Consider the following 45,734-nt stretch of genomic DNA (forward strand, 5'->3'; position numbering starts at 1 on the left):
TCCAGACTTCAGCGGAATATCCCGTATCTTCTTCCCAGCTCAGTTCCACATTGACATCGGTTGGGCGTACACCCTTGCGTTCAGCCATGTGAATACAAATCGCGTTTACAATTTCATCCATGCTTAGAACCATAGAGATTAGTACCGTCCGTTTCTGTTGCGGTCATCATCATCACGATCATTTTTGCGGTCATAGCGACCATCGGCTGCTGGTTTACGGCGATTCGTAATGGCTCTGAACAGGGCCATCGCGAGCATCACGATCAGCATAATTGCGGCTACGTTTACGAGCAATCCAAGAATGTTACCCAAAGCTCCCATGCCACCGAACAATCCGCCGAACATCATACCAGCAAGACCGCCCAGCATCATGCCTTTCATAAATCCACCGCCACCGCCGAAGAATCCGCCACGGTTAGTTGTAGCTGCTCCAGTGCTTGAGTTGTTATTCGTATTTGATTTGCTCACATTACTGTTGGAATCGGACTTCTTAGGTGTGTTAGTAAAGCTTTTTGTTCCCGATTTGAAACCGCCACCACGTCTAGCATCGGCAGAATCCGGATTCGCGACTCCGACTGTTGCGAACAATAATGTAAAGGCCATGAAAACCATCATGAGATGTTTGATTCCGAATTTTTTCTTCATTGTAAAGATCGTAACCCCCCGATTAATTTGTTTGAATCACCCAAAATTGGGCCTTACTCAAGTAATACGGTCAACTTGCAGGAACGTTTCAAATTTTGTTTAATTTTCTGAATTACTTGGACAAGGATCCTGAATTGCCGCTTGACCATCGAGTAGTTGGGTAACCCAGTTACACCATTCGATGCCCGTTTGTGCGTTCATCAACCCTTTTTGTACCAGAATGTAGCTTCCGAATTCCCGACTGCCTACTCGCAAATTATCCTGAGGTATACGGGACTTCAAATCCTCGAAATAACGGATGCGTTCCAAAAACCAGTTTTTGCGCTCGTTCAGAATGCGTCTCATGCTTCCATCTTCCGCAATGCCTACACATAAAATACGCAGATTGAACTCGTCACGCGTAACCGGAGCGGTAACGGGAGTGATCATCCATCCGAGCAGTTTTTCAATACCTTTTTCCGTGACTGCATACATTTTTTTGTCCGGTTTGTCAGACTGTTGCACCCAGCGGGAGGCTAAAAGCTCATCGTTTTCCATTTTGGAGAGGAGGGGATAGATCTGACTGTGTTTAGCCTGCCAATGTGGCTGGATTTTCAGCATTAGATCATAACCTGATGACTCCTCGCGGGTAAGAAGCCCGAGCAATCCGTAGGAAAGTATGTTCATGCACATGTCTCCTTAATATTAGGGCTGGGCCAGCAAAAACAATAAAAATTGCTTTCTTTGACCGCTTTCATAAAAGTGTACACTGAAACTGTATGGTTTGACAACCTGACAGAACAACTGCCTCAATTTAGACAAAAAAAGAGTGCGGACCCTGAGGTCCGCACCCAAAACCATTTTAGAGAGATGTCTGTTGCCCATAGCCCTCTGCGACAAGATCAAGTTCACCTGTATAGGAATCGATGACCATGCCGTGGACGGGTACATTGGGCGGAAGCAATGGATGTTTCTTGATCACATCCACAGTATGTTTTACCCCTTCTTCAACACTGTCAAACCCGCGTAACCACTTTTGCAAACGAATGCCCGAGTTCTCCAGCGTGCTCATGACTTCCTCAGATACACCCCGTTCGACCATATGTCCAATCATGGTCTCAGCGTGTAGGGAAGCCATACCACATTCCGTATGTCCAACAACCAGTACTTCATCGGCACCAAGCTCATAGATGGCGACAAGAACACTACGCATAACAGACCCGAAAGGTTGAGAGATGATTGCGCCAGCGTTTTTGATGATTTTTACATCGCCATTCTTCAGGTTCATGGCCTTGGGCAGCATCTCCACCAGACGGGTATCCATACAAGTAATGATGACCATCTTTTTGGTTGGGAATTTGCCAGCCGTATACTTTTCGTATTCTTTAGTCTCGACAAATGTTTTGTTGTAAGCCAGAATCTCTTGAATGTTGTTCATGTCCATTGCCTCCTGTTATCCAATACGATGAGCACAGCCCTTGCATCAAATGCAGCTTGTCCTACGTCCTTTGGTTTCATTTATTATACCACGGTCAGCAAATTGCATTATCCCGTGATTTAGAGGAATAATGCAATTTGCATCTGTTAAAAGTTGATTATACGCATTGCAAAAAGTATCATCAATAGGGAATCTAACATTTTTTGAAGAGGTGAACGTTAACAATGGAACAACAAACACAGCAACAGCTGGAATCCTTCCGTAATCTGGCTCGCAAAATCAAGAGTTATCATGAAGCCATTGGTTTGCTTCACTGGGATCTGCGCACAGGTGCGCCCAAAAAAGGTGTACCGACACGTTCGGAAACACTTGGGATGCTGTCGACCGAAGCATTTAAACTGCAAACCTCGGCTGACATGAAATCCTACCTGGATACGTTAACAAGTCCAGCGGTGCTGGAACAGCTGGAAGATATCGACCGCCGTCAGGTGGAAGATTGCCAGAAAGAATATGATCGTAGTCAGTCCGTACCCCCGGAAAAAGTACAAGCGTATACCGTACTCACCGCCAAATCGGAAACGGCATGGGAAGATGCCAAGCATAATAGCGATTTTGCAGGTTTCTCTCCTTACCTCACCGATATTGTGAAGCTCAAACAAGAGTTCATTGACTACTGGGGTGTGAAAGATACTCGTTATGATACCCTTCTTGATATGTATGAGCCGGAACTAACGGTTGAAAAGGTGGACGCGGTATTCGCCCGTCTCAAAGCCCGTTTGGTGCCCCTGCAAGAGAAAATCAATGCGTCGGCCAACAAACCGAACACGGAGTTCTTGAACCAGTTGTTTGACAAGGATCAACAGGAAAAATTCAGTCTGTTTATTTTGGAACAGATGGGTTATGACTTTGAAGCCGGAAGACTCGATGAGAGTGTTCACCCGTTCGCAACGGGCCTGAATCCGGGGGATGTGCGGATCACGACGAACTATTTGCAGGATGATGTGACAAGTGCGGTCTTCAGTTCACTGCACGAAGGCGGACACGCCCTATATGAACAAAATATTGACGACAGTCTGGCTGGTACTCTTCTTGCCGAAGGAACGTCCATGGGTATCCACGAATCCCAGTCGCGCCTTTGGGAAAATATGATTGGCCGCAGTCTTCCATTTTGGACGCGTTATTATAAAGATTTGCAACAGCACTTCCCTCAATTAAGCGAGGTTGAGCTGGAAGACTTCTACCGGGCGATTAACCGGGTGGAAAGCTCCTTGATCCGGATTGAAGCTGATGAGCTTACGTACAATCTGCACATCATCATTCGTTATGAAATTGAGAAAATGCTGTTTAACGAAGGCCTGGAAGTGAAGGACCTGCCAGAGACCTGGAATGCCAAATACAAGGAATACCTCGGCATCGTGCCACCGAATGATGGCATGGGTGTGCTTCAGGATGTTCACTGGTCGGGTGGTGACTTTGGTTACTTTGCTTCATACTCGCTCGGCAATATGTATGCTGCACAGATTCTACATACACTGCGCAAAGAAATGCCGGAGTTTGATGCCCATATTACTGATGGGAATCTGATTCCAATCAAGGAATGGCTGACGGACAAAATTTATCGTTATGGCAAAAGCCGTACACCTTCCGAATTGATTGTGGCCGTAACGGGTGAAGAGTTGAACCCTGACTATTTGGCTGATTATCTGGAAGCGAAATATACCGAGATTTACAAGCTGTAGGACAGCTATAACATCATCATCCAATTTTTGAAGAGCGGGGCAGGATTGCCCGGCTCTTCTTTTGCATGCAAGTTCTTAACCTTTTGCTGGGCATCAGCATATTCATAGTAGAGAGAACAGCTGAAACCAGTGAAGGAGGGAAATATCATGAAATACACGCCCTGGTTCATCCGGGCCATCGTCATTTTGCTCATTATCATTGTGGCTCTCACCAGCTGCAATAAAGATAAGGATGAAAACAAAATTACGATTGGTGAAGTCACACGTTCTGTGTTTTACGCACCGGAGTATGTGGCTGTGGCCCAAGGTTTTTTTGAGGAACAGGGGCTTGAAGTGGACATTCAGACGACGGCTGGCGGAGACAAAACGATGGCAGCATTGCTTGCAGGCTCAGTAGACATCGCATTGGTCGGAGCAGAGACGTCTATTTATGTCTACCAACAAGGCGCAGAAGATCCGGTTATTAACTTTGCTCAGCTTACACAGACGGACGGAACGTTTCTGTTTGCTCGTAATCCCGATGGCGAATTCAATTGGGATCAACTGAAACAGAGTACATTCCTTGGGCAAAGAAAAGGTGGCATGCCTCAAATGGCAGGCGAATTCACGCTGAAAAAACATGGCATTGATCCGCAGAATGATCTGGAATTGATTCAAAATGTGGATTTTGCCAACATTGCTTCTGCATTTGCTTCAGGTACGGGGGATTATGTGCAGCTGTTTGAACCTCAGGCTTCTATCTTTGAGAAAGAGGGCCGCGGCAAGGTTGTAGCCTCGTTTGGAACAGAAAGTGGTCATCTGCCTTATACGGTCTTCATGACCAAACAAAGCTATATCAACGATAACAAGGCCATCGTTCAGAAGTTCACTAACGGCTTGCACAAAGCACAAGCTTGGGTAGATTCCCATACGGCTGAAGAAATCGCCGAAGTGATCAAGCCCTATTTCAAAGATATCGATCCGGCCATTCTGGTAAGCAGTGTGAACCGTTACAAGGAGCAGGGCACATATGCAACCGATCCAATCATTGATGAGGATGAATGGAATAATTTGCTGGACGTCATGAGTGCTGCGGGAGAACTGAAACAGCGGGTGGATTCTCAAACGATTGTCGATAACTCCTATGCAGAACAAGCAGCATCAACGAAGTAACCAGGTATTCAGGAAAGGACGTGAGCATGTATGCCTGAATCCGAAACGGTGATCAGACTGGAAGGGATTTCGCAAGTCTATGTCAGTGAGCGTGAAGCATCACTGGTTATCGAAAATTTAAATCTTCAGGTCGAGCAAGGAGAGTTTGTTAGTCTTGTCGGCCCAAGCGGCTGTGGTAAAACTACATTGCTGTCGATCATCGCCGGGCTGCTCACACCGACCGCAGGCGAGGTCAAGGTTAAGGGAAAACGCATCGAAGGTCCGTCTGCCCAGATCGGCTATATGCTGCAACAGGATTATCTGTTTCCGTGGCGTACCATTTTGGAAAATGCCCAGATCGGACTTGAACTGACAGGTACCCTCAATGAACAGAGTCGTGAGCGTACACGTGAGCTGTTGGCAGGTATGGGGCTGGCTGGCACCGAAAGCCAGTATCCTTCCGAGTTGTCCGGGGGCATGAGGCAACGGGTGGCTTTGGTACGTACATTGGCTACAGACCCGGGAATACTGTTGCTGGATGAACCCTTCTCCGCACTCGATTATCAAACTAAGCTGCAGCTGGAGGATCTGGTCTCAGACACATTGAAGAAATCCGGCAAAACTTCGGTGCTTGTTACCCATGATCTGTCCGAAGCTATTGCCGTCAGTGACCGCGTCATTGTGCTTGATCGCAATCCGGGTCGCATTCGGCGGGAGTTCATCATTCCCGAAGATCTGCGGAACGCACAACCTTTTTACGCAAGGGAGCAGCCAGGGTTCAATGAGCTGTTTCAGGCGTTATGGAGTGAACTGGATCAGTCGGAGGAGGTGAGAAGAACGGGTGAATCAGACGAACCAGAAGCAGGAAATGCGTGATGATTGGATGAGACAGCTGCACCAAAGCCATATTCAGCAGGTTGCCAGATGGCGACATAAAGTGCTGGCGGTGCAGCTGTCCATGCTGGTGTTTATGTTTTTGCTGTGGGAGCTGGCGGGAAGGCTGCGCTGGATTGATGTGCTCTTGTTCAGTTATCCCAGCAAAATTTTCAATCAGATTTGGAAGGACATCGTCAGTGGAGAACTATGGGCGCATGTCGGGGTAACCGTAGGGGAAACGGCAGTAGGCTTTTTGCTGGGGACACTCGTCGGAACACTGCTTGCGGTTCTGATCTGGTGGTCTCCTTTTTTGTCCAAAGTGCTTGATCCCTATATGGTCGTGTTCAACAGCATGCCAAAGGTAGCGCTGGGTCCAATCTTTATCGTCATGTTTGGTGCAGGATTTACGGCCATTGTCATGACGACTTTGTCAATTACAGTCATTATTACTACACTTGTCGTGTATAACAGTTTTAATGAAGTAGATCAGAACTATATTAAGGTTATCCGTACGTTTGGTGGCGATCGCTCCGAGATTTTTACCAAAGTAGTATTGCCCGCATCGTTTCCTGCCATTGTCTCTACATTAAAAGTAAACGTGGGGATGGCCTGGGTCGGTGTGATTGTGGGTGAATTTCTGGTCGCCAAGCAGGGACTGGGCTATCTGATCATCTATGGATTTCAAGTGTTCAACTTTACCCTTGTTCTATCGAGCCTGTTGATTATTGCCGCTGTAGCCACAGCGATGTACCAACTCGTTGTATATGTAGAACGCAAGCTGCTGGCAGGACGCAGGTAATTTTGCAAAGCATGCGCGTGTTTAAAAGAGAACCCTTCGATATGTATACAATTTCACAAGAGGTGTCACGTTGCCCGAACCCGTAAAATCAAGTACCATACAATTACGAATATTCCGCGCAGTCCGGAATGAATGCGACGATTGGAGAAGGGGCCTAGAGGCTTTTCGTCGGATCAATCAAATTGCCAGCGTCCCTCATCCGGGGCGCGTTATTGTGACCGACATGCACATGCATGTCGGTTGATGCCGTTTATGAGTTTAGTAGCGAATTGAGATATGCTGTTCTTCCAGATACAATTCTTTTGATTAGAGAAGAAATGGTTTTTGACAGGATGTGTAATACTAGGGATATGATATATGACAGTAGACGCTGTCAGGCATTGGACAAGCGCTCATCTGGATAGGCATGGCTCGCTGGCTTTGACATTTTTGCAGCTTAGAGGAGAGGGAATGTTAGATGGGTTTTAGGGTGATTAAAACCGCAATAGCCGCGCTGATGGCCGTGCTGATTGCGGACTGGTGCGGCCTGCCTGGGCCAACATCAGCTGGCTTGCTAGCCATTCTTGGCGTTGATGTGACACGAAAAAGAAGTATTCGCACCATATCTGCCAGATTCTTCGCTTCCGTAGTGGGGCTTTTATTTGCAAGTGTACTTTTTCACTTTCTCGGCTTCCATTATTGGGTACTGGCGGTCTACATACTGATTGCGTTTCCCGTTATCGTTCGGGCGGGATTCAAGGAAGGCATTGTGACGGGTTCTGTCGTGGTGTTCCGGGTATTTGGCGGCGGTGAAATGGATGTACATGTGATTTTGGTTCAAATTGGACTGCTGCTGATTGGTCTCGGTTCAGCGATGGTTGTCAATCTGGCCTATATGCCGGCTGCGGACCCGCAGATGCTGCGTATTCGCAAAAGAATTGATGAATTATTCTCGGTCATCTTCAAGGAGTTTGCAGCCACGCTACGCAATCCGAATGAAGTATGGGCAGGAAAAGAGCTAATCGAAGCCGATAAGGCTGTGCTAGGCGGCATTGAAGCGGCCAAACGTTCATTGGAGAATCAGGTCATCCACCCGAACGAGGGATGGAGTGTTTATTTTTATATGCGCAAAACGCAACTGGATTCCATCCAGCATATGATGCATCTGGTATCCCAGATCTATCAGAAGATGCCGCATGCGGAAATGGTATCGGAGCTGTTCGACCAGCTTAGTCAGGATGTACTCACTGAATCTTACACCGGACGTACGGAAAAACTTCTCGCAGATGTGCAAGAAGAATTCAAGCAAATGGAGTTACCGGATACAAGGGAAGAATTCGAGATTCGTTCCGCGATTCTCCAGTTGTGCCGGGAACTCGCGCTGTATCTGAAAATAGCCAAGAAGGACAAAGCACCGTCTCCGGTATCGGACCGGTCCCAATCTACAAATGAATAATAGAAAATAGTTGTCACCCTAGACGGATGCCCTGCATACACTTGTAAAGAATGATTGTATGGAGGAGGTTTAAAGATGTCATTGAGTCATAAACATCAATGTAGAGAGATCATCACGAAGGCGATCTGCGGCAAAGGTCGTAAGTTCTCTACCGTAACACATACCGTGACTCCGCCACATGGTCCGACCAGTATTTTGGGGGCTTGGATTATCAACCACCAATATGAAGCCGTATCAGCGGGGGACGGAATTGAAGTTATTGGTACTTACGATATCAACATTTGGTATTCCTATGACAAAAATTCGCAAACGGATGTAGCCAAAGAAACAGTGTCGTATGTAGAACATGTGCCTTTGTCCTATCTGGATCCGAAACACCGGGCTGCCACTGTAGAGGTATCTGCGGATGCAACGCAGGAACCGAGCTGTGTGGAAGCCACGGTGTCGGCAGGTGGAGGCAGCGTAATTATCCGGGTAGAACGGGAATTCGCTGTTGAACTGGTCGCCGAGACCAAAGTTTGTGTAAAAGTATGCACGGATGGCTGTGGGGATTACGAAGACAAGGATTATGACTTCGGCAGTGGAGATGGAGATTATGACGATCTCGATCCCGACCTGCTTGACGATGAGCTGTAAGCTCAGCGCTTTTGATTCATAAACTTAAGGTATTATATGCGCCGCAAGCGGCAGTGAAGAGGGCGTAAGCCCTCTTTTTTTATTTTGGGCGAGAATTGGGAGGAGGGACAGGATGAATGTGATGGAAGAGGCCGAGGAGGCGGTGCGTCGATATGAACGCATGCTCCCTCGCGAACGGACAAATCGCCTGAAACGATCCGGGATTGAAGTGCTTGCTTCGCAAGGCAGGCGTGATCGAGAGTTGGGAGTGCGTGTTCGTTACGATGTAGAGATATGCTGTCTGCAAGCGATCCGCATCAAACGTAGGGACACCAGTGGCATGGGTGGAGCGCAAGAAAGTGTGCTGGATCGCGAAGCCGCATCAACGTTGTTCAAACGTATTGAACGGCTTGCAACCAAAACATTGTATACGGTTGGACTGGATCACGGCGCAGTAAGACTGGAAGCCTCTGGAAAGAGCGGTTGTGCAGTCATTTCGATTGACCCAAGGCCATGGAAGGGCATGACTAATCTCTCTGCCATGTATCGTGCAGGCTGGAAGCAGCTTCAGTCTGAACTGGATGAAGAACGGCATCATAATGCAGCCCCGATACTTGGAATGGACCCCGAGTTCCTGCTTGTGCAGATGCCAGAGTCCAAAATCGTGCCCGCCTCCAGATTTCTCGAACGAACAGGCGTAGCTGGCTGCGATTCCGTGACGATTGGTGGACGACGAATATATCCTGTAGCCGAACTGCGACCTGCCCCAAGCTCTGAACCGCGTGAACTGCTCGCTCATCTGATGAGAGCCTTTGCGGCCGCATCCCGAAGCATTAGTGATCATTCGCTGATTTGGCAGGCAGGGGGAATGCCCCAGCGCGGATTGCCACTCGGTGGACATGTTCATTTCAGTGGCGTTACGTTAAACGGGGATCTGCTGCGTGCACTTGACAATTATCTGGCATTGCCACTCGCCGTTCTTCAGGACCCGCGAGGTTCTGGCAGACGTCCACGCTATGGGGCATTGGGGGACTTTAGGCTGAAATCCTACGGTGGATTCGAATACCGCACTTTACCTAGTTTTCTGGTTTCTCCTCTGGTTGCCAAAGGTGTCGTTGCTCTGGCTGGTCTTATCGCAAGAGACTATCAGCAACTGAGTCAACGTCCATTGGCGAAGGCGGATATTCATACTGCTTTTTATGAAGGGAACCGTGAGGTGATGCAAGCGTATATTCCGGCATTGCTGGATGACCTGACGAATATGGATGGTTTTGAACGTTATGAACAATACGCCGCCCCTTTAATTAGCCAGCTAAGACAGGGTAGGACATGGGACGAGAGTCGGGATATACGTAAACTCTGGAATATTCGAGCAGGTTCATGAAGAGTGGGCACTTTTTTGGTATAATGAGAAATAAGTCGATTTTGATCATCGTTACGGAAGAAATGGAACAGCAACCTGTGAGGGACGCGGCGGATGGCCGAAACATGAGGCGGTGGCACGAATCAGTTGCCTGACCGCCTTATTGCTCCTTCCGGTACAGCGTCTCTTCCTGACAACATTGGAACGGATGGAGGATACTCATGGCTCAGTATACGCCAATGATTCAACAATATTTGCAAGTGAAGGCCGAAGCGCAGGACGCTTTTCTTTTTTTTAGATTAGGTGATTTCTATGAATTGTTCTTTGAGGATGCGGTCAATGCTTCCCGTGAGCTTGAAATCACATTAACAGCACGCGCAGGAGGGGGAGAAGATAAAATCCCGATGTGCGGCGTGCCTTATCATTCGGCTGACAATTACATACAGCGCTTGATTGAAAAAGGATACAAAGTAGCCATCTGTGAACAGATGGAAGATCCAACAGTAACCAAAGGCATGGTACGGCGTGAAATTGTACGAGTCATTACACCAGGAACGGTGATGGAAGGCAAGACATTGGGGGATAAGTCCAATAACTATATGGTTTGCCTGACAGGAAACCAGAACACACTTGCACTGGCTGCCTGTGACTTGTCTACTGGGGAACTCTACGTGACCTCAGTTCCATACTCCCAAGAGTGGCTCAAGGATGAAATCGGGATCTACGAACCTTCGGAACTGGTGGGGGATGCTGCGCTGCTGGATACGGTGGCTACCCAGGCATCTCCAATTGGTCGACCTGTGGTGTACACACCGTGGACGAAGAGTAAAGAAGATTTGGTGCGTCAGCAATTCGGTGAAGCGGTATGGGCACGTCTGGAGCCTGAACGTCAAGCGTGTATAGCGCGTCTTTTCTCCTATTTAAGTGAGACACAGAAACGTTCACTCGGACAATTGACACAGGTTTCAACGTATGAGCCTGACCACTTTATGATACTGGACCCGTTTACTCGGCGTAACCTGGAACTGGTGGAAACCGTACGTGAGCGTTCCAAAAAAGGTTCGCTGTTATGGCTGCTGGACCGCACAGAGACGTCCATGGGTGCACGAATGCTGCGTCGTTGGGTTGATAAACCCTTGCTGCAAAAAGGCAAAATCAATGAGCGTTTGGAAGCGGTAGATACACTGTATAACCAGTTTATATTGCGTGAAGATCTGCGTGCTGAACTCAAAGACATCTATGATCTGGAACGTCTGGTGGGTCGAATTGCCTTTGGTAACGCTAACGGACGGGATCTGAATGCACTCAAGCTGTCATTGGACAAAATTCCGGGGTTGCGTCAGTATTGTGCAGATTCGCCTTCCACAACCCTACAGCACATTGCTGGTGTTATGGATGATTGCAGTGATTTGCGAGATGCAATCGGTCAGGCGATCGTTGATGAGCCGCCTGTGTCGGTACGAGATGGCGGCTTAATTCGCGAGGGGTATCATGAGAGGCTGGACGAGCTCCGGGAAGCTTCGGTGAATGGCAAGCAGTGGATTGCAGAGCTGGAAGCCAGAGAGCGTGAAGCAACCGGCATTCGCTCGCTGAAAATCGGTTACAACAAAGTTTTTGGGTACTATATTGAAATTACCAAGTCGAACCTGGCTTCTCTGCCAGAAGGCCGCTACGAGCGGAAGCAGACCCTTGCCAACGCTGAGCGTTATATTACTCCCGAGCTGAAAGAGAAGGAAACGCTGATTCTCGAAGCACAGGACAAGATGGTCGATATTGAATACGGATTGTTCGCGGAATTGCGGGAACGGCTCAATCAGGAGATCGCCAGGCTGCAGAAGCTGGCTGAGCTGGTCGCGGAGATTGATGTGTATCAGTCTTTTGCCGTCATCAGTGCAGAGCGCAATTTCGTACGGCCTACATTGACCGATGGGTACGATCTTGTCGTGGAACAGGGACGCCATCCGGTGGTTGAAGCGGTGATGCGAGATGGAGCTTTTATTGCCAACAATACTGCGATGCAGAAGGAAGAGGCGCGTATTCTGCTGATTACCGGTCCGAATATGGCGGGGAAAAGTACGTATATGCGGCAGGTAGCGCTGATTTCGATTCTGGCGCAGATCGGCTGTTTCGTGCCGGCAGGACAAGCTGAAGTGCCGATTATGGATCGTATTTTCACACGGATTGGTGCAGCGGACGACCTCATTGGCGGGCAAAGTACGTTTATGGTAGAGATGGCCGATATTCAGGTCATGACGGATAAGGCTACCCCACGCAGTCTGATCATTATCGATGAATTGGGACGTGGAACATCCACCAGTGAAGGTATGGCCATTGCTCAGTCCGTCATTGAATATGTGCATGATATCATTGGCTGCAAAGCGCTTGTATCCACTCATTTCCATGAGCTTGCTCATTTGGAAGAGAGTCTGGACAAGCTGGCGAACTACTCCATGGCCGTTCAGGAGAGTGGGGACAAGGTTAATTTCCTGCGCAAATTGATTGCCGGGGCAGCCAGCAGCAGCTATGGAATCTATTGCGCCCGGCTTGCGGGTCTGCCGGATAGCATCATTGAGCGGGCGAATGGCTTGCTGCACGGTTTCGAACACGCGGCAGCCCAGGTTGCTGTCGGCAGTGAATATGCGGGGAATGACAAACAGCAGATTGGCGTTGCTGTGCGAGGCGGTGCGGAGTTCCAGGCTGTAGATCATTCGTCATTGATCCGGGAGCGTGAGTCAGCGGCACCTGTTGAATTCCCTGTTTCGACTGAAGATTCAGCAGGGAAACAACAGGACAAGAAACAAAATGGCAAGCAGCAGTCGGTCTCCAAACATGCGGACGTGATTCAACTGTCCATCTTTGGTGATGAAGAGCCAAGTGTAACTCCGAAACCGGAGGTGGTTGCGGTAGACAAGCCCGCCCGGGAGTTTATCCGTCATATGAAAGATATTGATGTCATGAACATGACGCCGCTTCAGGCGATGCAGATATTGAATGATCTTAAATTGAAGGCACAGCAATTATCCTGAGTATAAGGGAGGGGAAAACCTGTGGCGAAAATACATGTACTTGATGAACATATTGCCAACCAGATTGCGGCGGGTGAGGTGGTCGAACGGCCTGCTTCAGTTGTCAAGGAGTTGCTGGAAAACTCCGTAGATGCAGGTGCCTCCAAAATTGAAGTAACAGTGGAAGAGGGTGGCCTGCTCAGCATTCGTGTCAAAGACAACGGTTCCGGTATCGAGGCTGAGGATATGGAAACAGCCTTTTATCGTCATGCGACCAGCAAAATAGCCCAGGGCCGCGATTTGTTCCAGATCACAAGTCTTGGATTCCGCGGAGAAGCCCTGGCGAGTATTGCCGCTGTATCTAAGGTAGAAGTGTTATCGGCCAGTGGAAATGACGGGCGAGGGCGCCGTATCGTAATTGAGGGCGGCAAACTTTGCTCACATGAGGATGCAACCTCACCTCAAGGTACAGAGTTTGCAGTGAAAGAACTATTTTTTAATACGCCAGCCAGACTTAAATATATGAAAACGATCCAGACTGAGCTGGGCCATATCTCGGATGTACTTTACCGCATGGCGATGTCTCATCCAAACATTTCGTTTAGGCTGCGTCATAATGAGAATGTGCTGCTTCAGACGCTGGGGAACGGGGATCTGCTGCAAGTCGTTGCAGCGATCTATGGTACAAGTGCTGCCAAAGCCATGCTCCCTATCCAGGGTGAGAATCTGGATTATCGTGTGAGCGGGCTAATCAGTTTGCCAGAATGGACTCGTGCCAATCGTGGAGGCATGTCGACCATTGTGAATGGACGATATATTCGGAATTACGGTCTCAATCAGGCTATTCTAAAGGCGTATCATACCTTGCTGCCTATTAATCGGTATCCGCTTGTCGTGGTGCAATTGGAGATGCATCCGTCCCTGGTCGATGTGAACGTGCATCCGGCGAAGCTGGAAGTTCGTTTCAGCAAGGAAGCGGAGCTGTACGAGTTTGTTGAAACGTCACTGCGAGGTGTATTGCGGCAGGAAGTGCTTATTCCACAGGTAACCAAACAGCAAATCAGACGTGGAGACAACAGTTCATTTATCCAGGAACAATTCCTCTTTCCAAGAGGACCTTTGAAGGATGAATCCGAATCGGCAGGTTATGGACAACAAGGGCCGTTAGGGAAAAGTACTGGACTCGCTAAAGTGACTTCGGAGGATGATGATCTGGATCTGGATGCTCCGGCTGATGTGCAATCAGCTCCTGATGGAAATGGTGAGGGTCAATTGCTACCGTTGCCTGAAGCTCCACCCGAGATACCACCATCCTATGATCCATTCGGGATGTCGAGCGGGGACTCAGCATCGAATGTACTGAAGCATAATTATAGTGATAACGAAAATTCCCATAGCGATCTAGCTTCTTCTGTAAGTGAAAATAACGGTGCTGCTACAGATCGTGTCTCGCAAGATGCCGCACCTTCCGCAGAGGATAATGGGTCAGCTGCTCCTGCTTCACAGGCTCGGGCTTCTGCGTATCGTACCAATTCGGTGAATTCTCCGGTTAAAGAAGCACGTTCATCTTATAATCCATCTGCGGCGGGTGCAAAAGGAGAACGAAGCTGGAAGGCTTCAAGTTTACCGGACCCGGCAAGACTGGCATCTGCTGTTAAATCAGATGTTTCCATGCCTGCGTTTCCTGAACTAAGCCTGATTGGGCAGCACCATGGAACGTATTTGATTGCCCAAAATCAAGACGGTCTATATCTGATTGATCAGCATGCGGCCCATGAACGGGTGAACTATGAATTCTACTACGAGCAGTTTGGCAATCCGGCTCAGGCCTCGCAGGAGTTACTGCTGCCCATTACACTGGAGTTCACACCATCCGAGACCGAAAAGCTCAAAACAAGACTGGCTTGGTTCGAGCAGGCAGGTGTGTATTTGGAACATTTCGGCGGACAGACCTTCCGAGTGCGTTCCCATCCGTTCTGGTTCCCCAAGGGGGATGAGAAGGACATTATTGAAGAGATGTCAGAATGGGTTCTAAGTGAACGGAGTATTGATGTTGCTAAGATGCGAGAAGCGGCGTCCATTATGTGTTCTTGCAAGGCTTCTATTAAAGCCAATCAGAAATTGACGGATCAAGAGGCAGAAGTGCTTATCCAGCGTCTCGGTTCTTGCCGTCAACCGTATACATGTCCACACGGGAGACCGATTGTGGTGTCATTTTCAACCTATGATCTGGAGAAACTGTTCAAACGGGTCATGTAGCTATTTAGGAGGAAGTTATGTATATTACAACCGGTGAAAAGGAAGCAGACCACCTTGTGGAACGTGCACGAAACCTTGCGGAAACAACGGGAGGGACCTATGTACCGCGTAAAAAAATGTCTTTGCCTGCACTGGTCGCACATTATGGGATTGATGAGATTATAGTTGTGCTTCAGGGTAAAGTTCGTTTGTTTCGTCCGGATTCACCGCTGCTTGAGTTTCACCCCAGTATGGGATTTGTTCGGGCCAAACGTGTGTTAAATGGAGAAGCTGACCCGATGCTGGAAGCGGGTGCTGTACTTGAAGGGGATACCGTTATCGACTGTACAGCAGGATTGGGCACGGATGCACTGGTATTTTCGGTTGCAGTAGGCAAAAGTGGTCGAGTAATTGCCTGTGAAAGCTCTCATCCGCTTTATACGCTACTCGTGGAGGGAATGTCCCAATATGAGAGTATCAAGCCTGCGGTAAATGATGCCTTCCGGCGCATTGAGCTGCGTCATGCGAATCATCTCGATTTGCTGCGTTCCTTGCCGGACCGAAGCTGTGATACGGTCTATTTTGACCCGATGTTCCGTGAGCCAATGATGGATTCAAGTGGCATCAAGCCTTTGCGGGATTATGCAAATCACAATGCACTGGATGAACAGAGTGTTATTGAAGCGAAAAGGGTTGCACGCAAACGGGTAGTCATGAAAGAGAAGCGCGGCAGCGCAGAGTTTACGAGACTCGGTTTTGAAGTACACGACCGGGGCAATGCAAAAACACTGTACGGAGTGATTAATGTTGAAAGCGGAAGTTAAACCGAAGCTGCTTGTGCTGGTCGGACCAACAGCAGTAGGCAAAACAAGGATGAGTATTGAGCTTGCACAAGCGTTTAATTGCGAGATTATTTCGGGGGATTCCATGCAGGTATATCGCGAAATGGATATCGGGACGGCCAAAATTACTCACGATGAAATGAAGGGTGTACCGCATCACCTCATTGATATACATGAACCGGAATACCCCTACTCCGTGGCGGAATTTCAGGAGAGCTGTACTCGCCTGATTGGGGAAATCCATAAGCGCGGCAAGTTGCCTTTTATTGTTGGGGGTACCGGTCTGTATGTTGAATCGGTAAGTTACGGCTTTCAATTCTCGGACAGCGGCTCAGATGAAGCATTTCGGGATGAACAGTTCCGTTATGCTGAACAACATGGCCCGCAGGCGTTACATGATAAGTTGAAGGTCATTGATCCGGTTAGTGCAGAACGACTGCATCCGAATGACCAACGCAGAGTTGTTCGTGCACTGGAGATCTATCACCTCACAGGTGAGAAGTTGTCCGAGCAACTGGCTTCCCAGAAAAAAGAGTCTCCATATGACCTGCTCATTGTGGGCTTGACGATGGATCGTCAGAAACTGTATGCCCGAGTGGAAGAGCGAATTGATCTTATGATCGAGCAGGGTCTGGTAGAGGAGGTCAAGTCTTTACTGGAGCGTGGCGTAGCGAGAGGACATATCTCCATGCAGGGACTTGGTTATAAGGAAATTGCCGCTTATCTTCAGGGTGAAGTAAGCTGGGAGGCTGCGGTAGAGTGGCTGAAAAGGGATACGCGTCGTTTTGCCAAGCGGCAATTGTCCTGGTTCCGTCATATGAAGGACATTGAATGGGTGGATATGACGGATACCGAAGATTTTGCAGGGAATTATGCCCATGTATGTGAGATGATCAAACGCAAGTTTGACTGAATATAGAAGGTGAATGTTGCACCCGATATTTAGGACTTTAGAACCTCTATCTTTTAGAAATAAAAGGTAGAGGTTCTTTACTTTTTTATATAAAATGACGTCATTTAAAGAGGGAATAATCGGTCGTGTATACAGATTTAAGCAGAAAAATTCATTGTAAAAAAATAACATAAATATTAAAATGAATTCACATGACAGTTTATTTGGTTTTGTTCCTAAGGTGAAGGGGGAGATTTTATGAGTGCAGAACCGAGCGGAGTGGCGAGTTTATATCTCTTTTTCTCAGGATTATTTGGAATTGGTTTTGCCATTGGAGGTCTTATCGCCTTAATTTGGTTAATTATCGTTCTAATCAATACCAATACATACCTGAAACTCTTAATCAATGATAGAAAAAATCGGCAAAATATTACGTTAGCCAGAGAAGAAGCGAAACCGTACACAGATCCGGAAAAGTAGAAGGGAAACGTGGGGAAAGGTAGAATTTGTCCCTCTTTTGCAATTCTGACAAGCGGTGTATAATGGATAAGTCTTCTAGTTGCGAGCGAAGCTCAGGCATAGGTGCAAAATAGCAGGCAAGGGGTTTTTGTGGATTATATGAATCCGTTCATGATATAATAGCACGAAAGCTACTCAGCGATATTGAATATTACTTATAACACGAATTCAAATGAACCAATGGGGGTACGGCTAATGAACAAGTCCATCAACATCCAAGATACGTTCTTGAACCAACTGCGGAAAGAAAACATTCCTGCTACGGTCTATCTGACCAATGGCTTTCAAATCCGCGGAACGATCAAGGCATTTGACAATTTTACGATCGTCATTGACAGCGACGGACGCCAGCAAATGGTCTACAAGCACGCCATCTCCACGTTCACGCCGCAACGCAGCGTATCGCTGATGCAGCAAGATAACAGCGGCGAAGCTTAAAAAATTACGAAACCTTTTTATCAACCATTTCGTCTACAAGTATAGGAATTGAAACAGAGCAACCTGAATAAGGGTTGTTCTTTTCATTCCGGGCAAAATAAGCTCTATAGAAGCTAGAGCCAGCAGACGAATAGAAATTATGCAACCGAAAGGGAGTCAGGAGGTAACATGCCAAACGATCCGTTGTCGAGGTCTAACAATCGCAACAGCAATAACAAGTCAACCAAAAAAGCGAAGCCAAAGACCTCTAAAAAGAAAAAAATTACGGGTAAACGCGTTGGATGGACACTGTTTTTCACCATGGCAATCGCCATATTCTGTGCACTGGGTGGATATTTATTTATTATGGTGAGTGGCGAAAATCTGCTCAAAGCCAACAAGGACAAAACAACAATCAATGAAACTTCAAAAGTATATGATCGTAACGGACAGTTAATGGGCGAGTTGTCCATTCAAAAGCTGGAGCCGGTCAATGAAGAAGATATTCCGGATTTAGTAAAGAAAGCTTTTGTTGCTACGGAGGACAAACGATTCTACGAGCATCAGGGCGTGGATATCTGGTCCATCGGACGGGCGGCAGTTAAAGACGTCATGGCCCGCTCCATGGTGGAGGGTGGCAGTACGCTGACTCAGCAACTTGCGAAAAATATGTTCTTGTCCCGTGACAAGACCTTCTTCCGTAAAGCAACGGAAGTTTCCATTGCAATGGCATTGGAGCGCAAGTACTCAAAAGACGAAATTCTGACGATGTATCTGAACCGGATTTTCTTTGGTCATCAGCGTTATGGAATTAAAGCTGCGTCCGAATTTTATTTTGGGGTATCTGACCTTAACAAATTAGAAATTTGGCAAATTGCCACATTGGCAGCGATGCCTAAAGGGCCTTCTGCCTATAACCCGCTGAGCAATCCCAACGACTCCAAAGCACGTCGTGCTGTGGTATTGCAACTGATGTATGAGCAAGGTTATATTACCAAGGCGGAAATGGATGAAGCCAAAGAAGTAGATTATGACTATACACCGCCTGAGAAAGATCAGAAGTATCAAGCCTTTATCGACTATGTTCTTCGTGAAGCGGAGAAAGTGACTGGTAAAACGGAGGATGATCTGAATATCGGCGGGTACAAAATTTACACGACGATGGATGCTCAGGCTCAAACAGCCATGGAGAGTGCCTTCTCGGATGATAGTTTGTTTGAGTCAAGCAAAGATGATCAGCCAGTTCAAGGCTCCATGGTAATCATGAACCATGAAAATGGCAGTCTCGTCGCCTTGATGGGCGGACGGGATTATCAAACGAAGGGCTACAGCCGGGTAACACAGAGCCGCAGACAGCCTGGATCGGCATTTAAACCGATTGTGACTTATGCGCCGGCTCTTGAATCAGGTAATTACAATGCAAACTCAGCTCTCAGTAATGAAAAGCAATGCTTCGGCAATTACTGTCCGGGTAACTTGCATGGGTATTCTTCAACCATTAGCATGACAGATGCCATTACAAAATCGGAGAACATTCCGGCAGTATGGCTCCTAAACAAAATTGGTGTAAATACAGGTGTTCAGTTTGCAAAAAGCGTAGGTATCCAACTTACGGATGAAGACAAAAACCTGGCGATTGCGCTGGGTGGTCTTAGCAAAGGTACGAATACGCTGGAAATGGCGCAAGCCTATAGCGCATTCGCCAATCTGGGTGAGTACCAGCAGGCTTATGCCATTAAGGAAATTAAGGATAGTGCCGGAAAAACGACTTATAAACACGATAAATCGGATACAACGCGTGTCATGAGTGAGCAAAATGCTTATTCCCTGACTCAGATGCTGCAAAACGTAGTGAATGACGGTACAGGACGTTCAGCACGTCTGGATCGACCGGTTGCTGGTAAGACGGGAACCGTTCAAAGCGGTATTTCCGGCAACAGCGCCAACCGTGATGTATGGTTCGTCGGATACACGCCAGAATGGACTGCTGCAGTATGGATGGGTTATGACAATCCTGATGCAACCCATATGCTCAAGAATAGTAGTAAGCTGTCAGCAGCGTTCTTTGCGAAAGTTATGGGGGATGCATTGAAAGGAGTTCCTGTGAAGGACTTCAAAGCTCCAGCAGGATCCCAGACACCTCCGCCGGAAAAAGAACCAGAGCAACCATCGCTTTCCGTTAGTGGGTTGAATGGTTCTTATGATCCATCTACACAAACGGTGTCGCTGAACTGGACTGCAACGGGCGATTCGTCAACACAGTATCGGATTTATCGGAAAGAATCTTCCGAAGGACAGTTCACCCATCTCATTGATGCTGTAGGTTCGACCAGTGCACAAGATTTAAGTGCGCTCCCTGGTCTTACTTATGAGTATTATGTAACAGCCTATGATCTGGCTTCTGGACTGGAGACAGATCCGTCCAATACCATATCGCTGATGATTGAAGCGGAGGAATTGGAACCGGAGCAGCCGGACACAGGCACAGAGCCGGGAACAGAACCGGACACAGGGCAGCCAGGAACAGAAAATCCGGACAACGGTTCGCCGGGGGATGGAAGTTCTGAGGGTAACAATGGCAACGGGAACGAAAATGGTAATAATGGTAACGGGAATAATGGAAACAACGGCGGGACAGGTCAAGGGAACGGACAGACCGGAGAAGGAAACACGCCGCCTGGACAGGGAACAACAGAACCTGGAGGTACGGGTGAGGGTTCCAATGATGGGTCTGTAACGACACCGGGCGAGGTAGTCACGCCACCAGATAGTGGAAACAACGGTAACACTGGAGAGACGAATGCACCGCCAGATTCCCAAGCTGGAACTGACGGTTAACGAGATTAAACCGCATTAAATAATTACACCAAAAAACCTGCTCCCTGACGTTGGGGGAGCAGGTTTTTTGGTTTGTGTAATGTTTGGAATGGAACCAGAGCCCTCCAACAGATGAGGCAAAGCTTGATTTTGAGTGTATAACTTAAATATGGTAAGCTGTAACTATTCGTAATACGTTGTGCAAAGCCGATTCAGTGACTTGTAGAATCGGTAATGCGGACGCTATTCGCTGTTCACCAATATCAGCAGGTCACGGACCTGTGGTCGGCAAAGAGGGGTTCGTATGAAACGGAAATTCGGGGACCGCGCGAACTGGCGCCGGATTACGAACCGACAATTTACATGCCGGTTCGTTCAATCCAAAATTTTTACTGGTTACATTACGTTGTATACGATACAAGATTTGAAAGAGCCTTTATGGAAAACCTATGGAGGAAGTACCTTCTGCATTGCGGATAAAGGTTATTCATGGTTGCAGTATTATCCCAAAGGCGAGCACTTTGTTGTTACGGCCATGTTTGACGATCAGGAGCGGATCGTTGAATGGTACATTGATACATGCCGCAGCCAGGGCATAACCGATCAGGGTGTTCCGTGGTTTGATGATCTGTATCTGGATGTCGTGGTCCTGAAGGATGGAGAAATATTTTTGCTGGACGAAGATGAGCTTGAAGATGCTCTTTCTCGTAAGCACATTACGACGGGGGATTATGATCTGGCTAACCGGACAGCAAAGGAATTATTGCATGCCATTGATGCACATGTGTTTCCTTATTTCCAACTGTCTTTGAAGCATAGACAATCCCTGTTTGAGAATGGGGAGTTCAGAAAAAATATTCAGATTTGAGTCATGGAAAAGTCTTAGAATTCTTCGCCATCCTTCTAATATTAGAGCACCTGATAGAATACATTAATAATCAGGAGAGTTCAGCCCGATAAAATAGAGGTGATGGCGAATGAACGGACGGGTCATGGCTGCAGGAGGGCAACCGGGAGGCAGACCATCCAGACAAATTAATGTTGTTTTGCGTAACCAGGAACCTCAGATGCTGGTCAAAGAAGAAGAGACGGCAATACAGGCAGCAAAAGGCTTAGCCAAGCATGCGCACTTTCAGGAGATTCAAGGTGAATTGGAGCAGCTGGTTGGGCTTGAAAATATCAAGGATTTGGTATTTGAAATCTATGCTTTCTTACAGATTGCCCAGATGCGTACCGAAGCAGGACTGATAAGTGGGGCGCACGTGTATCATATGATTTTCAAAGGCAATCCGGGAACTGGAAAAACAACGGTAGCACGTATCGTCGCGAAGCTGTTTCAGAAGATGGGGGTTCTTAGTAAGGGTCATTTAATTGAAGTGGAACGTGCAGACTTGGTCGGGGAATACATCGGGCATACGGCACAGAAAACGAGGGATTTGGTTAAGAAGGCATTGGGCGGAATCTTGTTTATTGACGAGGCGTACAGTCTGGCTCGCGGTGGCGAGAAGGATTTTGGGAAGGAAGCTATCGACACACTTGTGAAGTCAATGGAAGATAATAAGAATCAATTTATCCTCATCTTGGCAGGATACTCGGAAGAGATTGATTTTTTTCTGCAGACGAATCCCGGATTACCTTCCCGTTTTCCGATCCAGGTTGAATTTCCAGACTATAGCATTGATCAATTGATTCAGATCTCCGAGATTATGGCCAAGGAACGTGACTATATTCTCATGCCACAGACCATACTCAAATTAAAGCAGCATCTGCTTCAGGAAAAAAATGAATCTCTTCATGCGTTCAGCAACGCCCGATATGTCCGAAATGCCATTGAACGATCGATTCGCCATCAGGCAGTTCGACTATTGGAACAGTATACCCAGGGGAATCCGGGAAAACTGGAGCTGATGACCATCCGCACAGAGGATTTGAAGTTTGAGCAAAAGTAAGCGATAATATAATTTTTGAAGCAGCCGGCCGGGTTAACCGGTTCGGCTTAAAGCATGCCATGGAACCATGGTGGCACAGAATATATGCGGAAACGTAATAGAAGGAGTGAATATACACGATGACAAATGGCACACATGATACAGATATGGTGAAGAAGGATCGCGCCGTGTTGGTGAGTCTGGTTACCGATGAGGTCAAACGTTCGGGTATTAACCCGGAGTACTCCCTTGAGGAGTTGGTAAAACTCGCCGAGACGGCAGGCGTGGAAGTGCTGAGTGTATTGTCACAGAACCTGAAAACCCGGGACACCAAATGGTTCATTGGTAAGGGAAAAGTGGAAGAACTTCGTGCAGTGGCTGAGGAAATGGGAGCAACAACAGCTATTTTTGACCAGGAGCTGTCCGGTGCTCAAGTTCGTAACCTGGAAGAAGCGTTGGATCTCAAAATTATTGACCGCACCCAGCTGATCCTGGATATCTTTGCGCAGCGCGCCAACACAAGAGAAGGTATTATCCAGGTTGAGTTGGCTCAGTTAAGCTATTTGTTACCACGTTTGTCGGGTCACGGGAAGAATTTGTCCAGACTTGGTGGCGGAATTGGAACGCGGGGTCCAGGTGAAAGTAAACTGGAGACGGATCGTCGACATATTCGTGGCCGCATAGATGACTTGAAGCGTCATTTGGAAGAAGTGACACGTCATCGCAAGCTGCACCGGGAACGTCGTAAAAAGACGGGGATCGTTCAGGTAGCCCTTGTAGGTTATACGAATGCGGGTAAATCCACCTTGCTTAAACAATTAACGGCGGCAGATGTGTATATTCAAGACCAGCTGTTTGCCACACTGGATCCAACCTCACGGACGATGGAACTGCCAAGTGGTAAAGAAATCGTACTCACAGATACGGTTGGGTTTATACAAAACCTTCCTCATGATCTGATTGCGGCTTTCCGTGCAACGCTGGAGGAAGTGAATGAAGCGGACCTTATATTACATGTGGTCGATGCATCATCTGCAATGCGTGAAGACCAGATGAGAACTGTACACACGATTTTGCAGCAACTGGGTTCAGGGGACAAGCCCCAATTGGTATTGTATAACAAAAAGGATGCTTGTACACCGGAGCAGCTTGAAATGCTTCCTTTGGATAAAGAACATATCAAAGTGAGCGCTCTGGATCCAGATGACTTGCTGAAAATTCGTGAGCTTATCCAGGCTGAATTGACTGGCGCTACCAAACGGTTCCGTATTCCGGCTGAGCGTGGCGATCTTACATCTGTACTTTACAAAATAGGCGATGTTGTTGAGACCACATTTGAAGATAATGATGTAATTTATGAAGTAGAACTGCAAAAGGGCGAATATGAGAAATTCGGTTATTTACTTGAAGATTTCATACAACTGTAACATCGATGACATATTTGTATGATAAGTTGACACGATAATTGATGTTTGACGTCAGATTCGTGCTATGAAGGGGAATGAAGCAAGATGGTAAGCTTTGATTCAGAGATTATTGAACTTCAACGACAGGTTGAACGTCAGATTGAAGGGCAATTGCAACAGATTGACCGGATCACCGATCATAACCAATGGAAAGTAATTAATGCTTTTCAGCGTAGAAAAGTCAGTGATTTTCACTTTGCGGGTTCAACGGGGTACGCTTATAACGATCGAGGGCGTGAGGTGCTCGATGAAGTTTATGCCGATGTGTTTGGTGCAGAGGCGGCACTGGTGCGTCCCCATTTTGCATCAGGTACACATACTATTGCTACAGCTTTGTTCGGTGTGCTCCGTCCAGGCGACGAGTTATTGTACATTACGGGTAAGCCCTATGACACATTGCATAAGGTCATTGGCAAGCCTGGTGATGGAACAGGATCGTTACGGGATTTCGGCATTGGCTATCAAGAGACGGCTCTGTTAGAAGATGGCGGAGTAGATTGGGTGGCGGTAGAGAAAAGTATCAATGCAGCGACAAAAGTCATTGGTATTCAACGCTCCAGAGGATATGATTGGAGATCTTCCTTCTGTATTGAAGAAATCGCTGATATGGTTACACGTGTAAAGGCGATCAAGGAAGATGTCATCGTTTTTGTGGATAACTGTTATGGTGAATTCACGGAGGAATGTGAACCAACTGAAATTGGGGTGGACCTAATGGCAGGTTCACTGATTAAAAATCCCGGTGGAGGTCTGGCGGAAACCGGTGGATACATATGCGGGAAGGAAAAGTACGTACAATTGGCTGCCTATCGTTTGACTGCTCCCGGAATTGGCGGTGAGGTTGGCGCGATGTTGGGAACAACTCGTGGCATCTACCAAGGACTTTACATGGCTCCGACAATTGTAGGACAGGCCATTAAAGGGAGCACATTCGCTGCGGCGATGTTTGCTGCATCCGGATTTGTAACCAAACCGGCATGGAACGAGATGCGTACAGATCTGATTCAGGCTGTACAATTCAGTTCGGCCGAGCATTTAATTGCCTTTGTGCAAGGAATACAGCGGGCTGCTGCAGTAGATAGCCATGTAGTTCCTGAACCGTGGGACATGCCGGGTTACGAGCACCCTGTCATCATGGCGGCAGGTACGTTTATACAGGGTGGAAGTCTGGAATTGTCAGCAGATGCACCTATCCGTGAGCCTTATATTGGCTATATGCAGGGCGGTTTAACATACTCTCATGTTAAATATGGCGTTTTGATGGCATTACAGACCATGAAAGAACGCAAATTATTGTGAGTTTATCTAACACATCATTGACACTTAGTAATAACTAACTGTACAATAGAGTGAAGAAAAGATGACTGGAAGGTTGATGAATGATGGGTGACGAAATTCGCAGAAATATGGCCTTATTCCCAATAGGTATTGTAATGAAACTTACGGATCTGTCCGCGCGTCAGATTCGTTATTATGAGCAGCACAGCTTGATTGTTCCTGCGAGAACGTCAGGTAATCAGCGTTTGTTCTCTTTCAATGACGTAGAACGATTGCTGGAAATCAAGGCTCTGATTGAAAAAGGAGTTAACATCGCGGGTATTAAACAAGTGATGAATCCTGTATCCAAGGAGTCAGAAGAAGCGACTGTTATTACACCCGATACGGAAGTGAAACGCAGAGAACTTTCGGACTCCCAACTGCACCGTCTGTTGAAACAACAATTGGTGTCAGGTAAGAGACCTGGACAAGTATCTCTCATTCAGGGAGAGCTTTCCCGTTTCTTTAATAAAAAATAAGTTCGTATAACCTCGTAGGTCAGGGGAAATCCTGCTTTTAGGTAGGAGGACTCCTTGACCCATGCAATATTCTAATGTACAAATATAACAGGCAAGCCAAATACGCAGAGAAGAAAGGGAGAGGGTACCGTGAGTTTTACTAAAGAAGACATCCTACGCATCTCAAAAGAAGAAAATGTACGATTCGTTCGTTTGCAATTTACCGATCTGCTTGGAGCGATCAAAAACGTTGAGATTCCTGTGAGCCAACTTACCAAGGCTCTGGACAATAAAATGATGTTTGATGGTTCTTCCATTGAAGGTTACGTGCGTATCGAAGAATCCGACATGTACCTCTATCCTGATCTTGATTCTTGGCTCATTTTCCCTTGGGTAGCCGAGAACCGTGTTGCTCGACTGATTTGCGACGTATATCTTCCGGATGGTAATCCGTTCCCCGGAGATCCGCGTGGCATCTTGAAACGAAACCTGAAAGAAGCCGAAGAAATGGGATTCACTTCCTTCAACGTCGGTCCTGAACCAGAGTTCTTCTTGTTCAAAACAGACGAAAAAGGAAACCCGACTAACGAACTGAATGACCAAGGTGGATATTTCGACCTTGCGCCTACGGATCTTGGTGAAAACTGTCGTCGTGACATCGTTATCACACTTGAAGAAATGGGCTTTGAGATCGAAGCTTCCCACCATGAGGTAGCTCCAGGTCAGCATGAGATCGACTTTAAATATGCTGATGCTCTAAAAGCAGCAGACCAGATCCAAACGTTCAAACTCGTTGTTAAAACGATTGCACGTCAGCATGGTCTACATGCTACCTTTATGCCGAAACCGCTGTTTGGTATGAACGGTTCCGGTATGCACTGTAACCAATCCTTGTTCCAAGGCAAAGTGAACGCATTCGTAGACGAGTCGGACGAGCTGGGTCTGAGCAAAACTGCACGTCACTTCATGGCTGGAACTTTGAAGCATGCGCGTGCGTTTGCAGCAATTACGAACCCAACTGTGAACTCATACAAACGTCTTGTACCAGGTTATGAAGCCCCTTGTTATGTAGCATGGTCCGCCAGTAACCGTAGTCCAATGATCCGTATTCCAGCTTCCCGTGGTCTGAGTACACGTGTTGAGGTTCGTAATCCGGATCCGGCCGCTAACCCTTACTTGGCTTTGGCTGTTTTATTGAAAGCAGGTCTGGACGGAATCAAACGTGAGCTGTCCTTGCCAGCTCCAATTGATCGTAACATCTACATCATGTCAGATGAAGAACGTGTGGAAGAAGGCATTCCAAGCTTGCCAGCTGACCTGAAAGAAGCATTGAACGAATTGATTCGCAGCGAAGTCATCTGTGATGCTCTCGGCGACCACGCCCTGGCTCACTTCTATGAGCTGAAAGAAATTGAGTGGGATATGTACCGTACACAAGTCCACCAATGGGAACGCGATCAATATATCACGTTGTACTAATAGCTGAATCCCTTGGCGCTCTAGCGCTGAGGGGTTTTTCTTTTTGTGGGTGAGGGGGTATAAAATTGACGATGAAAATTAATGCCCACAAAATGCCCCCAAAAAATAATAGTGATCAGATATGTCATTCGTGAATTCTTAACTTTGTTCATCAGCTTGTTCGTTAATTAAAAAAGCTAGGTAGAATATTATTTCTACCTAGCTTTAAATCTATAGGATCTCAGTCCTTAATTTCTGATAAATAGTACTCGTATAACTCATCAATAGAAGAACTAGAAAGTAAGTGAGTGGCTGCTTCTATCGATTCTCTCTTCCAATCAAACCAGCGCATTTCTTTTAATTTCATGATTTCCTCTTCTGAAAAACGCTTCCTAACTTCTTTTGCAGGATTGCCACCAACGATTGTGTAAGGGGCGACATCTTTTGTTACAACTGTGCCTGCTGCAACAATTGCACCTTCACCAATGGTAACACCCGGCATAATCATTGCATTCATGCCGATCCATGCATCGCTTTCTATAATGGTATCTCCTTTGGGTGAGAAGGAATGGCTAATTTGATCAGCAAATGGATAAACAGTGATCCACTCCGCGTGATGATTGTTATTTCCCCCCATAAGAATGACGACACCGGCTGCTATACATACATAATTACCAATAATTAATCGATCTAATTGCCATCCAAATTCCTCAATTGGATTGAATAAGCTCCTCGATTTTTCATCTCCCCATAAATATCTCACGCATCCGTCTTCAAAAGAAGAATTGTTATCGTAATAACCAGAGTAATAGGAGTAATCGCCGACTTCGATTAATGGATTGGTTACAATATCGTTTAAATACTTAATTTCAGACCAGTGATTAAATTGGTTTATATTCATTTTAATTTCCTCGCTTCTAAGTTATATTTCTGAGTAACTTAGAAGCGTGATGCGGTAGCCACATTCTTTAGTTTTTTTAGACGACGGATCATCTGAATCATCCTTCCTTAAGATATGAGGGCGATTATAGCAATGACCTCTTTTTTTGTCAATCCTATTCTCATAAAGAGATGCCAGTAAGTACCCTCGCTCAAAGTGTATATTAATGAAGAAAAAATTCAGGAAGAGAAAATATAGACAGAACATGTGTCCACCATTTAGAAGCATGGACACATCACGTTGGAGTAAAACAGGAACGGAAATAAGAATGTAAAGAGAAAGCTAGTAATCGTAGAATAAGTCTTGGCATATTAGTGTTAAGGCTTTTTATGTGGTCAATAAGAAATAGAATAGTTAATTAAAATATGATCATATCATTGAAATGAGAGTGCGTTTTAATTGTTTTAAATGTTTTTACAGTATCTATATGTTGATAGTTTCATATAATTGCGTTATAATTCATTTATATTTTTAGAAATTAAATTTTGAACAATTAATTGGAGATGTTAATATGGAACAAGAGAAGCAACTCGTTGCCGCACAGCGGACATTTTTTTATACAGGTCAGACTAAGTCTATTGAGTACCGTATTCGTGCCCTTCAGCAATTAAGACAGGGAATTGAGAAGTATCAGCAACGTATTCTTGACGCACTTCGTGCGGATCTAAATAAATCTGAAACAGAGGCTTATGGCTCTGAGATTCGGATCGTGTTGGGTGAACTGGATTTTGCATTGGAACATTTGGAGGAATGGGCCACACCAAAACCTGTGCCTACAAATTCTGCTATACCTGATGGTACAAGCTTAATTTATCCTGAACCTTATGGAGTTGCTCTTATTATTGCACCATGGAACTATCCGTTCCAATTAGCTTTCGGCCCTCTAATTGGAGCCATTGCTGCGGGTAACTGTGCCATTATTAAGCCGTCTGAATTAACCCCAGCCGTGTCACGTCTGACTTATGATTTGATTCATGAGATGTTTCCTAGTGAGTATCTGGCAGTTATGGAGGGGGAAGTCGAGACGAGTACTGCATTGTTGAAAGAAAAGTTTGATTATATATTCTTTACAGGCAGTACAGGTGTTGGCCGCATTGTTATGAAGGCAGCTGCTGAGCATTTGACTCCAGTTACGTTGGAATTAGGTGGTAAGAGTCCGGTCATTGTTCACCAGGATGCGGATTTGAAGCTCGCAGCTCAGCGCATTGTGCGCGGTAAATTCCTGAATGCTGGGCAAACCTGCGTCGCTCCGGACTACTTGCTTATACACGAGGACGTACATGACAAATTCTTGGAATTAATCGGTGCAGAAATTCAGGATAAATTTGGAGACGATGTGATGAAAAATGCTGATTTTCCGCACGTTGTCAACGCACGTAACTTTGATCGTTTATCGGTTTTGCTCCAAGATGGCAAAGCAATGATCGGTGGACGTTCTGAACGTGATCAGTTGCTCATTGAACCAACAGTACTGGGGGAAGTGGATTGGAAATCTCCTGTGATGCAAGAAGAGATCTTTGGTCCAATCCTTCCTGTATTTAAGTATGCCGACCTCAATCCCATGCTAGATGAGATTGTTCGCCGTCCAAAACCACTGGCATTATATCTCTTCACTCAGGATGAGGATCTGCAGAATCAGGTTCTGAATCAAGTATCTTTTGGTGGTGGTTGTATTAATGACACATTGTCTCATATGACATCACATTATCTCCCGTTTGGCGGCGTCGGAGAAAGTGGAATGGGTTCCTACCATGGCCAACAGAGTTTTGATGTGTTTTCTCATCATAAGAGCATTCTTAAACGCAGCGAATAGTCGATTAACGTAGAACAATATAAGTAGTATGAGAAAAAAGAGGTTGTCCCGTTCAACGGGACAACCTCTTTAAGTATCTTATTGTGAAACATCTGTACAACTTCAATACATATTAGTGAATATCACGGAAAAGGCCAATGACTTTGCCCAGGATGCTAACGTGTTTCAAACGCAACGGTTCAAAAGTCGAATTTTCCGGTTGAAGACGAATATGATCTTTCTCTTTGTAGAACGTTTTTACCGTTGCTTCATCGTCTTCAGTCATGGCTACTACGATATCGCCGTTATCTGCAGTTTGCTGCTGACGTACGATAACATAGTCTCCGTTAACAATGCCTGCTTCAACCATACTGTCTCCCACGACCGAAAGCATAAATACTTTCTGTTCGCCTACATAATGCGTAGGAAGAGGGAAGTAATCTTCGATATTTTCTGTTGCTGTGATCGGAACCCCTGCAGTAACTTTACCCACGACAGGAATGCGAGCGACGCTGTGAGCAAACTGATGTGAATGCTCTGACTCTTCCTGGCTGAGAAGTTCAATGGCTCTTGGTTTGGTTGGGTCACGTCTAATTAGACCTTTCTTCTCCAAACGATCCAGATGTCCATGTACTGTAGAGCTGGAAGCCAATCCAACAGCTTCACCAATTTCGCGTACGGAAGGAGGATACCCCTTCAACCGGACTTCATTGCGTATAAACTCCAGAATAGCCTGTTGCCTGCTGGATATCTTCGACATACCGTATCAACCCCATTTTAGTAACGTTTGGGAAAATTATAACATAGAACCTCCGTTCGTACAAACATAAGTTCTAAAAAAAAATGCCATAAAATCAATGTTTTTTTTCGAATTTGTATGAAAATTTTCTTTGAGTTTATGCAAATACTGCAAATGATGCAAATGATGCAAATGATGTTCCCATACTATAGAAGAAAGATAGTAGTGTAGGGTCCGACCAAAAAAAAGCGAACAATTGTTCTAAAAAAGTTGTTGTGCAAAACAAGTGTTCGTGTTATATTGATTTCAACGGATAGGAACAAACGTTTGGAGGTCGATATTTAATGAGATATTCTACTTATCAAAGCATTTACGAACCGGTTCATTCAGAAGTGGTTGAAACTAACATAAGGAATTTCAAGAAGGTTTTTGCGAAAAGGAATGTCCCAACTTGGGTGTTAAAATTAATAATCGTATTCTTAATTATATTGGTTGGATGCAGTACGGTGCTAACTGTATTTGCCGGCAATGAGAACGATGTTTTGCCTGGAGGTAAGATGGCAGTTTCACAAGGAGATACGCTTTGGAGTATATCATTGGATCATAAACCGGAAGTGATGGATACACGTGTATATATAGAAGCAATTAAGAAAGTGAATCAACTTCAGTCAACTTCAATAAAGGTGGGGCAAGTCTTAATACTGCCACAATTCATAGAATAAACTGCATATCTTCACGCGCTAATGCGTGTCAGCTTGACAAGCTGCCTTTATCATGTCAAAGTTAATATGACTTTGTATTTTTGGAGGGGACAAGCTTGGATATAGATAGTCTGGTAGCACGTATTAATGAATTGGCCCGTAAGCAAAAATCCACTGGATTGACAGAGGAAGAGCTCGCTGAACGTGCCAAGCTTAGAGAGATCTATTTGAATAACATTCGAAGCAATTTCAGACAGCAGCTGGATACGATTGAAATTGTAGATGATGAGAATGATCAAGGCCACCAAGGCAAACTCAAACATTAAGGAAACCTAATGATATCATTATGATATTTAGGTTTCTTCCTGTTATTTAGAGGTTGCAAACTATAGGGGGAAATGTTGGTTTGCAGTTATGTAAGCCGATACAAAGAACATCTAAGGGGGATTCACATGTCGCGTTCGTTCGAGAGAACGGTTCGGAAAAATTCTAAGCAGTTGAATCAGCAACGTAAAAAAAGCGGTCAGCCGGTTTCCGGTACACCAGGTGAGGACGTATTCAAAGGACGCAGCCTTCTGTTTCCTATTTTTCTGATCGGACTAGCATTCCTGTACCTCTTTATGAGCACGTTCCTTGTCAAAGCTCCGATGACCACCTGGGACTGGGTAACCATGTTGCTGTATGTATTTTTGGCAGGCATCTTCATGCTCCGTCGTCCTTATGTCAAAATAGGAACTAATCGGATTTTGACGACAAAAGGAAACCGAGAGCGTTCAATTGGAGTTGACGATATCGTGAAATTCAGAATTGAGCCAGGCACAGTTGTGATTGAGCATAATGCACGAGGTAAGAGATGGGTATTTACCAAACTGCTCAATCGTTATGATACCGATGCAATTACTGAACGTCTTTTGAAATTCGCCAAAGCACATCAGATCACCGTGGAAACATACGAGAAAAAGTAATTATTGCATAAAGGGGAAGATGACCGAAATGGCGTTAAAAGCGATTTTGTTCGACCTGGATGATACTTTGCTGTGGGATGAGCGCAGTGTTCGAGAGGCCTTTCATGAGACTTGTCTGATCGCAGCTCAAGAGACTGGTGTTAAACCTGAAGACCTTGAAGAAGCTGTTCGTAATGAGGCACGTAATCTGTATGAGTCTTATGAAACTTTTTCGTTTACCAAAATGATTGGGATCAACCCGTTTGAAGGCCTTTGGGCTAACTTCACGGGTGGAGATCAGCCGGAATTTCGCCAGTTGGAGCAGCTTGCACCTGCATATCGTAAAGAGTCATGGCGTCGTGGCTTGTTAAAGCTTGGTGTTGATCGTGAAGATCTGGCGGAACGACTTGCCTCACAATTTGGGGCAGAACGGAGATCAAGACCCCATGTCTATGAAGAAACGCTGGAAACGTTGAGTCACCTACAAGGGAAGTTCAAGTTATTGCTTTTAACAAACGGCTGTCCTGCTTTACAACAAGAGAAACTTAATGGCGTTCCTGAACTAGCTCCTTTTTTTGACGAAATTATCATCTCTGGTACGTTCGGTAAAGGAAAACCTGATCCTTCGATCTTCGAGCACGCATTGAGTAAGCTGGGAGTGAAACCTGAGGAGAGCGTGATGGTTGGAGATAAGCTGACGACTGACATTCGTGGAGCGTTGTCAGCTGGCATTAAGTCTGTTTGGATCAACCGTGAGAATAAAGTGAATAACGAATCGTATGTGCCTGACCATCAAATCAAGCATTTATCCGAATTGGAAAGTATTATTGCTGAATTCTCCATTAGTGCATCCTAATTTGTATTTTTTGTGTTGTGTCCAAACATTGTTAGGTTCTATGAGATGTTTTTCATCCATGAAACCTAACAATGTTTTTTTGTTTTGGGAAAGCTTGAACTATACCGTAATAACGTAATATAAAATTTTTTCCTAAAAGTTATTGAAATTATAGAACTGCTGATTTAGAATATAACTAACATACTAGTATGACTAGTATGCGAATGAATGTAGCGAATATCTGTTGACTTACTCGAATGAAGTGAAAGCGGGAGTTATTCGCTATTATTTTCATATCCTTTGTAAGCGCTTTACATAATTGAAGGAAACCATTTAATTCTGGAAATACAACATGAAGTGGTTAGTCAGAAAATGACGGTAAGCATCTTAACCGACACGTACCTCTAGTGATTTCTAAAATTGATATCGCTTACATAATCTGTTTTGTTTATTCTGCAGGTGGGGGTGAAGATCATCTGATTACTTGTCTTCTACAAAAAGAAAAGATGATGAGAATTGATCGAAAACGCTTTTATTTTATCAAGCTAAGGATCGGAGTGAAATAACATATGGAGTCAGAAACCGCTAAAACCACGCTAACGATGACATCTTTACGTAAAGAAAGTAGGTTAAGAACGGCTGCAGCTCTACTTCGCAAAGATTGGCAACTATACTCACTGTTAATTCTTCCAATTATCTATCTTATTATTTTTAAATACGGGCCAATGCTCGGTAATGTCATCGCCTTTAGACGATTTGTACCGGGAGGCAGTATTTTTGGGGAGACTTGGGTTGGATTCAGGTATTTTCAGATGTTTATCCAAGACCCAACCTTTTGGAAAGTATTTGGAAACACACTTATGCTCGGTGGACTTGCGTTACTGTTCACCTTCCCAGTTCCGATCATCTTTGCATTGCTGCTGAATGAGGTGAAAAGCAAACGTTTTAAAAAGTTTGTGCAGACCGCATCTTATCTTCCACACTTCTTGTCCATCGTCATCGTTGCCGGAATGATACTGCAATTAACGGCAGTTAATGGCTCCATTAACGGAATGGTTTCATTTTTTACCGGAGACAGCATTCCTTTCATGCAGCGAGCGGAATGGTTCAGAACAATCTATATCACTTCTGAGGTTTGGCAAGGTATGGGGTGGGGAGCCATTCTATATTTGGCTGCATTGACAACAATTGATGATTCTTTGTATGAGGCTGCCCGGATCGATGGTGCAAACCGTTGGAAGCAAACCCTGCATATAACCATACCGGGCATTTTGCCAACGATTGTTACATTGCTAATTTTGAATATGGGTAATTTCCTTGCGGTTGGATTTGAGAAAATCTTGCTCCTTTACAATCCGCTGATCTACGAGACATCTGACGTGATTTCTACTTATCTGTACCGGGTAGGTTTGCAGTCGAGCAACTTCAGCTATGCTACCGCCATTGGTTTGTTTGAATCCATTATTGGACTGATCCTGGTATTCTCGGTTAATGCAATTTCACGCAGATTGACACAACGAAGCTTGTGGTAAAGGAGGAGCAATATGCTGGAATCAAAATCATACAAAGTATTTAAAGTATTCAATGCCATCTTTTTGCTGCTTGTGGTGTTCATCACGCTCTACCCGTTTCTGAATGTTGTGGCCCAATCCTTCAGCAGCGAGGCTTATATCAACTCAGGTAAGGTAAGTATTATCCCGAGAGGGTTTAATGTAGAAACCTACAAGACCATATCTCGCGACAGCATGTTCTGGACCAACTATAAAAACACAATTATATATACCGTTGTAGGTACTTTGATTTCCATGTTCATGACGACCATTTTCGCTTATGCCTTATCCAAAAAGAGATTAATGGGACGAAAATTTTTGACGATGTTCGCAGTGTTCACGATGTTTTTCAGTGGCGGCCTGATTCCTAACTATGTCCTGATTAACTCTCTGGGCTTCAATAATACGATGTGGGCATTGGTTGTGCCTGGGGCAATCAGCATTTATAACATGTTAATTATGAAATCATTTTTCGAAAACATGCCTGAGGAGCTTGAGGAAGCGGCAGCTATCGACGGTTTGAATACGTATGGCATTTTGTTACGGATCATTCTACCGCTGAGTAAAGCTGTCATGGCAACGATGGTTCTGTTTTACGCTGTGGGACACTGGAATTCCTGGTTTCCAGCCTTCTTGTATCTCGACAAAAAGGAACTGTTCCCGGTTACGATTTACTTGCGCAACATGATTGCAGGTGCAACTGGCGGTGTTTCGGCTGGTGCGTCAGCGGATAATCTGACTCAAATTTCTGCAAATATCAAATCGGTCACCATGGTACTCACCATTTTGCCTATTTTAACGATTTATCCATTTGTTCAAAGGTACTTTGTAACCGGTATTATGTTGGGATCTGTTAAACAGTAATCCTGACCGAATATAGTTCAACATCTTGATTGCAAGGCCAATCTAAACCACATGCAGGGGGAGAATTGAATGAAACAGAGACCACGTAAGCTGGTAGGCAAGTTGGTATTGGCAACAATGATGAGTATCGTTTTGGCAGCATGTAGCAGCGGAGCTGGTGGAGAGAAAGTCGAACCAGAATCCAAGGGGGCTATGGAATCCTATGGTGTAGGAGAAACCTTCAAAGCCACTGAACCATTTAATCTATCTATTCTTTACAGTGACCAGCCAGCATACCCGTACAAGAAGGATTGGCTCCTTTTCCAAAAAATCACGGAAAAAACCGGAGTCACCCTTGATCCCACCATCGTTCCAATGAGTGACTATTCCCAGAAAAGATCCCTTCTGATCAGCTCTGGAGATGCCCCGCTGGTTATTCCGAAAACCTATCCGGGTGAAGAATCTGCTTTTGTATCTTCTGGTGCCATTTTACCAGTGAGTGACTATGTTGATTTAATGCCCAATTTCAAGGATAAAGTAGAGAAATGGGGGCTTCAGGATGAGCTTGAGGGCCTTCGACAAGAAGATGGAAAATATTATGTGCTTCCAGGTTTACATGAAGAGGTTTGGCCGGACTATACCCTTATTGTGAGAACTGATATTTTTGAGAAAAATAACATTGCCATTCCAAAGACATGGGACGAATTGTATGTTGCAGCCAAAAAGCTGAAAGAAATCTATCCAGATTCTGTTCCGTTCTCGGATCGTTTCCAATTTAACAGTACATTGAATATTGCTGCTACCAGTTTTGGAACAAAAGCTGGGTGGGGATTTGGCAATGGTTTAACGTATAAAGAAGATAAGGATGAATTTGTATACACATCGACCACACCAGAATACAAGGAAATGTTAACTTACTTTAACAAGCTTGTATCGGAAGGGCTGTTGGATAAGGAAAGTTTCACCCAGGACGATGATCAGGCTATCCAAAAATTTGTTTCCGGAAAATCCTTCATTATTAATGGTAACTCACAAACAGTAGTGCTCCATCGTAACGACATGAACAAAACGTTGGGAGAAGGGAATTTCTCTATCGCCAAAATTACGGTTCCCGGTGGTCCAAAAGGTCAATTGATGTCGGGCTCCAGACTTGAAAACGGTGTCATGATTTCTGGAAAAGTTAAAGACAACGAAAATTTTAAAGCAACAATGCAATTTATTGACTGGTTATACTATAGTGATGAAGGTCAGGAATTTGCCAAATGGGGTGTAGAAGGTGAAACCTTCACCAAACAGGATGGCGTCCGCAAGTTGGCCGAAGATGTGAACTATAACGGATTAAATCCAAAAGGAACGAAGGACTTGCGCATCGATTACGGATTCTCCGGTGGTGTGTTTGCCTATGGAGGAACGACAGATTTGCTACACTCTATGTTTAGTGAGGAAGAACTGAAATTCCAGCAAGACATGAAAGATATCAAAGAAGTGGTTCCAGCCGAGCCGCCAATTCCTTACTCGGATATCGATCGTGAACAGGTGACGCTGCTTAGCACACCGCTCAAGGATTTTTCGGATCAAAATACGCTTAAATTCATTTTGGGAGAGCGCAATCTTTCCGAGTTTGATGCATTTGTGAAAGAGTTGGAGAGCCAAGGCTTGCCTCAGTATATGCAGCTTTCCAATGACACTTATAAGAAATACAAAGAAAACAAGCAACAATAGTTGTAAACTGAAATTTGGCGATTGCCGTTTCACTGAGGGAATTTTAGTGGAGCGGCAAATTGTGCTAAGATGGATGAATATGGCTGAGAGGAAGAGGTTAAGGAATGTCACTTAATCAAAAGATTAGAGGTTCGACCCGGGCTTATTCATACAATCTGATAAAGGAACGAATTCTGCACCTTAAACTTGAGCCTGGTACCAAGATTTCCGAGAAGGAAATTGCAGATGAATTGCAAGTAAGCAGAACGCCGGTACGTGAAGCATTCATGAAGCTTGCCGAAGAAGAATTACTGGATATCATTCCACAGAGTGGAACCATTGTCTCCCATATTAATCTGGAGCATGTTGAAGAAGGCCGATTTATGAGAGAGAAGATGGAGAAGGAAATTGTCACTCTGGCGTGTACATCTTTTCCAGAAGAATTCAGATTCAGACTTGAAATCAATATCGCCATGCAGGAAGTATGTATAGGGAAGAATAATTTCTATCGGCTTTTTGAACTGGATGAAGAGTTTCATCAGATATTGTTTCAGGGCACAGGGAAACTGAGAACATGGAAAATGCTGCAGCAGCTCAATATTCCCTTTAATCGCCTTCGTTTATTACGCTTGTCTGAAGATTCTGATGCAGAGGTTATTATTTCACAGCATAAAGAAATATACCGGCTCATCACAGAACGTGAGACCGATCGAGCTGTTGAGGTTATGGAAGCTCATCTCAGACTTGTTGTTGTGGAACAAGAGAAGATGAAGGCAAAATATCCGCATTATTTTATATAAAGCTCAAAAGTTGTATACTATCCCAATATGCACAAACCCCTGTTCGAAATGAACAGGGGTTTGTTGAGCAAATGATAGAATTCGCTTTATTATGCTTGTTTGATAAACGTTGGATCCGGGTACGGATCTGCGATCCAGCCGTCTTTTTCAATGAACAGACGCACGGCAATGATTTGTTTGTTCTCCATCAAGGTGAAGAAGTGTGGTGTGTTCTCAGGAACCGAAATAACGTCTCCAGGAGACAACTCTACATTAAAGTAACCTACATCATCTGTAGCTTTGATGACAAAGATTCCTTTGCCAGCTACAATGGCACGGATTTCATCTTCAGCATGAGTATGAATTTCTTCAAATTTGGCAAGCTTCTCTTCAATATCCGGTGTTTGTTCAGACAACGTAATTACGTCCCAGATTTGGTACCCGCGACGCGCAGCCAAGTCTCTGATTTCATAGTCATATGTTTTGAGTACTTCTTCTTTTTGTTGATCCGTGAGTCCAAAATTGTTTTGCAGATCAGTATTTAATTTGGAAGCGTCCCAGTTTTCATATAATACTTCATATTTGTTTAAGAAATTTCGAACATTTTCGTCTCCAGTGATACGTTCGTTCGTATTTCGGATTACAATTTCAGCCATATTCTTTCCCTCTTTTCCACTTGGTTTAATTGCTATTATATCGGATTCCTCTGTTTTTGTCGATTCGCAAATTCGTTTGACCTTCACTTAAACCCGCTATGGGACTGATTAATCCCGATCTTTCACATTAAGTTAGTTTCTGTTAAACTAAGATTTAACGTTTTGCGGAGGTGACGATATTGGATAAGCTTAGCCTACATGATGCATTAAAACAACGAATATTGATCCTCGACGGTGCAATGGGGACCATGATTCAACAAGTTGATCTCACAGGCGCAGATTTTGGCGGAGAAGACCTGGATGGATGTAATGAAATGCTTGTACTTACACGTCCAGAGCTGATCCAGCGCATTCATGAGGAATATCTGGAAGCCGGTGCTGATTTAATTGAAACAAATACGTTTGGTGCAACTTCTGTTGTACTTGCTGAATATGACATTCAGGACCGTGCACGTGAAATCAATCTCGAAGCAGCCAGAATTGCGAAAGCAGCCGTGGATCGATTCTCGACACCAGAGTCTCCGCGTTATGTGGTGGGTGCAATGGGACCTACAACCAAAACGCTGTCTGTAACAGGTGGAGTAACGTTTCAAGAGCTCATCGACAGTTATTTCGAGCAAGCGCTTGCTTTAATTGAGGGAGGCGTTGATGCGCTGCTGCTCGAAACCTCACAAGATACGCTTAATGTAAAAGCAGGTAGCATTGGAATTCAGCAGGCATTTGAGCAAAGCGGTATCAAGCTTCCTTTGATGATCTCAGGAACGATCGAACCGATGGGTACAACCCTCGCTGGTCAGAACATTGAGTCCTTTTATATATCCTTAGAACACCTTAACCCAATTTCAGTGGGACTAAACTGTGCTACAGGTCCGGAATTCATGCGTGACCATATCCGGTCGCTTTCCGGGATGGCTTCAGTTGCGGTAAGTTGTTATCCAAATGCAGGTCTTCCGGATGAAAACGGTAATTACCATGAATCCCCTGATTCGCTTGCTCAGAAGATAGGTGCTTTTGCCGAGCAGGGCTGGTTGAACATCGCGGGTGGCTGTTGTGGAACAACACCTGCGCATATTCGGGCCATGCGGGATGCACTTGCCAAGTACCCTCCAAGAGAAATGAATGGAACACATCCACCAGCATTGTCGGGAATTGATCCAGTCTATGTTGAACAGGACAATCGCCCATACATGGTTGGGGAACGTACGAATGTACTTGGATCACGGAAATTCAAGCGCCTTATTGTTGAAGGGAAGTATGAGGAAGCTTCGGAAATTGCCCGGGCTCAGGTGAAAAATGGGGCACATGTTGTCGACGTTTGTGTTCAGGACCCGGACCGTGAAGAAGCCGAAGACATGGAGAAGTTCCTTGAACTTGTTGTCAAAAAAGTAAAGGTGCCACTTATGATCGATACGACAGATGCAGCCGTCATCGACCTTGCACTTCAATACTCTCAAGGTAAAGCAATAATTAACTCCATTAACCTTGAGGACGGCGAGGAAAAGTTCGAGCTGGTCACTCCGTTGTTGCATAAATACGGCGGTGCTGTCGTTGTCGGAACGATTGATGAACGCGGTCAGGCCATAAGTCGTGAGGACAAGCTGGAGGTAGCCAAGCGATCTTACGATTTGCTGGTGAACAAATATGGATTAAAAGCAGAAGACCTGATTTTTGATACCTTGGTGTTTCCGGTAGGTACGGGCGATGAACAATATATCGGTTCGGCTAAAGAAACCATTGAAGGTATTCGTGTCATTAAAGAAGCGATGCCTGAATGTCATACGATACTGGGGATTAGTAACATTTCATTTGGATTGCCTGAAGCAGGGCGTGAAGTGCTGAACTCTGTATTTTTGTATGAGTGTACCAAAGCGGGTCTCGATTATGCCATCGTTAACACAGAGAAGCTTGAGCGTTATGCATCCATTCCGGAGGAAGAGCGCAGACTCTCGGAAGAGCTGTTATATAATACGAATGACCAAACTTTGGCTGCTTTTGTGGCCGCGTTCCGTAACAAAAAGGTTGAGAAAAAAGAAAAAATTTCGAACCTGTCGTTGGAAGAACGTCTCGCTTCATATGTTGTTGAAGGAAGCAAGGAAGGCTTGCTGCCCGATCTGGAGCTGGCACTCACCAAATATAAAGCCCTTGAAATAATCAATGGCCCGCTGATGCGGGGAATGGAAGAAGTAGGGCGACTGTTTAACAACAATGAGCTGATCGTAGCAGAGGTGTTACAGAGCGCGGAAGTCATGAAGGCTTCGGTAGCTTATTTGGAACAGTTCATGGAGAAGAACGAGACGTCAGTTAAAGGAAAGATTATTCTAGCGACGGTCAAAGGCGATGTACACGACATCGGCAAAAACCTGGTGGAGATTATCCTTTCCAATAACGGTTACCGAATCATTAATTTGGGTATAAAAGTACCACCAGAGCGAATTATCGAGGCGTACAGAGAAGAAAAAGTCGATGCAATCGGTCTATCCGGTCTGTTGGTAAAATCGGCGCAACAGATGATTCTTACAGCTCAGGACTTGCGAACTGCTGGTATTGATGTACCTATTATGGTTGGTGGAGCGGCATTGACACGTAAATTCACCAAAAACCGTATACGCCCGGAATATAACGGAATGGTTGTATATGCAAAAGATGCGATGGACGGCCTGGATTTGGCCAACAAGCTCATGAACCCAAGCACGCGTGAAGTGATGCAACTGGAGATGGACGCTGAAAAAGAGGCGGACGCAGCTGGTGCAGAAACCGTTAAATCACTTCCTGAGCTTACTCGGGTAGAGCGTTCGGATATTGCAATAGACAATCCGGTTCTCGTTCCACCGGATCTGGAACGACATGTTATGCGGAACTATCCGCTCTCACACATATTACCGTATGTGAACATGCAGATGTTGCTCGGACACCATCTGGGTTTGCGTGGGTCGGTAGAGCAGCTGCTTGCTTCGGGTGACCAGAAGGCCACTGACCTGAAAGCGGTAGTGGATGATATTATGCAGGAGGCTGTTCGTGACGGGATTATTCAGGCGCACGCTATGTATCGTTTCTTCCCGGCTCAGTCCAGTGGTAACAGTGTCATCATCTATGACCCTGAGAATACAAGCAATATCTTGCACACATTTACGTTCCCACGGCAAAAAGTCGAACCATTCCTGTGTCTGTCCGACTTCTTGAAGCCGGTGGAATCCGGACAAATGGATTACGTTGGTTTCATGGTCGTAACTGCCGGACACGGTGTCCGAGAATTATCCACGGCTTGGAAGGAGAAGGGTGATTATCTCCGTTCACATGCTCTGCAATCCGTAGCACTTGAAGTAGCAGAGGGATTAGCCGAGCGAGTTCATCATATGATGAGAGATATCTGGGGATTCCCAGATTCAGCACAGATGACCATGAAGCAACGTCATGGAGCACGCTATCAGGGAATAAGGGTATCATTCGGATATCCGGCATGTCCCGATTTGGAAGACCAAGGGCCACTGTTTAAGTTATTACAGCCTGAGGATATTGGTGTGGAACTGACTGAAGGTTTCATGATGGAACCTGAAGCATCCGTATCGGCGATGGTATTCAGCCATCCGCAAGCGAAGTATTTTAACGTGGATAAGGCATAAAAGTAAAAGGTCAGGCAAAGCCCTCCGCATTGTCGGAGGCTTTTTGCTGGCAGCAGAAAGAGGTGCGATCCAGAGTGGAACTATATTTCCTGGGAACTAACGCTGGTGTACCTACGCTTCAGCGGAATGTAACTTCCATAGGGCTGCGCATGTTGGATGAGCGCAGAGCATTGTGGTTGTTTGACTGCGGGGAAGGAACCCAGCATCAGATTTTAAGTTCTCCGCTTAAATTGAGCAAATTGGAGAAAATATTTATAACCCATTTACATGGAGATCATGTATTTGGACTTCCAGGTCTGCTCTCCAGCAGAGCATATCAAGGTGGCACTACACCGTTAACGGTTTATGGTCCGCCAGGAACTGAACGAATGATCATGACAACCATGGAGCTAAGTCAATCACGTCTAAACTATGATCTAAGCATTGTGGAACATACAGGCGGAGTGCTTTTTGAAGATGAGAGCTTTATTGTGGAATCTGCGTTGCTGGAACACCGTATCGACAGTTATGGGTATCGGATTACCGAAAAGGATCGTCCAGGCAGTCTGGACCCTGCGAAAATGGCTGAGTATGGTTTGAAGCCGGGGCCATTGTTCGGTCGTCTGAAGCGCGGAGAAACCATTACCCTCGACAACGGGGACTCGCTTCGGCCAGAAGATGTGCTGGGAGCACCCAAGCGTGGGATGGTGATTACCATTTTGGGCGATACGCGCCCGTGTGACAATGTTCAGCCGCTTGCTATAAATGCGGATGTTCTTGTACACGAAGCTACGTTTCTGCATGATTTGGCCGATACGGCTCATGAGTACTATCATAGTACTTCGAAGCAAGCGGCTGAGGCGGCGAGAGCGGCAGATGCAGGACAGCTGATCATGACCCACTTTAGCTCTCGCTACAAAGATGAGGATCAGTTGCAGCCACTTCTGGAAGAGGCGCAGTCGATATTCCCGAATACGAAACTTGCGATTGAACACGAGCTTATTCCAGTTGTTCACCGCAAGAGTGAATCCTAATGGTGGTTGTGAAACAGTACGGCCAAACACGAAGGTAGAAGAGGCCGTTAATTGCACGGGACTGAGGGGGAATTACTCCCGAGGTCCCTTTTGCAATCTGCCCGGAAAGCGTGTAGGATGGGCAATATGAACAGGGAAATGATTCAAATTATTTTCCGGGAAAGCGCAGGAAATGACAAGCTTGTACAGAAGGCGCGCAAGGCCAGACGTCCTTGTTCGATTCGGTTCGACGTGTTGCGTGCAGATACGAGCAAGCCATTTTTTGTACTGTATACATAGGTTAGCATTGAAGTTCGAGGCAAATGGTTAAGGACATGAAATGTTAATGGAATAAAGAAAGGAAGTGCTGTATATGATTAAGGCCTATCTGATTGACCTGGACGGTACGCTCTATCATGGCAGACATCGTATTGAAGGAGCCGATAAGCTTATTCGGACATTGAATGAACAAGGCATGCCTTATTTATTTGTGACTAATAATTCTTCACGTACACCGCAAGGCGTGGCAGATCATCTCAACGGGATGGGAATCCCCGCGGATTCATCTCAGGTATGCACTTCTGCGGTAGCGGCTGCTGAATACGTGGCTAAAGAGGCTCCGGGTGCAAAAGTGGCTTGTATCGGAGAAGAAGGGCTGTTACAAGCGATAGAAGCTGCAGGCCTTAAACTAACGGATGATGAACCTGAATACGTTATACAAGGAATTGATCGTGATTTTTCCTACACTAAATTGACCAAAGCGCTTCGCTGGATCAACGGCGGCTCTAAATTTGTCATGACCAATCCGGATTTGCAGCTTTTTTCTGATGACGGGCTTACACCGGGAGCGGGAACGATCGGGGCAGCGATAGAAGCAGCAACTGGAGTTCACCCTACCGTAATTGGCAAACCGTCAAGCATTATTATGAAGTCGGCCATTAGCCGATTGAACTTAAAGTCTGATGAAGTTGCTGTAATCGGAGACAATATGCGTACAGATATTGCGGCAGGAGCAGCAGCGGGATGTGAGACCCTGCTGGTTCTTACCGGAATAACGACACGGGACAATATGGATAGCCACATTCAGGCAACCAAGGTTCGTCCTGATCATGTGTTTGAAGATTTGCATAAACTGATTGAATGGCTGTCGCAGACGACAGGCCAAGCATCCAAGAAGGGGTAGATGTACGATGCCAGAATTACCGGAAATGGAAAACTACCGGACCTTGCTGTCCGAGAAAATACTCGATTTGCCAATTACAGGTGTGGTGGTTAACCGTGAAAAATCCATTAATACCGATATGGATGTGTTCACCCGTGAACTGACAGGGAATCGTATCATATTTGTAGAGCGCCGGGCCAAACATCTGATTTTTCATCTGGCTAATGGTAAGCGGCTTGTGCTGCATTTGATGCTGGGCGGAATGATTTTCTGGGGCACGGAAGATGAACGTCCTGATCGTTCCACTCAAGTGGAAATTCAGTTTGGAGAACATATTTTATTCTTTATTGGTCTTCGTTTAGGATACCTGCATCTTCTTACGTCAAAAGAAACAGAAGAGGCCATGTCTGACCTAGGACCTGAACCTCTTGATCGGCGCATGAATGCAGAACGTTTTGCTGCCCTGTTGAAAGGACGTCGGGGTACACTCAAAACTACACTGGTCAACCAGCATATTATTGCAGGCATCGGAAATTGTTATTCGGATGAGATTGCATTTGCAGCAGGTCTGAGACCAAGCTCCAAAACGCAAAATATTGCTGCTTCACCTGAACTCACAGCGCGTTTGTACCATTCTGTACAATCCGTGTTGCGGGAAGCTGCATCGGAAGGCGGTTATATGGAAATGCCGTTGATGCAGGGAGATACCAAGACAGGAAGTTTTGATGAGCAGTGCCGGGTGTATGATCGTGAAGGGGAAACTTGCCCTCGCTGTGGGGGAACGATAGCGCGTGTGGAAATTACGGGCAAGAAGGCTTTCTTCTGTCCGGAATGCCAGCATGAGGCCTAACAGCGGAATCGGGGCACATGTCAGCACCAGAGGCGGATTTTTTCAAGAAGCCAAGCGGGCATATGAGATCGGGGCTACGGCATTTCAGTATTTTCCGAAGAACCCGCGAAGCCTTGGTCTGAAAGATCTGGATCTCAAGGATGCTGAACAGTGCAGGGATTGGTGTGAGAAGCAGGGGATTTCTTCCATTTCCCACTCACCCTATCCCACGAATCCGGCTGTTGGGAAAACCCGAGGAGAGGCGGGTTTTCAT

The 45,734-nt window shown here is 45.7% G+C and carries 41 protein-coding genes and 1 pseudogene (1 of these 42 only partly in view); 35 read left to right on the forward strand and 7 right to left on the reverse strand.

The features are described 5' to 3' along the window. The 4 genes from AMS66_RS11120 to AMS66_RS11135 all read right to left on the reverse strand — a co-directional run. Window positions 1–133, reverse strand: the 5' end (the start) of a protein-coding gene (locus AMS66_RS11120; protein WP_024630486.1) for a YxcD family protein. Its footprint begins 146 nt before the window's first position; only the first 133 of its 279 coding nucleotides appear in the window; it begins with the start codon at window positions 131–133; its stop codon lies beyond the left edge, outside the window. 5 nt (window positions 134–138) lie between these two features. Then, on the reverse strand, window positions 139–645 hold the full coding sequence (locus tag AMS66_RS11125; protein ID WP_024630485.1) for a hypothetical protein: 507 nt from the start codon (window positions 643–645) through the stop codon (window positions 139–141). 99 nt (window positions 646–744) lie between these two features. Continuing rightward, window positions 745–1,311: a PadR family transcriptional regulator gene (locus tag AMS66_RS11130; protein WP_053780852.1), complete on the reverse strand. Its 567-nt coding sequence runs from the start codon at window positions 1,309–1,311 to the stop codon at window positions 745–747. A 175-nt stretch (window positions 1,312–1,486) separates the two neighbouring features. Next, complete coding sequence (locus tag AMS66_RS11135) at window positions 1,487–2,062, reverse strand: beta-class carbonic anhydrase (protein ID WP_053780853.1); 576 nt, start codon at window positions 2,060–2,062, stop codon at window positions 1,487–1,489. A 224-nt stretch (window positions 2,063–2,286) separates the two neighbouring features. Here AMS66_RS11135 and AMS66_RS11140 point away from each other — a divergent pair, with 224 nt between their 5' ends. The 20 genes from AMS66_RS11140 (at window position 2,287) to glnA (ending at window position 27,398) form a co-directional block, all read left to right on the forward strand. Next, a complete protein-coding gene (locus AMS66_RS11140) occupies window positions 2,287–3,801 on the forward strand; it encodes a carboxypeptidase M32 (RefSeq protein WP_053780854.1) in 1,515 nt (504 codons plus the stop codon). Between the two features lie 147 nt (window positions 3,802–3,948). Beyond that, window positions 3,949–4,953: an ABC transporter substrate-binding protein gene (locus AMS66_RS11145; protein ID WP_053780855.1), complete on the forward strand. Its 1,005-nt coding sequence runs from the start codon at window positions 3,949–3,951 to the stop codon at window positions 4,951–4,953. Between the two features lie 30 nt (window positions 4,954–4,983). Continuing rightward, window positions 4,984–5,808: an ABC transporter ATP-binding protein gene (locus AMS66_RS11150; RefSeq protein ID WP_053780856.1), complete on the forward strand. Its 825-nt coding sequence runs from the start codon at window positions 4,984–4,986 to the stop codon at window positions 5,806–5,808. Between the two features lie 7 nt (window positions 5,809–5,815). Then, window positions 5,816–6,607, forward strand: coding sequence for an ABC transporter permease (locus AMS66_RS11155; RefSeq protein WP_373456216.1), 792 nt, complete (start codon window positions 5,816–5,818; stop codon window positions 6,605–6,607). 457 nt (window positions 6,608–7,064) lie between these two features. Then, window positions 7,065–8,042, forward strand: a complete 978-nt coding sequence (locus AMS66_RS11160; protein ID WP_053780857.1) for an aromatic acid exporter family protein — start codon at window positions 7,065–7,067, stop codon at window positions 8,040–8,042. A gap of 75 nt (window positions 8,043–8,117) precedes the next feature. After that, window positions 8,118–8,678 carry an outer spore coat protein CotE gene (locus AMS66_RS11165; RefSeq protein WP_053780858.1) on the forward strand — a complete coding sequence of 187 codons (561 nt, stop codon included), beginning with the start codon at window positions 8,118–8,120 and terminating at the stop codon, window positions 8,676–8,678. A 112-nt stretch (window positions 8,679–8,790) separates the two neighbouring features. Beyond that, window positions 8,791–10,041 carry a putative amidoligase domain-containing protein gene (locus AMS66_RS11170; protein ID WP_236703338.1) on the forward strand — a complete coding sequence of 417 codons (1,251 nt, stop codon included), beginning with the start codon at window positions 8,791–8,793 and terminating at the stop codon, window positions 10,039–10,041. A gap of 200 nt (window positions 10,042–10,241) precedes the next feature. After that, window positions 10,242–13,046, forward strand: a complete 2,805-nt coding sequence (gene mutS / locus AMS66_RS11175; RefSeq protein ID WP_053780859.1) for a DNA mismatch repair protein MutS — start codon at window positions 10,242–10,244, stop codon at window positions 13,044–13,046. A gap of 21 nt (window positions 13,047–13,067) precedes the next feature. Continuing rightward, window positions 13,068–15,284: a DNA mismatch repair endonuclease MutL gene (mutL, locus tag AMS66_RS11180; protein ID WP_053780860.1), complete on the forward strand. Its 2,217-nt coding sequence runs from the start codon at window positions 13,068–13,070 to the stop codon at window positions 15,282–15,284. Window positions 15,285–15,301: 17 nt separating this feature from the next. Further along, a complete protein-coding gene (locus AMS66_RS11185) occupies window positions 15,302–16,087 on the forward strand; it encodes a class I SAM-dependent methyltransferase (protein WP_053780861.1) in 786 nt (261 codons plus the stop codon). Beyond that, window positions 16,071–17,018, forward strand: a complete 948-nt coding sequence (miaA, locus tag AMS66_RS11190) for a tRNA (adenosine(37)-N6)-dimethylallyltransferase MiaA (RefSeq protein WP_407944538.1) — start codon at window positions 16,071–16,073, stop codon at window positions 17,016–17,018. The genes AMS66_RS11185 and miaA overlap by 17 nt, the downstream gene beginning before the upstream one ends. A 237-nt stretch (window positions 17,019–17,255) precedes the next feature. Continuing rightward, the gene (locus tag AMS66_RS11195; protein WP_053780863.1) at window positions 17,256–17,477 is read left to right on the forward strand and encodes a hypothetical protein; all 222 of its coding nucleotides are present in this window, start codon (window positions 17,256–17,258) and stop codon (window positions 17,475–17,477) included. 234 nt (window positions 17,478–17,711) lie between these two features. Continuing rightward, on the forward strand, window positions 17,712–17,954 hold the full coding sequence (gene hfq, locus AMS66_RS11200; protein WP_017687918.1) for an RNA chaperone Hfq: 243 nt from the start codon (window positions 17,712–17,714) through the stop codon (window positions 17,952–17,954). Between the two features lie 168 nt (window positions 17,955–18,122). Continuing rightward, a complete protein-coding gene (locus tag AMS66_RS11205; RefSeq protein WP_053780864.1) occupies window positions 18,123–20,771 on the forward strand; it encodes a PBP1A family penicillin-binding protein in 2,649 nt (882 codons plus the stop codon). Window positions 20,772–21,054: 283 nt separating this feature from the next. Next, on the forward strand, window positions 21,055–21,618 hold the full coding sequence (locus AMS66_RS11210; RefSeq protein WP_053780865.1) for a DUF402 domain-containing protein: 564 nt from the start codon (window positions 21,055–21,057) through the stop codon (window positions 21,616–21,618). Between the two features lie 109 nt (window positions 21,619–21,727). Then, the gene (locus AMS66_RS11215; protein ID WP_024630469.1) at window positions 21,728–22,699 is read left to right on the forward strand and encodes an AAA family ATPase; all 972 of its coding nucleotides are present in this window, start codon (window positions 21,728–21,730) and stop codon (window positions 22,697–22,699) included. Between the two features lie 119 nt (window positions 22,700–22,818). Then, a complete protein-coding gene (hflX, locus tag AMS66_RS11220) occupies window positions 22,819–24,105 on the forward strand; it encodes a GTPase HflX (RefSeq protein ID WP_053780866.1) in 1,287 nt (428 codons plus the stop codon). Between the two features lie 84 nt (window positions 24,106–24,189). Then, on the forward strand, window positions 24,190–25,443 hold the full coding sequence (locus AMS66_RS11225) for a methionine gamma-lyase family protein (RefSeq protein WP_053780867.1): 1,254 nt from the start codon (window positions 24,190–24,192) through the stop codon (window positions 25,441–25,443). An 83-nt stretch (window positions 25,444–25,526) separates the two neighbouring features. Continuing rightward, window positions 25,527–25,940 (forward strand): MerR family transcriptional regulator, encoded by a 414-nt coding sequence (locus tag AMS66_RS11230; protein WP_024630466.1) that lies wholly within the window; start codon window positions 25,527–25,529, stop codon window positions 25,938–25,940. 129 nt (window positions 25,941–26,069) lie between these two features. Then, window positions 26,070–27,398 (forward strand): type I glutamate--ammonia ligase, encoded by a 1,329-nt coding sequence (glnA, locus tag AMS66_RS11235; protein ID WP_053780868.1) that lies wholly within the window; start codon window positions 26,070–26,072, stop codon window positions 27,396–27,398. A 220-nt stretch (window positions 27,399–27,618) separates the two neighbouring features. Here glnA and AMS66_RS11240 read toward each other — a convergent pair whose 3' ends face one another. Next, a complete protein-coding gene (locus AMS66_RS11240; RefSeq protein ID WP_053780869.1) occupies window positions 27,619–28,278 on the reverse strand; it encodes a CatB-related O-acetyltransferase in 660 nt (219 codons plus the stop codon). Between the two features lie 550 nt (window positions 28,279–28,828). Between AMS66_RS11240 and AMS66_RS11245 the strand changes: the two genes are divergently transcribed. Then, the gene (locus AMS66_RS11245) at window positions 28,829–30,130 is read left to right on the forward strand and encodes an aldehyde dehydrogenase (protein ID WP_053780870.1); all 1,302 of its coding nucleotides are present in this window, start codon (window positions 28,829–28,831) and stop codon (window positions 30,128–30,130) included. Window positions 30,131–30,242: 112 nt separating this feature from the next. On the opposite strand, the gene lexA is transcribed toward AMS66_RS11245, so the two are convergent. Continuing rightward, a complete protein-coding gene (gene lexA / locus AMS66_RS11250) occupies window positions 30,243–30,869 on the reverse strand; it encodes a transcriptional repressor LexA (protein WP_024630400.1) in 627 nt (208 codons plus the stop codon). Between the two features lie 323 nt (window positions 30,870–31,192). Between lexA and AMS66_RS11255 the strand changes: the two genes are divergently transcribed. The 8 genes from AMS66_RS11255 (at window position 31,193) to AMS66_RS11290 (ending at window position 38,222) form a co-directional block, all read left to right on the forward strand. Beyond that, window positions 31,193–31,570 (forward strand): LysM peptidoglycan-binding domain-containing protein, encoded by a 378-nt coding sequence (locus AMS66_RS11255; RefSeq protein WP_053780871.1) that lies wholly within the window; start codon window positions 31,193–31,195, stop codon window positions 31,568–31,570. Between the two features lie 95 nt (window positions 31,571–31,665). Further along, window positions 31,666–31,875 carry a DUF896 domain-containing protein gene (locus AMS66_RS11260; RefSeq protein WP_024630398.1) on the forward strand — a complete coding sequence of 70 codons (210 nt, stop codon included), beginning with the start codon at window positions 31,666–31,668 and terminating at the stop codon, window positions 31,873–31,875. Between the two features lie 126 nt (window positions 31,876–32,001). Next, window positions 32,002–32,514 carry a hypothetical protein gene (locus AMS66_RS11265; protein WP_053780872.1) on the forward strand — a complete coding sequence of 171 codons (513 nt, stop codon included), beginning with the start codon at window positions 32,002–32,004 and terminating at the stop codon, window positions 32,512–32,514. A gap of 28 nt (window positions 32,515–32,542) precedes the next feature. Further along, a complete protein-coding gene (locus AMS66_RS11270; protein ID WP_053780873.1) occupies window positions 32,543–33,349 on the forward strand; it encodes an HAD family hydrolase in 807 nt (268 codons plus the stop codon). Window positions 33,350–33,930: 581 nt separating this feature from the next. Further along, window positions 33,931–34,860, forward strand: a complete 930-nt coding sequence (locus tag AMS66_RS11275) for an ABC transporter permease (RefSeq protein WP_371129169.1) — start codon at window positions 33,931–33,933, stop codon at window positions 34,858–34,860. 12 nt (window positions 34,861–34,872) lie between these two features. Further along, the gene (locus tag AMS66_RS11280; RefSeq protein WP_053780875.1) at window positions 34,873–35,742 is read left to right on the forward strand and encodes a carbohydrate ABC transporter permease; all 870 of its coding nucleotides are present in this window, start codon (window positions 34,873–34,875) and stop codon (window positions 35,740–35,742) included. Window positions 35,743–35,811: 69 nt separating this feature from the next. Further along, window positions 35,812–37,443 (forward strand): ABC transporter substrate-binding protein, encoded by a 1,632-nt coding sequence (locus AMS66_RS11285; RefSeq protein WP_053780876.1) that lies wholly within the window; start codon window positions 35,812–35,814, stop codon window positions 37,441–37,443. 104 nt (window positions 37,444–37,547) lie between these two features. Further along, window positions 37,548–38,222: a GntR family transcriptional regulator gene (locus AMS66_RS11290; protein ID WP_053780877.1), complete on the forward strand. Its 675-nt coding sequence runs from the start codon at window positions 37,548–37,550 to the stop codon at window positions 38,220–38,222. An 89-nt stretch (window positions 38,223–38,311) separates the two neighbouring features. Here the strand turns inward: AMS66_RS11290 and AMS66_RS11295 are convergent, their stop codons facing one another. Further along, a complete protein-coding gene (locus AMS66_RS11295; protein ID WP_053780878.1) occupies window positions 38,312–38,857 on the reverse strand; it encodes a cupin domain-containing protein in 546 nt (181 codons plus the stop codon). Window positions 38,858–39,036: 179 nt separating this feature from the next. Between AMS66_RS11295 and metH the strand changes: the two genes are divergently transcribed. The 6 genes and pseudogenes from metH to AMS66_RS33660 form a co-directional block, all read left to right on the forward strand. Continuing rightward, a complete protein-coding gene (gene metH / locus AMS66_RS11300) occupies window positions 39,037–42,477 on the forward strand; it encodes a methionine synthase (protein ID WP_053780879.1) in 3,441 nt (1,146 codons plus the stop codon). A gap of 74 nt (window positions 42,478–42,551) precedes the next feature. Next, on the forward strand, window positions 42,552–43,490 hold the full coding sequence (rnz, locus tag AMS66_RS11305) for a ribonuclease Z (protein ID WP_053780880.1): 939 nt from the start codon (window positions 42,552–42,554) through the stop codon (window positions 43,488–43,490). A 126-nt stretch (window positions 43,491–43,616) separates the two neighbouring features. Further along, window positions 43,617–43,769: a hypothetical protein gene (locus AMS66_RS32705; RefSeq protein WP_160319683.1), complete on the forward strand. Its 153-nt coding sequence runs from the start codon at window positions 43,617–43,619 to the stop codon at window positions 43,767–43,769. A gap of 73 nt (window positions 43,770–43,842) precedes the next feature. Beyond that, on the forward strand, window positions 43,843–44,652 hold the full coding sequence (locus AMS66_RS11310) for a TIGR01457 family HAD-type hydrolase (protein WP_053780881.1): 810 nt from the start codon (window positions 43,843–43,845) through the stop codon (window positions 44,650–44,652). Window positions 44,653–44,659: 7 nt separating this feature from the next. After that, window positions 44,660–45,481 carry an Fpg/Nei family DNA glycosylase gene (locus tag AMS66_RS11315; RefSeq protein ID WP_053780882.1) on the forward strand — a complete coding sequence of 274 codons (822 nt, stop codon included), beginning with the start codon at window positions 44,660–44,662 and terminating at the stop codon, window positions 45,479–45,481. Continuing rightward, window positions 45,471–45,734: pseudogene (locus AMS66_RS33660) on the forward strand (deoxyribonuclease IV); the annotation flags it as partial. The gene AMS66_RS11315 and the pseudogene AMS66_RS33660, both read left to right, overlap by 11 nt.

The sequence above is a fragment of the Paenibacillus xylanivorans genome (assembly GCF_001280595.1).
Taxonomy (GTDB): domain Bacteria; phylum Bacillota; class Bacilli; order Paenibacillales; family Paenibacillaceae; genus Paenibacillus; species Paenibacillus xylanivorans.

Bases quoted from the DNA above. Each gene is read 5' to 3' on its own strand.
- AMS66_RS11125 (WP_024630485.1), bottom strand. From the start codon at position 645: ATGAAGAAAAAATTCGGAATCAAACATCTCATGATGGTTTTCATGGCC.
- AMS66_RS11130 (WP_053780852.1), bottom strand. From the start codon at position 1,311: ATGAACATACTTTCCTACGGATTGCTCGGGCTTCTTACCCGCGAGGAG.
- AMS66_RS11135 (WP_053780853.1), bottom strand. From the start codon at position 2,062: ATGAACAACATTCAAGAGATTCTGGCTTACAACAAAACATTTGTCGAG.
- AMS66_RS11140 (WP_053780854.1), top strand. From the start codon at position 2,287: ATGGAACAACAAACACAGCAACAGCTGGAATCCTTCCGTAATCTGGCT.
- AMS66_RS11145 (WP_053780855.1), top strand. From the start codon at position 3,949: ATGAAATACACGCCCTGGTTCATCCGGGCCATCGTCATTTTGCTCATT.
- AMS66_RS11150 (WP_053780856.1), top strand. From the start codon at position 4,984: ATGCCTGAATCCGAAACGGTGATCAGACTGGAAGGGATTTCGCAAGTC.
- AMS66_RS11155 (WP_373456216.1), top strand. From the start codon at position 5,816: ATGAGACAGCTGCACCAAAGCCATATTCAGCAGGTTGCCAGATGGCGA.
- AMS66_RS11160 (WP_053780857.1), top strand. From the start codon at position 7,065: ATGGGTTTTAGGGTGATTAAAACCGCAATAGCCGCGCTGATGGCCGTG.
- AMS66_RS11165 (WP_053780858.1), top strand. From the start codon at position 8,118: ATGTCATTGAGTCATAAACATCAATGTAGAGAGATCATCACGAAGGCG.
- AMS66_RS11170 (WP_236703338.1), top strand. From the start codon at position 8,791: ATGAATGTGATGGAAGAGGCCGAGGAGGCGGTGCGTCGATATGAACGC.
- mutS (WP_053780859.1), top strand. From the start codon at position 10,242: ATGGCTCAGTATACGCCAATGATTCAACAATATTTGCAAGTGAAGGCC.
- AMS66_RS11185 (WP_053780861.1), top strand. From the start codon at position 15,302: ATGTATATTACAACCGGTGAAAAGGAAGCAGACCACCTTGTGGAACGT.
- AMS66_RS11195 (WP_053780863.1), top strand. From the start codon at position 17,256: ATGAGTGCAGAACCGAGCGGAGTGGCGAGTTTATATCTCTTTTTCTCA.
- hfq (WP_017687918.1), top strand. From the start codon at position 17,712: ATGAACAAGTCCATCAACATCCAAGATACGTTCTTGAACCAACTGCGG.
- AMS66_RS11205 (WP_053780864.1), top strand. From the start codon at position 18,123: ATGCCAAACGATCCGTTGTCGAGGTCTAACAATCGCAACAGCAATAAC.
- AMS66_RS11210 (WP_053780865.1), top strand. From the start codon at position 21,055: ATGAAACGGAAATTCGGGGACCGCGCGAACTGGCGCCGGATTACGAAC.
- AMS66_RS11215 (WP_024630469.1), top strand. From the start codon at position 21,728: ATGAACGGACGGGTCATGGCTGCAGGAGGGCAACCGGGAGGCAGACCA.
- hflX (WP_053780866.1), top strand. From the start codon at position 22,819: ATGACAAATGGCACACATGATACAGATATGGTGAAGAAGGATCGCGCC.
- AMS66_RS11225 (WP_053780867.1), top strand. From the start codon at position 24,190: ATGGTAAGCTTTGATTCAGAGATTATTGAACTTCAACGACAGGTTGAA.
- AMS66_RS11230 (WP_024630466.1), top strand. From the start codon at position 25,527: ATGGGTGACGAAATTCGCAGAAATATGGCCTTATTCCCAATAGGTATT.
- AMS66_RS11240 (WP_053780869.1), bottom strand. From the start codon at position 28,278: ATGAATATAAACCAATTTAATCACTGGTCTGAAATTAAGTATTTAAAC.
- AMS66_RS11245 (WP_053780870.1), top strand. From the start codon at position 28,829: ATGGAACAAGAGAAGCAACTCGTTGCCGCACAGCGGACATTTTTTTAT.
- lexA (WP_024630400.1), bottom strand. From the start codon at position 30,869: ATGTCGAAGATATCCAGCAGGCAACAGGCTATTCTGGAGTTTATACGC.
- AMS66_RS11255 (WP_053780871.1), top strand. From the start codon at position 31,193: ATGAGATATTCTACTTATCAAAGCATTTACGAACCGGTTCATTCAGAA.
- AMS66_RS11265 (WP_053780872.1), top strand. From the start codon at position 32,002: ATGTCGCGTTCGTTCGAGAGAACGGTTCGGAAAAATTCTAAGCAGTTG.
- AMS66_RS11270 (WP_053780873.1), top strand. From the start codon at position 32,543: ATGGCGTTAAAAGCGATTTTGTTCGACCTGGATGATACTTTGCTGTGG.
- AMS66_RS11275 (WP_371129169.1), top strand. From the start codon at position 33,931: ATGACATCTTTACGTAAAGAAAGTAGGTTAAGAACGGCTGCAGCTCTA.
- AMS66_RS11280 (WP_053780875.1), top strand. From the start codon at position 34,873: ATGCTGGAATCAAAATCATACAAAGTATTTAAAGTATTCAATGCCATC.
- AMS66_RS11285 (WP_053780876.1), top strand. From the start codon at position 35,812: ATGAAACAGAGACCACGTAAGCTGGTAGGCAAGTTGGTATTGGCAACA.
- AMS66_RS11290 (WP_053780877.1), top strand. From the start codon at position 37,548: ATGTCACTTAATCAAAAGATTAGAGGTTCGACCCGGGCTTATTCATAC.
- AMS66_RS11295 (WP_053780878.1), bottom strand. From the start codon at position 38,857: ATGGCTGAAATTGTAATCCGAAATACGAACGAACGTATCACTGGAGAC.
- AMS66_RS32705 (WP_160319683.1), top strand. From the start codon at position 43,617: ATGAACAGGGAAATGATTCAAATTATTTTCCGGGAAAGCGCAGGAAAT.
- AMS66_RS11310 (WP_053780881.1), top strand. From the start codon at position 43,843: ATGATTAAGGCCTATCTGATTGACCTGGACGGTACGCTCTATCATGGC.
- AMS66_RS11315 (WP_053780882.1), top strand. From the start codon at position 44,660: ATGCCAGAATTACCGGAAATGGAAAACTACCGGACCTTGCTGTCCGAG.